General features: G+C 61.2%; 51 protein-coding genes and 5 pseudogenes (1 of these 56 only partly in view). 41 read left to right on the top strand and 15 right to left on the bottom strand.

The genetic code is table 11. The features are described from left to right. The 5 genes and pseudogenes from AC1DXM_RS30395 to AC1DXM_RS30375 all read left to right on the top strand — a co-directional run. A protein-coding gene (locus AC1DXM_RS30395; RefSeq protein ID WP_477239041.1) for an SDR family NAD(P)-dependent oxidoreductase crosses the window boundary here: on the top strand, positions 1-559 show its 3' portion. It extends 194 nt beyond the left edge of the window; only the last 559 of its 753 coding nucleotides appear in the window; its start codon lies off the left edge, out of view; the stop codon is at positions 557-559. Positions 560-650: 91 nt separating this feature from the next. After that, on the top strand, positions 651-1,250 hold the full coding sequence (locus AC1DXM_RS30390; protein WP_477239039.1) for an NADPH-dependent F420 reductase: 600 nt from the start codon (positions 651-653) through the stop codon (positions 1,248-1,250). 84 nt (positions 1,251-1,334) lie between these two features. Then, positions 1,335-1,748, top strand: a complete 414-nt coding sequence (locus AC1DXM_RS30385) for a nuclear transport factor 2 family protein (RefSeq protein WP_477239037.1) — start codon at positions 1,335-1,337, stop codon at positions 1,746-1,748. A gap of 106 nt (positions 1,749-1,854) precedes the next feature. Further along, positions 1,855-2,487 (top strand): class I SAM-dependent methyltransferase, encoded by a 633-nt coding sequence (locus AC1DXM_RS30380; protein WP_477239035.1) that lies wholly within the window; start codon positions 1,855-1,857, stop codon positions 2,485-2,487. 168 nt (positions 2,488-2,655) lie between these two features. Next, positions 2,656-2,755: pseudogene (locus AC1DXM_RS30375) on the top strand (NADP oxidoreductase coenzyme); the annotation flags it as partial. Between the two features lie 77 nt (positions 2,756-2,832). Here the strand turns inward: AC1DXM_RS30375 and AC1DXM_RS30370 are convergent. Continuing rightward, a complete protein-coding gene (locus AC1DXM_RS30370) occupies positions 2,833-3,201 on the bottom strand; it encodes a FadR/GntR family transcriptional regulator (RefSeq protein ID WP_477239033.1) in 369 nt (122 codons plus the stop codon). Here AC1DXM_RS30370 and AC1DXM_RS30365 point away from each other — a divergent pair. After that, positions 3,191-3,511, top strand: a pseudogene (locus AC1DXM_RS30365) (ketopantoate reductase C-terminal domain-containing protein); the annotation flags it as partial. The gene AC1DXM_RS30370 and the pseudogene AC1DXM_RS30365 overlap by 11 nt on opposite strands. 109 nt (positions 3,512-3,620) lie before the next feature. Here AC1DXM_RS30365 and AC1DXM_RS30360 read toward each other — a convergent pair. From AC1DXM_RS30360 to AC1DXM_RS30345, 4 genes are all read right to left on the bottom strand, one after another. After that, the gene (locus AC1DXM_RS30360) at positions 3,621-4,421 is read right to left on the bottom strand and encodes a hypothetical protein (RefSeq protein WP_477239031.1); all 801 of its coding nucleotides are present in this window, start codon (positions 4,419-4,421) and stop codon (positions 3,621-3,623) included. Between the two features lie 368 nt (positions 4,422-4,789). Then, positions 4,790-5,638 (bottom strand): hypothetical protein, encoded by an 849-nt coding sequence (locus tag AC1DXM_RS30355; protein WP_477239029.1) that lies wholly within the window; start codon positions 5,636-5,638, stop codon positions 4,790-4,792. 69 nt (positions 5,639-5,707) lie between these two features. Further along, entirely contained in the window at positions 5,708-7,492 is a 1,785-nt protein-coding gene (locus AC1DXM_RS30350; RefSeq protein WP_477239027.1) for an FkbM family methyltransferase, read from the bottom strand. 27 nt (positions 7,493-7,519) lie between these two features. Further along, complete coding sequence (locus AC1DXM_RS30345; RefSeq protein WP_477239025.1) at positions 7,520-11,278, bottom strand: glycosyltransferase; 3,759 nt, start codon at positions 11,276-11,278, stop codon at positions 7,520-7,522. Positions 11,279-12,422: 1,144 nt separating this feature from the next. Here AC1DXM_RS30345 and AC1DXM_RS30340 point away from each other — a divergent pair. The 6 genes and pseudogenes from AC1DXM_RS30340 to AC1DXM_RS30315 all read left to right on the top strand — a co-directional run bounded on the left by AC1DXM_RS30340 (position 12,423) and on the right by AC1DXM_RS30315 (position 22,448). Beyond that, positions 12,423-12,737, top strand: a complete 315-nt coding sequence (locus AC1DXM_RS30340) for a hypothetical protein (protein WP_192250669.1) — start codon at positions 12,423-12,425, stop codon at positions 12,735-12,737. Between the two features lie 92 nt (positions 12,738-12,829). Continuing rightward, a pseudogene (locus AC1DXM_RS30335) lies at positions 12,830-13,279 on the top strand (DUF4347 domain-containing protein); the annotation flags it as partial. A gap of 3,120 nt (positions 13,280-16,399) precedes the next feature. Beyond that, positions 16,400-16,579 (top strand): hypothetical protein, encoded by a 180-nt coding sequence (locus tag AC1DXM_RS30330; protein WP_352558756.1) that lies wholly within the window; start codon positions 16,400-16,402, stop codon positions 16,577-16,579. A gap of 356 nt (positions 16,580-16,935) precedes the next feature. Continuing rightward, the gene (locus AC1DXM_RS30325; RefSeq protein ID WP_477239023.1) at positions 16,936-19,239 is read left to right on the top strand and encodes a peptidase domain-containing ABC transporter; all 2,304 of its coding nucleotides are present in this window, start codon (positions 16,936-16,938) and stop codon (positions 19,237-19,239) included. A 40-nt stretch (positions 19,240-19,279) separates the two neighbouring features. Further along, on the top strand, positions 19,280-20,686 hold the full coding sequence (locus AC1DXM_RS30320; RefSeq protein ID WP_477239021.1) for an HlyD family type I secretion periplasmic adaptor subunit: 1,407 nt from the start codon (positions 19,280-19,282) through the stop codon (positions 20,684-20,686). A gap of 28 nt (positions 20,687-20,714) precedes the next feature. Next, a complete protein-coding gene (locus AC1DXM_RS30315) occupies positions 20,715-22,448 on the top strand; it encodes a tetratricopeptide repeat protein (protein WP_477239019.1) in 1,734 nt (577 codons plus the stop codon). A 290-nt stretch (positions 22,449-22,738) separates the two neighbouring features. Here the strand turns inward: AC1DXM_RS30315 and AC1DXM_RS30310 are convergent, their stop codons facing one another. After that, positions 22,739-23,332, bottom strand: coding sequence for a DJ-1/PfpI family protein (locus tag AC1DXM_RS30310; protein ID WP_112562535.1), 594 nt, complete (start codon positions 23,330-23,332; stop codon positions 22,739-22,741). Positions 23,333-23,500: 168 nt separating this feature from the next. Continuing rightward, the gene (locus AC1DXM_RS30305; protein WP_477239017.1) at positions 23,501-24,199 is read right to left on the bottom strand and encodes a GntR family transcriptional regulator; all 699 of its coding nucleotides are present in this window, start codon (positions 24,197-24,199) and stop codon (positions 23,501-23,503) included. Between the two features lie 174 nt (positions 24,200-24,373). Here AC1DXM_RS30305 and AC1DXM_RS30300 point away from each other — a divergent pair, with 174 nt between their 5' ends. The 8 genes from AC1DXM_RS30300 (at position 24,374) to AC1DXM_RS30265 (ending at position 32,045) form a co-directional block, all read left to right on the top strand. After that, positions 24,374-25,603: an iron-containing alcohol dehydrogenase gene (locus AC1DXM_RS30300; RefSeq protein ID WP_477239015.1), complete on the top strand. Its 1,230-nt coding sequence runs from the start codon at positions 24,374-24,376 to the stop codon at positions 25,601-25,603. Positions 25,604-25,661: 58 nt separating this feature from the next. Further along, the gene (locus AC1DXM_RS30295; RefSeq protein ID WP_477239013.1) at positions 25,662-27,110 is read left to right on the top strand and encodes an NAD-dependent succinate-semialdehyde dehydrogenase; all 1,449 of its coding nucleotides are present in this window, start codon (positions 25,662-25,664) and stop codon (positions 27,108-27,110) included. Beyond that, positions 27,107-27,973 (top strand): alpha/beta hydrolase, encoded by an 867-nt coding sequence (locus tag AC1DXM_RS30290; protein WP_477239011.1) that lies wholly within the window; start codon positions 27,107-27,109, stop codon positions 27,971-27,973. Before AC1DXM_RS30295 ends, AC1DXM_RS30290 begins: the two co-directional genes overlap by 4 nt. A gap of 301 nt (positions 27,974-28,274) precedes the next feature. After that, the gene (locus AC1DXM_RS30285) at positions 28,275-28,400 is read left to right on the top strand and encodes an ion channel (RefSeq protein ID WP_477239009.1); all 126 of its coding nucleotides are present in this window, start codon (positions 28,275-28,277) and stop codon (positions 28,398-28,400) included. Positions 28,401-28,696: 296 nt separating this feature from the next. Further along, positions 28,697-29,665 (top strand): helix-turn-helix domain-containing protein, encoded by a 969-nt coding sequence (locus AC1DXM_RS30280; protein WP_477239007.1) that lies wholly within the window; start codon positions 28,697-28,699, stop codon positions 29,663-29,665. 146 nt (positions 29,666-29,811) lie between these two features. After that, entirely contained in the window at positions 29,812-31,329 is a 1,518-nt protein-coding gene (gene adh, locus AC1DXM_RS30275; protein WP_477239005.1) for an aldehyde dehydrogenase, read from the top strand. Between the two features lie 66 nt (positions 31,330-31,395). Further along, complete coding sequence (locus AC1DXM_RS30270) at positions 31,396-31,734, top strand: DUF779 domain-containing protein (RefSeq protein ID WP_477239003.1); 339 nt, start codon at positions 31,396-31,398, stop codon at positions 31,732-31,734. 95 nt (positions 31,735-31,829) lie between these two features. Beyond that, on the top strand, positions 31,830-32,045 hold the full coding sequence (locus AC1DXM_RS30265) for a DUF1858 domain-containing protein (RefSeq protein WP_477239001.1): 216 nt from the start codon (positions 31,830-31,832) through the stop codon (positions 32,043-32,045). Here the strand turns inward: AC1DXM_RS30265 and AC1DXM_RS30260 are convergent. Continuing rightward, positions 32,042-32,311 (bottom strand): annotated as a pseudogene (locus AC1DXM_RS30260) (helix-turn-helix domain-containing protein); the annotation flags it as partial. The gene AC1DXM_RS30265 and the pseudogene AC1DXM_RS30260 sit on opposite strands and share 4 nt — an antisense overlap. A gap of 166 nt (positions 32,312-32,477) precedes the next feature. Between AC1DXM_RS30260 and AC1DXM_RS30255 the strand changes: the two are divergent. Next, complete coding sequence (locus AC1DXM_RS30255) at positions 32,478-32,909, top strand: potassium channel family protein (protein WP_477238999.1); 432 nt, start codon at positions 32,478-32,480, stop codon at positions 32,907-32,909. Between the two features lie 21 nt (positions 32,910-32,930). On the opposite strand, the gene hemN is transcribed toward AC1DXM_RS30255, so the two are convergent. Continuing rightward, positions 32,931-34,304, bottom strand: coding sequence for an oxygen-independent coproporphyrinogen III oxidase (hemN, locus tag AC1DXM_RS30250; protein WP_477238997.1), 1,374 nt, complete (start codon positions 34,302-34,304; stop codon positions 32,931-32,933). A gap of 134 nt (positions 34,305-34,438) precedes the next feature. On the opposite strand from hemN, the gene AC1DXM_RS30245 reads away from it, so the two are divergent. Beyond that, complete coding sequence (locus tag AC1DXM_RS30245; protein ID WP_477238995.1) at positions 34,439-35,167, top strand: Crp/Fnr family transcriptional regulator; 729 nt, start codon at positions 34,439-34,441, stop codon at positions 35,165-35,167. 27 nt (positions 35,168-35,194) lie between these two features. On the opposite strand, the gene AC1DXM_RS30240 is transcribed toward AC1DXM_RS30245, so the two are convergent. Next, positions 35,195-35,653 (bottom strand): hemerythrin domain-containing protein, encoded by a 459-nt coding sequence (locus tag AC1DXM_RS30240; RefSeq protein ID WP_477238993.1) that lies wholly within the window; start codon positions 35,651-35,653, stop codon positions 35,195-35,197. A 193-nt stretch (positions 35,654-35,846) separates the two neighbouring features. Between AC1DXM_RS30240 and ccoN the strand changes: the two genes are divergently transcribed. The 13 genes and pseudogenes from ccoN (at position 35,847) to AC1DXM_RS30175 (ending at position 48,855) form a co-directional block, all read left to right on the top strand. Further along, the gene (ccoN, locus tag AC1DXM_RS30235) at positions 35,847-37,457 is read left to right on the top strand and encodes a cytochrome-c oxidase, cbb3-type subunit I (RefSeq protein WP_477238991.1); all 1,611 of its coding nucleotides are present in this window, start codon (positions 35,847-35,849) and stop codon (positions 37,455-37,457) included. An 11-nt stretch (positions 37,458-37,468) separates the two neighbouring features. Then, positions 37,469-38,200, top strand: a complete 732-nt coding sequence (ccoO, locus tag AC1DXM_RS30230; RefSeq protein ID WP_477238989.1) for a cytochrome-c oxidase, cbb3-type subunit II — start codon at positions 37,469-37,471, stop codon at positions 38,198-38,200. Between the two features lie 12 nt (positions 38,201-38,212). Further along, the gene (locus tag AC1DXM_RS30225; protein WP_477238987.1) at positions 38,213-38,362 is read left to right on the top strand and encodes a cbb3-type cytochrome c oxidase subunit 3; all 150 of its coding nucleotides are present in this window, start codon (positions 38,213-38,215) and stop codon (positions 38,360-38,362) included. A gap of 2 nt (positions 38,363-38,364) precedes the next feature. Next, positions 38,365-39,228 (top strand): cytochrome-c oxidase, cbb3-type subunit III, encoded by an 864-nt coding sequence (gene ccoP / locus AC1DXM_RS30220; protein ID WP_477238985.1) that lies wholly within the window; start codon positions 38,365-38,367, stop codon positions 39,226-39,228. A gap of 170 nt (positions 39,229-39,398) precedes the next feature. Then, positions 39,399-40,964, top strand: coding sequence for a cytochrome c oxidase accessory protein CcoG (ccoG, locus tag AC1DXM_RS30215; RefSeq protein WP_477238983.1), 1,566 nt, complete (start codon positions 39,399-39,401; stop codon positions 40,962-40,964). Continuing rightward, positions 40,961-41,473 (top strand): FixH family protein, encoded by a 513-nt coding sequence (locus tag AC1DXM_RS30210; protein ID WP_477238981.1) that lies wholly within the window; start codon positions 40,961-40,963, stop codon positions 41,471-41,473. Before ccoG ends, AC1DXM_RS30210 begins: the two co-directional genes overlap by 4 nt. Then, the gene (locus tag AC1DXM_RS30205) at positions 41,470-43,758 is read left to right on the top strand and encodes a cation-translocating P-type ATPase (RefSeq protein ID WP_477238979.1); all 2,289 of its coding nucleotides are present in this window, start codon (positions 41,470-41,472) and stop codon (positions 43,756-43,758) included. The genes AC1DXM_RS30210 and AC1DXM_RS30205 overlap by 4 nt, the downstream gene beginning before the upstream one ends. Further along, positions 43,755-43,925, top strand: a complete 171-nt coding sequence (ccoS, locus tag AC1DXM_RS30200; protein ID WP_477238977.1) for a cbb3-type cytochrome oxidase assembly protein CcoS — start codon at positions 43,755-43,757, stop codon at positions 43,923-43,925. The genes AC1DXM_RS30205 and ccoS overlap by 4 nt, the downstream gene beginning before the upstream one ends. Positions 43,926-43,989: 64 nt before the next feature. Then, positions 43,990-44,691, top strand: a complete 702-nt coding sequence (locus AC1DXM_RS30195; protein WP_477238975.1) for a CBS domain-containing protein — start codon at positions 43,990-43,992, stop codon at positions 44,689-44,691. A 444-nt stretch (positions 44,692-45,135) separates the two neighbouring features. Beyond that, positions 45,136-45,834, top strand: coding sequence for a CBS domain-containing protein (locus AC1DXM_RS30190; protein ID WP_477238973.1), 699 nt, complete (start codon positions 45,136-45,138; stop codon positions 45,832-45,834). A 375-nt stretch (positions 45,835-46,209) separates the two neighbouring features. Then, a pseudogene (locus AC1DXM_RS30185) lies at positions 46,210-46,326 on the top strand (transporter); the annotation flags it as partial. Positions 46,327-46,397: 71 nt separating this feature from the next. Then, positions 46,398-47,903 (top strand): arylsulfatase B, encoded by a 1,506-nt coding sequence (locus AC1DXM_RS30180; RefSeq protein WP_477238971.1) that lies wholly within the window; start codon positions 46,398-46,400, stop codon positions 47,901-47,903. A 7-nt stretch (positions 47,904-47,910) separates the two neighbouring features. Next, positions 47,911-48,855, top strand: coding sequence for a formylglycine-generating enzyme family protein (locus tag AC1DXM_RS30175; RefSeq protein ID WP_477238969.1), 945 nt, complete (start codon positions 47,911-47,913; stop codon positions 48,853-48,855). Positions 48,856-48,905: 50 nt separating this feature from the next. Here the strand turns inward: AC1DXM_RS30175 and AC1DXM_RS30170 are convergent, their stop codons facing one another. Both AC1DXM_RS30170 and AC1DXM_RS30165 read right to left on the bottom strand, forming a co-directional pair. Beyond that, entirely contained in the window at positions 48,906-49,088 is a 183-nt protein-coding gene (locus AC1DXM_RS30170; RefSeq protein WP_477238967.1) for a cation-transporting P-type ATPase, read from the bottom strand. Continuing rightward, positions 49,088-49,900 carry a universal stress protein gene (locus AC1DXM_RS30165; RefSeq protein WP_477238965.1) on the bottom strand — a complete coding sequence of 271 codons (813 nt, stop codon included), beginning with the start codon at positions 49,898-49,900 and terminating at the stop codon, positions 49,088-49,090. Before AC1DXM_RS30165 ends, AC1DXM_RS30170 begins: the two co-directional genes overlap by 1 nt. 267 nt (positions 49,901-50,167) lie before the next feature. Between AC1DXM_RS30165 and AC1DXM_RS30160 the strand changes: the two genes are divergently transcribed. Next, positions 50,168-51,655: a PAS domain S-box protein gene (locus AC1DXM_RS30160; RefSeq protein WP_477239056.1), complete on the top strand. Its 1,488-nt coding sequence runs from the start codon at positions 50,168-50,170 to the stop codon at positions 51,653-51,655. Beyond that, a complete protein-coding gene (fixJ, locus tag AC1DXM_RS30155) occupies positions 51,645-52,259 on the top strand; it encodes a response regulator FixJ (RefSeq protein WP_477238963.1) in 615 nt (204 codons plus the stop codon). The genes AC1DXM_RS30160 and fixJ overlap by 11 nt, the downstream gene beginning before the upstream one ends. Here fixJ and AC1DXM_RS30150 read toward each other — a convergent pair. Then, positions 52,256-52,528, bottom strand: a complete 273-nt coding sequence (locus AC1DXM_RS30150; protein WP_477238961.1) for a hypothetical protein — start codon at positions 52,526-52,528, stop codon at positions 52,256-52,258. The two genes, fixJ and AC1DXM_RS30150, sit on opposite strands and share 4 nt — an antisense overlap. Positions 52,529-52,714: 186 nt before the next feature. Between AC1DXM_RS30150 and AC1DXM_RS30145 the strand changes: the two genes are divergently transcribed. Next, positions 52,715-53,119, top strand: a complete 405-nt coding sequence (locus tag AC1DXM_RS30145; protein ID WP_477238959.1) for a lipoyl domain-containing protein — start codon at positions 52,715-52,717, stop codon at positions 53,117-53,119. 62 nt (positions 53,120-53,181) lie between these two features. Continuing rightward, positions 53,182-53,568: a translational machinery protein gene (locus AC1DXM_RS30140; RefSeq protein WP_477238957.1), complete on the top strand. Its 387-nt coding sequence runs from the start codon at positions 53,182-53,184 to the stop codon at positions 53,566-53,568. Between the two features lie 96 nt (positions 53,569-53,664). On the opposite strand, the gene AC1DXM_RS30135 is transcribed toward AC1DXM_RS30140, so the two are convergent. Beyond that, a complete protein-coding gene (locus AC1DXM_RS30135; protein ID WP_477238955.1) occupies positions 53,665-54,006 on the bottom strand; it encodes a c-type cytochrome in 342 nt (113 codons plus the stop codon). A 25-nt stretch (positions 54,007-54,031) separates the two neighbouring features. Beyond that, positions 54,032-54,373 (bottom strand): phasin family protein, encoded by a 342-nt coding sequence (locus AC1DXM_RS30130; RefSeq protein ID WP_477238953.1) that lies wholly within the window; start codon positions 54,371-54,373, stop codon positions 54,032-54,034. A 260-nt stretch (positions 54,374-54,633) separates the two neighbouring features. Between AC1DXM_RS30130 and AC1DXM_RS30125 the strand changes: the two genes are divergently transcribed. Together AC1DXM_RS30125 and hemA are read left to right on the top strand one after the other, a co-directional pair. Continuing rightward, positions 54,634-55,458 (top strand): universal stress protein, encoded by an 825-nt coding sequence (locus AC1DXM_RS30125; RefSeq protein WP_477238951.1) that lies wholly within the window; start codon positions 54,634-54,636, stop codon positions 55,456-55,458. Between the two features lie 273 nt (positions 55,459-55,731). Next, positions 55,732-56,961: 5-aminolevulinate synthase (gene hemA, locus AC1DXM_RS30120; RefSeq protein WP_477238949.1), on the top strand; the 1,230-nt coding region annotated here is incomplete at its 3' end.

Below are 56,961 nucleotides of genomic sequence, written 5' to 3'. Positions count from 1 at the left end.
AGATCTGGACCGGCTCTATGCCATCGTGAAAGAGAAACATGGTCACATCGACGTTCTCTTCGCGAACGCTGGCGCGGGGACAATCGCACCGCTCGCAGTAGCTACCGAGGTCCATTTCGATCAGACCTTCGACGTGAACGTGAAGGGGCTGTTCTTCACGGTGCAGAAGGCCCTTCCCCTCTTCAAAGACGGCGGATCGATTATTCTGAATTCTTCGGTTTCGAACGTGTTGGGGTTGCCGGGGTTCAGTACATACGCCGCGAGTAAGGCGGCAGTGCGCAACTTCTCGCGCGCTTGGACTCTGGAGCTGAAAGACCGCAAAATCCGAGTGAATACGATGAGCCCCGGAGCAATCGAGACCCCCGCGTTGGAGACAACAACGGGCCTTACCCCTGAGCAAGCCGAGCAAGCGGTCGCCCAGTTTGCTTCACAGATCCCAATGGGTCGCAGGGGCAAACCAGAGGAAATCGCGGCTGCTGTCACGTTCCTCGCCTCCGATGATAGTTCTTACATCACCGGTGTGGATCTCGCTGTTGATGGCGGCATGGCGCAGGTCTGACCCCGCGCGGTCCCGTGGCTGGCCCTTCAGCCCCGCCAGTAGTGACCCCAGTTCTCAAACGCTAGTTCCGACACATAATAGGAGAAACACTATGAGCTACGCACTTATCGGCTTCGGCAAGATCGGTCACGCTCTCGCCAAGGCATTCGCCCGCAAGGGCATCGAAGTGTCCGTGGCAACCACGCGTGACACGGAAAGCTTTGCATCCGACGCGGCCGCGATCGGACCCACGATCATCCCCAAAACACTGGCGGAAGCGGTCAAGGCGGACATCATCCTTTTGGCTGTCCGTTTCGAGTCGCACCCAGAGGTCGCGAAGGCGCTCGCCAGCTGGCAGGGGAAGACCATCGTCGATGTGACCAACGCCTACGGCGTGCCTCCTGAAAAACTGGGGGGACAGCCTTCTTCCAAGTTCGTTGCACAGGCATTCTCTGGTGCAAAGCTGGTCAAGGGCTTCAACCATCTGGTCGCTGCCGTCCTTGACCAGGATCCGGCCGTGCATGGTGGCAGGAGGGTCGTATTCCTGGCGAGCGACGATGACGACGCCGCGGCGGAGATTGGTGTGCTTGCGGAAAAGCTCGGTTTCGCGCCGATCAAACTTGGCGGGCTTTCGGAAGGCGGATTGCTGGTCCAGGCGCGCGGAAATAGCTGGGGTCAACTGATCTTCAAGGACCTGGTCAAGTTCGACTGATGAACACGACGTGCCCACCAGCAGAGCTGCGATGCACGGATCGGATCGACCACGATGCGATCCGTGCGAAATGGAGAAATTCCCATGAGCATTGAGAAGAACGTCCAGACGGTGAAGGACTTCTTCGCCGCAATCGGCCGCGGCGACAGGGAGGCTCTGCTGGCGCTGGCCGCCGAAGACATCGAGTGGATCATTCCGGGCGAGGACTGGCCGTTGGCCGGAACGCGCCACGGCCACGCCGGGCTGGCGGATTTGCTTGAGACGGCATCCAAGTCGATAGAAACGTCCACGGAACCCCGGGAGTTCGTGGCGCAAGGAGACCGGGTCCTCGTGCTCGGCTTCGCGAGGGGAAGGATCAAAGCCACGAACAAGACGTTCGAGGACGACTGGATCTTCGCCATCACGGTCCGGGACGGTAGACTGACCAACATCCGTGAATACGTCGACACGCAAGCACTGGCGCGGGCCGCGCAGATGGACGCGTCCGGGCCGCCGTAGCGCTGGCCACGTGCGGCCATCGGTTCGGGGTAGACGGTGGATCAGCCGTGGATTGCCCCCTCGCACGCCGCAGCCAGTCGAATGCCCAACCCTAAAGGAGATTCCGATGTACGAACAATCCAAACTATCCGAATTGATCCGGTTCGCACGTGTCGATGCGGGCTCCACTGTCATTGACGTCTACCCAGGCGACGGCGATTGGACGCGCCTGTTCTCCGACGTCGTGGGCCCCGAGGGTCGGGTCTACAGCTTCGTGCCGGCCGAGGTCGCCGACTTCAAGAACGACCCTGTTGGCCGCATGCGGACACTCGCGAAGGAACCGGGCCGAGAGAACGTCGAAGCCGTCTCGGCGGACCTCGTGGCGATGCCGGAGGTCACGCAGCCAGCAGATGTGCTGTGGCTGCACCTGTTTTACCACGATCTTCACACTGCCCTAATGCAGAAGAAGGGTGCGACGGCGGCCGACTTCAATCGAGCTGTCTACAAGCGGCTGAAGCCCGGTGGGTCCTACCTCATCGTCGACCACGCCGCCGCCGCTGGGTCGGGCACGAGCGACACCCAGGCGCTGCATCGGATCGACCCTGCCTCTGTTCGCGAGGAGGTGGAGGCGGCCGGCTTCGTACTGGATGCGAAAAGCACAATGCTAGCGAACAACGACGATCTGCACTCGATCAAGGTGTTCGATCCCTCGATCAAGGGCCAGACCGATCGCTTCGCCTATCGGTTCGTGAAGCCCTGACAAGTCCCGGCGCCGACTTCATGTCGACCTCCCCAATGGGGTGCAAACAAGCCCATCGAAGACATCGAGGCAACCTGCTTGCCGCCACGAAGTCGGCTTGGCATGAGCTCGTCTGGTGGACCCACGCGACAATGGCAGCGAAGGCCGCTGAAGCTTTGTTTTGGAGTTCCCCCCGAAGAGCTGAACGGCCTCCCCTCCTCCAGCCTTCGTTGCGAAGTCGTTCACCGGCGCCAAGTTCGTCAAAGGCTTCAATCACCTGATTGCGGCCACCCCTGGCTGCCGAAACATCAGGCCTCTTCAATGGTGTGCCAAAGGGCAATATCGCTGCCTGCGCTGCGGTCCCGCTCACGACGCCCTGGCCAGGAAATTCCGATAGTCGGACTTCGCCTGCAACAGGCGCAGCACATTGTCGCGCGATCCCCGCACATGGGCACGCGCCAGCGTGCCGGCGCGCTTAGCGTCGCCGGCACAGATGGCGTCGACGATTTCGGCATGCTCGTCGCGCGCGATCTTCCATTCGTCCAGCCAGAGCAACTCCGTCCAGACATAGTGCTGGCACTTGTCGAGGATGCCGCACAGCATGCCGTGCAGCATGACGTTGCCGCTGATCTCGGCAATCACGCGATGCAGGTCGATGCCGACCTCGAGCTCCTGGAATTTTTCCCCGGTGGTGCGATCCGGAATGGCGGCCAGCCGCTCGCATTCGGCCAGCATGGCGATCGTTGCCGACGAGAGTACCCGCATGCTTGCCCGCACCATGATGCTGGAGGCGCAGGCGATCGGCGAAAGCCTCGGCGTGCGCTTTCCCATAGGGGTTGACCGGCGCATCAAGGGCGCCGGCGATGTCGGCGAGCATAAGACCTCGATGCTGCAGGATCTCGAGCGCGGCCGGTCGATGGAGATCGATGCGCTGGTGATGGCAGTCCAGGAACTTGGCCGGTTAACGGACAAGCCGACCCCGACGATAGATGCCGTGCTGGCGTTGCTGCGGCGGCTGGCGGTGGAGCGCGGGTGTTACGGGTGAGGAGGCGCGGATGAGCCCGAAGGATCGGACAAGGCCGTTGATTTTATTGACCCTTTAGTGGACCAGAATTGCGAACGCTCCCGCATTGTTCCGTACGGGCCCGTAGCCGTCACGTGATGCGCAACAGTTCGCGCAGCCGGACCGGCAGTCGCGGCGAGGCTTGAAGCTCCGCACAACTCGCCTCCCATAGCTTCAGATACCCTGCGATCGGTACACCTGTGCGGCCGGGCCAACGGTTGAGTGCGCCCAGCGCCTCGACGCAGTCGGGCGCCGCCTCGTACTCAGTCAGGATGGTCCGGGACATTGCTTGAGCAAACGGATTGAGACCGGGTATTTCGATCTCGCTGCGATGGTCGCCGAACCAGGCGGCGGCGTCGCGGCTCAGCCCCTGGCTGTCGGCGAGCGCGGCGTAGCCCCTGATGATACTCTCACGATACTCGGCAATGGCATCGCCGAAGGCGTTGTCGCCGGCAAATGGCGGATTCTCCTTCCAGCTTGTCGCCAGGCGCCCCAGGCCACGCAGCGAGAAGGCCTCCACCATCGCTTCCTCGAGCCATTGGCAGGGCGGTGCAGGCTTGGCGTCGGCCTGCCAGCTGTTTGCCGCGACATGGCCGAGTTCGTGGCCGAACTGATAGGCGAGTTTCGACCAGTCCCGTTCACCGATGTCCACAATAATCCACGCCATGGTGCTGCCGTCCGGATGTAGCCACACGGCCGGCGAGCCGGACGCGTGCCTGTCGACGCGAAGCCGCGTCGGCTGGCGATCGGAGACCAGCCGGACGCCATCCAGACAGGCGTGCCGCATGATCTCGACGACCTGATCGGCTGAGCGTGGGACCATGTGGCCCCAATCGCCGGCGAGTTCGATCGGGGCGGTAAGGAGGGAGGAAGGAGTGGCAAAGGGTGGCATGGACACCGCGTAGCTTGTTCCCGCTCTTGCCGGCCGTGTCAACGCCACCGGGAAGCTGCTTACCGATGCGCTTGCAAGCAATGTAAAGAAATCTCGTCGCCGCACTTGAATTCCCAACGTCTGAGGCCCGAATTTAAATAAGATCTAGGACAGCAAAGGTTCGGCACGCACAGTGCATATCAAACGGGTTTGGATTCAGCTTGGACCATGTTTTTGGAGTCTGCGCGCTTCAACCAGGCCTTCGCGATCATTGCTTGCGCTACAGCCTGGTCGCATTGCTGAACTCTATGCTCGTCGTTTGAAATCTCAAGATTCTTCCCGGCCGCGGAGGTCGGAAGACAACTTCCCTATTCCTCTTCGGCACCCACTCAACTCAAAAGCCTCAGGTAATCCAGATAGGCCTTCATTCGAGTGGGCTTGTCTTCGTTTCTTGCCCAATTGAAATGGACCAGCCCTCGTCGGTCGCTTGAGAAGGCCTCAGCGGATCCCAAAAAACGACAGGTGCCGCGCAACGTTTTATATTCTCCCAACCCCGTTTTCACCAAAACATAATTGAGAAATGGTTGGTCGCCAAACCACTTAGCTAGCGACTCGTTAGGAGGAGAATTGTATAGATCAAATACAAGTCCACCAATTGTACTAAACATGTAATAGTCTGGAAACCCTATGACTCCGGAATTCGCCAACGGAAAGACTTTATCATGACAGCTGAAGTCAGATCGAATGATTTCCAACCCCCACCAGTTTCCAATTCTCCGGCTATCAACGATGTCTACGACCTTCTGGGACGACATCTCGGGGTATGTTTCGTCTTCCGTCACCACGCAGGCGCCAGACGCTCGCCAGATTTTATGCAACATCGAATAAATATCCAAATCGAATACTATGTCATTATCGAAATATACTATCGGAGAAAAGTCATTCATAGAAAAATCGCCATTAATGTAACGTTGGGAGTAATTTCTATGATTTATAGCCGCCAGAGAGACCTGGTTGAAAGCCTCCTCGGGAATGTATCTCTCCACCTCCGATCCAATTCGATCCGTAAAAATTAGAATCTTTCCTTTGTATTTCCCGTACAAAATTAAAGACCTAATAAATATTAGCAAGCATTCATAGTAAATATCGCTGCCGTAGACGACAGTATATATCAACGGTAGGGGTGCCGGTGCTGCTTCAGCTAACTTACCAGATTCGTCTACAATATATCTTGCCATGATCGGAAAGACTCTCATCCATCAAAAAAGGCTATTGCGCCGTATGCCAGAGAGATGGCAATATTTTAATCAATTTTGCCGCCTATTCGCTATCATCTCGTTGAGAAGTCCGAACTCGTCTTCGCTCATTATTTGATGTGAAATAGCAAAGATATTGTTTTCCCAATCCTGCATCGGCAGCCAATGGTAACCGGCCTTACCCAGTAAAGTTTTGGTGATATCTAACTCATCTTCTGAAATATGCTTTCCTTCAAATATGACGAGACTCGGATGAATTTTTTGAAACGGAAAGCTTCTAACTATTGTAGCGTCGTACCCCTCTGCATCTACCATAAGAAAATTTACGTCATCGACCTCGAGTTCATCGATTATTCCGGAGATCGTTCTCGCCTCGATGGCAATTTCATTGATCATGCCTTCCAGGCCAGGAATCAGATCGCGGTGTGTCAATATAGTACTCTTATCAAATGACGATAAGCCGTAGTACCAAGGGGTCGGTGGATTTTCCATTTTCTTTACTTCATAGAAAGGAATCTTTTTCCGATCTTCTGTGGGGTGAATTGCAAGATTTAGAAGTTGCAGGTTTGGTCGTCCGGCGTAGCGCTGTTTCAATTCGTCGAAGATAAACGGGACCGGTTCGATAAGAATCGCGCTCCACTTAAATTTAACTATGGCGTCGTACAGAAGACTGCCGTTGTTGGCCCCGATCTGCAGCAGTTTAACCGGTTTACGGCTGATGCGAGAAAATAGCTGGTCGCGGATGAGAGCCTTTATCGGTTCGGATTGCATCTCGTCTCGGCGACGATGAAAGAAATCTAGATTACTTGTAAGCCGCTGATTGCCCGGTTCGAGCTCGCGCGCCTTCTGCCCCCACTCCACAGCTCGGTCCATGGCGTTAAGGCGCCACGCTGCGATCGCACCGAGATCGTACAGTCGAAAGCCCCAGCAGTTTGTATCGTCCAGATAGCTGCCGGTGCGTCGCGTCTTCTCGATGCCGTTGGTGCAAGCCCAGAAGAGATCCAGCCAGTCCGCCCTACCGTGGAATTCTTCGGCAAGGTCGAGCCAGATTTCACGGCGGTGCGGCGCTTCCATCCGGGCCTTGTCCAGCCAGGGCAATCTCTGCTCCGGCCGCATGCGCGCGATGTAGCGCATAGCTTCGGATCTTTCTTCCGCCCACTTGCTTGTCGGCAATTCAAGGTAGCGCTCAAGCAACGGAATGGCCCGCTCTGGTTGGTTGGCCCACATCAAGTCCCGCCCGAGCCAGAAGCAGATCTGCGCGTCGTCGGGGTCTTCCTTGTGCGCCACCTCCATCAGCGGCAGGTAGCTGCTCCTCGTTGGCTTGGCGAGATCCTGCACCTCGAACATGACGATGTCGCTGCTGTTCGCGGTTACTTCCGTTTCTCCGGTGAAGACCAAGGCTTCGTGGACAGGCCGCCTGAAGCGATATCCCCAGCGGTGGTGAAAATTCTTCGCCGGCCAGCTTCGCAGCGGCGTGGGGTCATCGACACTTGATCTGTACACCGTCTGACAAAAGAGGGCTGTGGTCTCGGGCTGCCAAGCCGCCTCAAGCTTTGCTCGCCAGCCGGGTTCGAGAAACCGGTCCATGTCCATTGTGCAGCACACATCGACGTCGGGCGGGATCAAGGCCATGGCAGCATTACGCGCGTCGTCGAAACGCCATGGGCGGACCGCTATCCTGTGTACGGTAACGCCGGCAGCGGTCAGCCGTTCCACAGTGTCATCCGTGCTGCCGGTATCGACCACAATGCGATAGTCGGCATCGACGGCCGAATTGGCCCAGCGCTCCGCGTTTGCGGCCTCGTTCAGCGCGATGGTGTAGACAGCGACCTTCAAACCCAACCCTCCTTTACGCGCGCTGGCTTAAGACCGCGTCCGGCGGACATGCCCGGCGCGACCCTTGCGGATAGCAACCAGGCCACCCAGCAGCTTCGCCCGGTTCAACTCATAATGACTGTCAAAGAACAGGATCTCGGCGAATTGATCGGCAAGCGCGCTCACACCCAGCGGATCGACCGAACGCGAGCTGCCGTGCTGCTGGATCTCGCGCAGCAGGGTCTTGGTCAGCGTGATCTTGCCAAGGTCCTCACCTGGTGGCTGCCAGTCGAGGTCTTCGAGGAAATACCAACCGCCCTCGGCGAGCAGCGGGAAGAACTCGCGCAGTGTCAACTGCTCGTCGAACGAGGCGTGGCTGCCGTCGTCGACGATTACGTCGAGCGATTCCGGTTCGAGCTTTGCAGCGACGCGGCGCAGATCGTCCAGCTTGGATTGGTCCCCGACAAACGACTTGAACCGTTCATTGTTGAGCTGCGAAAAATCCGTCAGGTCGAGCCCGATAACCTGGCAGAATGGAAAATAGCTCTGCCACAGCGAGACGGATGGAGTCTCGGTCTGATTGCCCTCGGCCAAGCCACGGCACAGGCCGATCTCCATCAACCGCCGCATCGACAAGCGCCTGGGCGACAACAACCGATCATAAACCCTGGCATAGGCGTGTCGGTTACCGGTGTGCCTGTTCTTGTCAGTGTTAAAGCGGTCGGCGAGGTTTGTGAGACTTGGAAAGCTGTCGAGCGGATTGATCAGCTGCGAAATTAGCGGCGCGCCCTCGCCGCCCGGACGGGCCTCATTGCGTGCCGTCCACAGGTGGATGCCGAACACCCGCTCGTCGTTCAGATAGTCAGCCAACTCCGCAGTCGGTTTCTCGAACCGGTCGATCTCCGTCCAGTCAATCGGGTTGAAGAACATCGGGCTGAACACGCATTCCCGCAGCGCGGCTCCTGGGTCGGAGGCAATATAGTCGGACAGGAGCTTGGGGCCGATATCGCCGAACTCCCTGCCGCTGGCATCATGGAAGCGCGAGATCGACATCTCGTACAGCGCCCTGAGGTGGCCGCTGTAGGGTTTGGCGTAGATGACGTTGCCACAAATGAAGTGGCCCTTGTGCGATCCGCGCCATTGCAAATTGAAGAAATGATCGCCGCGGAAGGGGAAGGGCCGTAGCAGGATGACGTCGGAATCCATCCAAAGCCCGCCATGCTCGTAAAGCACCGCATAACGGAAAATGTCACTGAAATACCTGATCTCCGAGCCCGCTACGATCCGCTCGAAAAAAGCACGCGGCATGACGTCGTCGGCGTTGCGGACTTCGATCCCGTGCGGAACGAGGAACGCGAGCTTCTCGGGTGCGTAGCTCCACACCCGCACCGGATGGCCTGCTGCCCGCATCGAGGTCGTGGCGGCAATGAGGGTACGATGCTCGGCCTTGTCCGACATCACCTGGTAGAAGCAGTGGATCTGCGGAAGCGCTGTGCTGTCGCTGTCAAGAAAGGGAGAAATCCGCGCGTCGAACTGGCGAGATCGTTCCCGTCGTTGCAGCGGAGAATCGACGTCGCGCAGAAACGGCGCCAGCTCATGAAAGATCTCATCGGTCGACTTCATGCCGCCGGCGCCGAGGTTCTTGCGTTCCGAGGGCGCCAGGCTTGCATCACCCACGGCTCCGTCGTCGGCGCGGTAAGGATTGATCCCTGTTTCCATCAGCGGAGAGCCATGCACGGAGGCTAGCGTCAACCCAGACGGCGTATCTGCCTTACCCGATGGCAGGCTCTCCACATCCTCCAGGAGCGACCTCACCTCCGCCTCTTCGACGGTTGCGATCCAGGACTCACTGCCGGCGACGCTGTAGGAAATCACCAAACGCTTTTCGTCCGGGTGCCACGCCAGCCCGGCGGCGAATTCAACGCCCTTTTTATCGAAGAAGAACGGACGGCTTACCTTTCGCAAGATGTTTGCTTCGTCGAACCAGACGAACCGGTGCAGGTAATAATGTCGCTTCTCCGCGGTCCGCCACTGTACTTCATGGATCAGGGCGAGCCACCCGCCGGCAAATTTGATCAGCTGGGTTCCGCCCCTGAATCGTTGTGCGGCAATCGCGGGAGCGGTCTCGCTGACAGTGGCACCCCGCTCGTCGACGATCCGGGTGGGATCGCATAGGCAGATGAACTGCAGCGTGTCTGCCGCTCCTTCCACCATGCCGAGCTTGACTTGCGGCATCCAGTTCTTTTCGTGCCCTCGCGGTCCGGCCGGATGCAGCACGCGCCAGTCAGCCAGCCGGCAGGCGCCACTCTCGTCGATGCGCGCGACGACCTGCTCGCACCAACCCTCCTGTGTCAGCCCGCGCACGCACGAGACGCCCCACAGCGCATCCCGCCAGGCAAACAGGCGCATGTCCTCAAATCCGAGAACCCGCCCATTAGCGGGCTCCGGCATGTCAACCGGCGGCAAAATCTCGCTTGCGGACTGGATGGCGAGTTTATCGCTCAGTCGAAGTAGAAAGTTGCGCGTGTGAACCGGTCGCCCGTCAGGCGTGTCAGACAGGAGGTCGTCGTCGGCCAAGGTGTAGTTCACCGTTTGCTGCAAGAGCACGATGTGCTCGCCCAATCGAGCCACTGATGGGTTTGACGGCCGATAGCCATCGGGCGCCGTGAAGCCGACCGGACGTGCGTTGAAGGACGGCATCACTGTCTTGGCCGGCTGGACATAGAAGAACAGGTTGGACCACGCCAGTTCCCTGGGGCCGTCGCCGATGGTCCGGTTCAACGCCAGCCAGTTGCACGCCGCGAAACCGCGGTCCTTGCGCACGGGATCGCGCGCGTAGTTTGCCGCAATGGAAAATTCTTCCAGCAGGCCTGTCGTGTAGATGTGGTCCTCGATGAACAGAATGTCGTGCTCCGGTCGCCTGATCGCCAGCCCCGCTTCGGAAAACAGTACGCTGGCGGCGTTCATCCCCTTCTCGCGGTAGAACCGGGCCAGGTCATAGAGCGGCTCGGCACGATGCGGCCGTTGATTGAAGGCGGCGAGCGCCTGCTGAATAAAGCCAGGCTCGTCGCCAAGTTTGCGCAGACAGCGCGCCTCTTGCAATCGGGCGTTCCACGCCTCCTCGTCCCAGCCGCCCATGGCGGCGCGTTTGGCGTAGGCCACCGCTGCCTCCGCCGTCCGCCCGGCATCGCGATAAGATTGCGCCAGGTAAAACCAGTAGCGCTGGTTTTCCGGATCCTTATCAAGTGCCTCCAGCAAAAGCCTGGCATCGCGTTCGAATTTGTCGACGCGATTCGATCCGCTGGCGTGGTCCCTGTACCAAGCGCTGCGCAGTTCCTGCACGCCACCGGGCACGTCGAGATATTCGTGGGTCACGCCGTGGTAGCGAGCGCCGGCGTCGCGCTTGACCAGCCGCGTGTTCCAATAAGCCAGGCCGGAATCCGACCGCTGCAGCAGCCGGTAGCCCGAACCGTCGAGGTGCTCGCGGAAGCCAGCATCCTCGACCACCAGTTCCATGTCGGCGTCGTCAAACAACAGATAGTCGTAAGCGAGTGGGGAGGCATAGGCATGATCGAGCGCCGCGTTGCGCGCCTGCTCAAAATTATGGAATGGGAATTCGTGCAGTTCGCCCGGCAGGTTGCGGGCAGCGAAGAACGATTTGACGAAATCCTGGGTCCCGTCGGTCGAGCCGGTGTCGCCGATGACCCAGCAGTCGATGTGGTCGACAACCGCCCCAAGACAGCGTGGAAGGTTCGCCATCTCGTTTTTGACGATCATGTTGAGACAGAGGCGCTTGCCGCTTGTCATGTGCTGACTGTTGGCTCCCCGCAGGACTGCGCGCCGAGGCGGTCACATTTGTGCCAGGGTGTCATTTGGGACAGCGATCCGCTCCGATGCGGACGTGTCCGAGCTTCATGCGCCATGTGCATTGCCCCCTGCCCCGGCCATTTGCATGACCTCTGTTGCAAAGTATCGCTCATCCCTTCCTTTGCAAACGCGACCTCAGCGCCATCCATTGTTAGCCAGCACTTCCCATCGCAGCAAGGGCCTCGCGGTCGCCTTGGACGAAGGGGCGAATAAACCTTCCAATCGGGCCAATGGCTCACGCAAAAGCTCCGCCGCGATATCAAGGGTTCGCCGCTAACGAAGGTGGAGCATCTTTAAGCCCCGGATTTTTCGATGCATTTGGCCGCATGCGCACCATCTCGATGTTTGCCAAGGTACTTAGCCGTGGTTGCGCAATTAACAAATCGTAAACAGGTTATTTACAAGTTGCTAATTTTATAATTTACTAATGCCTTATATATAGGAGGGTTTCCGCGGACCGGGCAGTAGGCCTGTCGGTCCGCGCGGTCTGCGAAGCCAGGAGAGTATCTGGAGCAAGTCACTTCGTGCGTGAGGGCGCAGTGAGTGTTTGGTGGCGTGCAAAGAAAACGTCGTACTGCCTTGAACTCAAGGCCAGCGTTTTCCCAACCTGATGTTCCCCAGCAAGTAGTCGATTCCCTCGCAAGTTGACACGCGTGGTGGGAGTTGGCTGTGGTTGGTGTGATACCAAGTGCGAAACGATGCGCCCGCGACGCAGGTTTCCGCTTCGCTCAACCCCTCAACTATCCGCACCTTCTCGCCAGCAAGGATTGCCCCGCGATTGACGGGTATTCCTCGGCGCCCTGTGGACCGCCGCACGCCTGCGAACTCCACACCCTCAGTGAAGACAAGTGGGACGCCGCTCGATCGAGCGGCACCAAGATGCCGTCAAGCCTTGCGCGTGCGGCTCGTCGAAATGCGCGTCGCCGGTTGGTTCACGGAGCTGCAGGCTGCTCAATGCGCGCGGCTCGAGTGCCGATAGAAGCTGCGACCGGTCTCAGCGAGCGCGGGCTCTCGGCAGCGATAGAAACCTAGACACGAAACAAGACACACAGCGGCACAGTCGCCGCCGACCAAGGAGGACATGATGAGCTTCATAGCGGGGTTTGCGGTCATGGAAGTTGCCGTTAGAGGCGTCTTGCCCATCGGCGACACGACCGAAAATGTGCCTTATTTTATCCTGGACACGGCCAAGAGCGCCATCGTCGGTCAGGTCATTCTTCCCAAGGCCGCCAAGCGAAGCCTCGCCGTCGCTGTCACCGTCAAGGTTCCGGCCGCAGCCGGCTCATTTGCGATTGGCACGTTTGACGATGGCGGGAATTTCCAGGCCTGCAGCTTCCTCCGCGTAGAGAGCCCCGCTTTCGAACGTCCCGACGGCGCCGTCGGGCCGTCCGGACGATGACCTCTCCCAAGTCCCCTTGTCCCAACCGCTCGCCGGCAAAGCCGGTGGGCGGTTTCCCCTTGAATTGAATTCGAAGCCAACAGGAGCCAGTCATGGCCCGTGCCTCTGAAATTCTTTTTGTCGATCCTTCAGTCTCCGACCTTCAGACAGTTCTCGGCAATGTGCGACCCGACGTCCGGGCTGTCGTGCTGGATGGCCGACGGCCGGCGGCGCAGCAGATCGCCGCCGTGCTCGCAGGGCACGAAGGGCTCGACGCGGTGCACATCATCGCGCACGGCGCGCCTGGCCGGGTCAGCTTCACTGCAGGAGAATGGTCGGCTGCCACACTGAAGGGAGGCGCTGAGGACTTCGCCGACATCGGCAGGGCGCTCGCCGCGGACGGCGAACTGCGGCTGTGGAGCTGCGAGACGGCATCGGGGAATGTCGGCGAGGCCTTCATTGTAGCGCTGGAAGAGGCCATCGGCGCGGACGTCCGCGCATCGAGGTCGCTGGTTGGCGCAGCGGCCCTGGGTGGCGCTTGGGAACTGTCCGCTGGCGGGAGCGGGACGACGCCCCGGCCACCGCTGACCTCAGATGGCGTGGCAAGTTACACCGGAATACTTGTAGCAGGCGATCTGACACTCACGGGCACGATCACCGGACCTGGCAATAGCAGCAATGTCAACACGTATTATCTGGTAGATACATCACTCAATCCTGACACAGTAGTTGGTAGCTTCCAACTTCCATCTGCAACCAACGGACTGGTCTTCGCGTTTGCTGTAACTATAACAATACCTGAAACTACCCACAATTATACCATTTACAACGCCAACTTCGGCGTAATGGGTACACTTGCACCTGGTGCCGGTAATACTTATGTTTTCACGGAAGGTGCTGCCAATCCCACGAACAACAACGACTTCAATGGGGGCAGTTACAACATCACGAGTCAGGTAGGCCCGACAGGCCCCACGGGCGCGACCGGAGCCACGGGTGCGACTGGCGCCACGGGTGCGACCGGAGCAGGTGCGACGGGTGCGACGGGAGCCACAGGCGCGACGGGCGCCACCGGTGCTGGTGCGACCGGCGCTACAGGCGCTACGGGTGCTTCAGGTGGGACCGGCGCGACCGGCGCTACGGGTGCTTCAGGCGGGACCGGTGCGACCGGCGCTACGGGTGCTTCAGGCGGGACCGGTGCGACCGGCGCTACGGGTGCTTCAGGCGGGACCGGTGCGACCGGCGCCACTGGCTCGACCGGAGCGACTGGCGACACGGGTGCCACCGGTTCGACCGGAGCAACGGGTGATACAGGCGCGACTGGTTCGACTGGCTCGACCGGAGCGACCGGCGATACGGGTGCGACCGGTGCCACAGGCGCAACCGGCGACACTGGGGCCACTGGCGATACCGGTGCCACTGGTGCAACCGGCGACACCGGAGCAACTGGTGATACCGGCGCAACAGGCGCTACTGGCGATACCGGAGCAACGGGCGCTACTGGCGATACCGGCGCCACAGGTGCGACCGGCGATACCGGCGCCACGGGCGCGACCGGCGATACCGGCGCCACAGGTGCGACCGGCGATACCGGCGCCACGGGCGCGACCGGCGATACCGGAGCAACGGGCGCTACTGGCGATACCGGCGCCACGGGCGCGACCGGCGATACCGGAGCAACGGGCGCTACTGGCGATACCGGCGCGACTGGTGCAACTGGTGATACCGGAGCAACGGGCGCTACTGGCGATACCGGAGCAACAGGCGCCACTGGTGATACCGGCGCGACTGGTGCAACTGGCGACACCGGAGCAACGGGCGCTACGGGTGATACCGGAGCCACAGGTGCAACTGGTGATACCGGAGCCACAGGTGCGACCGGCGATACCGGCGCCACGGGCGCGACCGGCGATACCGGAGCAACGGGCGCGACTGGTGATACCGGTGCCACAGGTGCGACCGGCGATACCGGCGCGACTGGTGCAACTGGCGACACCGGAGCAACGGGCGCKACTGGYGATACCGGWGCCACRGGTGCGACCGGCGATACCGGCGCGACTGGTGCAACTGGCGACACCGGAGCAACTGGTGATACGGGTGCGACGGGCGCGACTGGTGATACCGGAGCAACGGGCGCTACTGGCGATACCGGAGCCACGGGTGCGACCGGCGATACCGGCGCGACTGGTGCAACTGGCGACACCGGAGCCACGGGCGATACCGGAGCAACTGGTGCGACTGGCGATACCGGGGCAACGGGCGCGACTGGCGATACCGGGGCCACGGGTGCGACCGGCGATACCGGCGCGACTGGTGCAACTGGCGACACCGGAGCAACTGGTGATACCGGTGCGACGGGCGCTACTGGCGATACCGGAGCAACGGGCGCGACTGGTGATACCGGAGCCACAGGTGCGACCGGCGATACCGGCGCGACTGGTGCAACTGGCGACACCGGAGCAACTGGTGATACCGGTGCGACGGGCGCGACTGGTGAGACCGGAGCCACAGGTGCGACCGGCGATACCGGCGCGACTGGTGCAACTGGCGACACCGGAGCAACTGGTGATACCGGTGCCACGGGCGCGACTGGTGATACCGGAGCAACGGGCGCTACTGGTGATACCGGAGCGACGGGCGCGACTGGCGATACCGGAGCGACGGGCGCGACTGGTGATACCGGAGCAACCGGAGCCACGGGTGATACCGGAGCAACCGGAGCCACGGGTGATACCGGGGCAACCGGAGCCACGGGTGATACCGGGGCAACCGGAGCCACGGGTGATACCGGGGCAACCGGAGCCACGGGTGATACCGGGGCAACCGGAGCCACGGGTGATACCGGGGCAACCGGAGCCACGGGTGATACCGGAGCAACCGGAGCCACGGGTGATACCGGAGCAACCGGAGCCACGGGTGATACCGGAGCAACGGGCGCTACTGGCGATACCGGGGCAACCGGAGCCACGGGTGATACCGGAGCAACGGGCGCTACTGGCGATACCGGGGCAACCGGAGCCACGGGTGATACCGGAGCAACCGGAGCCACGGGTGATACCGGAGCAACCGGAGCCACGGGTGATACCGGAGCAACGGGCGCTACTGGTGATACCGGAGCAACCGGAGCCACGGGTGATACCGGAGCAACGGGCGCTACGGGTGATACCGGGGCAACCGGAGCCACGGGTGATACCGGAGCAACGGGCGCCACGGGTGATACCGGAGCAACCGGAGCCACGGGTGATACCGGAGCAACGGGCGCTACTGGTGATACCGGAGCAACCGGAGCCACGGGTGATACCGGAGCAACCGGAGCCACGGGTGATACCGGGGCAACTGGTGCGACTGGCGCTACTGGTTCGACAGGTGCGACGGGCTCGACCGGCGCCACGGGCTCGGCTGGTGCGACAGGTGCGACCGGAGCGACCGGCCCGGGCGGTGAGACTGGTGATCACCACCATGGCAATAACGGCTTTGGCAATGGAGATCAGGATGCACCTGGTAATTCCGGGAACAATAACAATGCCGAAAACGGCCCTGGTCACAACCACGCCAAGGTCACATCCGACTCGCTCGGGCTGAAGGACTCTACGCAATTCCTGCAGTCCGGCTCGACTGACGGCAACAGCGGTTCCGGCGGCAATACCTCGTTCGGCCACCTGATCAGCCTGGCGGCGACTTCGGTGACGACGGACCTGCTGAATGTCCTCAAGACGATCAGCGGATTCGGCAACAACCAGAACAAGCCGTCCGGGGCGAGCACGGATCTCACCTCGGATCAGACCAAGCCTGGCGCCGGCTACGCCAGCAACGACCACACGGTCAAGACGTCCCTGAAGGATCTCTTGAAGCCGCATGAGTGAGTAGGCAATGGAGCTGGACAGGGACTGGTCCAGATTGAGAACAGGCGCGCGGGCTTCGCTGGAAAGCGGGGCCCGCGCGCTGATTATTCTAGATTGTTGGCTCGCAAAGCATCATCCCGCAGCGCCTGGCTTGCGAACTACGGTCAGCTACCATGACCAGAGACCATCGATGAAACGTACGTGCGGACTTCGCGGGAGAGCGGAATTCTCACGTTCACCACCTCCAGACACGGATCGGCATGAGAGTCGCGCGGCGGATCGGTTCGGAGTACAGTGCTGCGTTACCGGAAACCTCGGCGGAAACGCCTCGGCCCGGCGTTTTCGAATCCTCGCCCTGCGTACCGGATGAGAAGTCCATGGTAAACGTGCCCGTAAACGCCGAAAACCAGCCGGTCTCGATCCGTGCAAGCTCCGAAGTCGACGATGCAGCGCGCCAGGCCGGCGTGCACAACGCTGCCCAGCGGCCTCCCGGCGGTCCTGCCGAGCGCAACCAGATCGCGCCACGCCTCAAGGCAGTACTGCAGGCTGCTCGTTATCATGGCGTCGAACTCGACCCCAACGAATTCAGGACAGCGAGTTCGGTTCCGACCGCTACCGATCTCTCCGAATGGGCGCAGAACGCCGGCATGTGGGCGCGTGCCCTGCGCATCCGCTGGTCGCACCTCTTGCGCTTCCAGGATACCGGTCCGGTCGTGCTCTTGTTCAGCGATGGCGGCGCGGCCCTCCTGACCGGAGCGAGTGCGGAGCGCAATGTCGTCTTCCTCAAAAGTGCCGACGCGCCAGACGACGGTGAGGCCACCGCCATCGATGAGCTTCGGCTGTCGCGGGTGTGGACGGGCGAGGCGGTTCTGCTGCGCGCGACACGGTCGCACGTGGCGGCGGATGCGCCTTTCACCCTTCACTGGCTCACCCAACTGGTGCGCCTAGAAAGCCAGCCCCTGCGCGACATAGCCATTGCCTCGTTCACGCTGAGCATCCTGACCATCCTGCCGCCACTCATCGTGATGACGTTGGTCAACAAGGTGCTGCAGTTCAACAGCATCTCGACTTTGCTGCTCTTGTCTGCGGTGATTGCCGTGGTGTTCGCCTATGAGACACTTCTCGGCCATGCGCGGCGACTGATCATCAACGTCGTCGGCGCCCGCCTGGACACCAAGTTGCAGTTGCACGTCTTTAGCCGGCTCTTGCGCCTGCCGCTCGATTATTTCGAGCGGCATCCGGCCGGCGAGACGATGTATCATCTGGCCCAAGTCTATCGTATTCGAGAGTTCCTGACCGGAAAACTCCTCAGCACGTTCCTGGATCTAATCACACTGTGCGTGCTGGTACCGGTCATGTTCTACATCAACACCACGCTCGCCTGGGTCGTAATGGCTTGCGCGGCCGTGATCATGCTGATCATCCTTGCCTTTCTCAAACCGCTGCGCCGCAGATACCAGCGAGTGGTCGAAGCCGAGACTTGGAAGTCGGCAGCGCTTGGCGAGACTGTTGTCGGCATCAAGACAGTGAAGGCGCTCGGCCTCGAGCCGCAGCGCAAGGCGCTCTGGGACGAGCGGGTGGCGGAAGCCGGAAAGGCTCGCCTCGCCTTCGGGCAGCTTGCAAGCTGGCCGCAGACGTTGGTCACGCCGATCGAACGCGTCATGGTGCTCGGCACCATGCTGGTCGGCGCCTATCTCGCGTTGAACGACCGCTCGGGTTACCTGGTTGGCAGCCTGTTCGCCTTCATGATGATCTCCCAGCGCGTAGCGCAGCCGCTGGTCGGCCTGGCGCGACTGGTTGAAGACTACGAAGAGGTCGGTGCAGCTATCGGCGAGGCGGCCTCGGTTCTCAACCGGCCGCTGGAGAGCAGTTCGAATTCCACCGGCCTGAGACCCAGGCTCGTGGGCGAGGTCACTTTCAGCGACCTGACCTTCAGCTACATCGCTACGAAGACACCGGCGCTTGACCGGGTCAGCTTCCACATTCCCGCCGGCAGCATGTTTGGCATTGTGGGGCGCAGCGGGTCGGGAAAGTCAACGATCGCGCGCCTCCTGCAGGGAATCAACCGCGACTACAGCGGTTTCCTCAAGCTCGATGGCGTAGACCTCAAGGAGATCAACCTACGCCATCTCCGCCAAGGGCTCGGCGTGGTCCTGCAGGACAACTTTCTCTTTCGCGGATCGATCCGCGATAACATCATCGCCGGGCGGCCAGGCCTGACGCTTTCCGATGCCATGCGTGCCGCACACCTCGCCGGCGCCCAGGAATTCATCGAGCGCATGCCCAATGGCTATGACACCTATATCGAGGAAGGTTCGCCCAATTTGTCAGGTGGTCAAAAGCAGCGGCTGGCGATCGCACGCGCCCTCATCCACGATCCGACCATTCTCATCCTCGACGAAGCGACCAGCGCGCTCGATCCGGAGAGCGAGGCAGTGGTAAGCGCCAATCTCATGCGCATCGCCAGCGGGCGCACGATGATCATCGTTTCGCACCGGCTGTCCTCACTGACAGAATGCGACAACATCCTGGTTATGGATCAGGGTAAGGTCCTTGACGTCGCGCCGCATGCGACACTGCTCGAGCGATGCGCGCTTTATCGCCAGCTGTGGTCGCAGCAAAACCGGCACCTCGACGGCCGTCATGGCCGCCCGGTCGCCATCCCACCGCGGTTGGTTTGACGATGCCACAATTCATACGCCGCTTCAGGTCCGGTAACCCATGAGTAGTACCTCTCTCATCGCCCTCCCGGCTCGGCGGCATCGGATGGAAGCGAGGGATCCGACAACGCCGGCCATGCTCGAGTTCCAGTGGCCGTCGACGGCTGTCGCCAATGCTCCTATCCCGCGGGCGGCGCGCGGCATCGTCTGGATCATCGCGAGCCTGGTCATCGCGCTGATCGCTGTGGCCGGACTGATACCGGTCGATCAGGTCGTAACGGCCAGAGGGCTCGTGGTGTCAAAATCGCCCAACATGGTCGTGCAGCCGCTGGAGACGGCGATCGTGCGCTCGATCGACGTTCGTGAAGGACAGCACGTGCAGGCCGGTCAAGTGCTTGCTCGCCTCGATGCGACTTTTGCTTCTGCCGATCTGGCGACGCTCGCCATGCAGGTTTCGACGCTTGAAGCTGAAGTCGCGCGGTTGAAGGCGGAAGCGGACGGCCGGGCCTTCGATTATGACGGTCTCGACCCAAGCTGGACCCTGCAGGCATCGATTTTTGAGCGCCGCAAGGCAGTCTATGATGCCAAGGTTGAGAATTTCGACCGCCAGCGCGACGAACTCAGTTCCGTAATCTCGCGTTCGCTATCGGATGCAGATGGCTACCGCCAGCGGCTCGCGGTCGCCGGCTCGATTGAGCAGATGCGCAAGCAGCTCGAAGCAAGGCAGGTTGGCAGCCGCCTCAATACACTGCTTGCCGAGGACAATCGCGCTGAAATGTCCCGGGCGCTCGGCAATGCCGAGCAGACCGCGCAAGCCGCGAAGCTGCAGCAGGCAGCGGTGGCCGCCGAGCGCGACGGCTATATTCAGGGTTGGCGAGCGGATGTTTCACAGAGCCTGTCCGAGGCCAGTTCGCGCATGTCCGACGCCCGCGAACTTCTCAACAAGGCAAAGCTGCGTAAGCAATTGGTCGAGCTGAAGAGCGAAGCAGACGCCATCGTTCAGTCGGTGGCCAAGGTCTCGGTCGGTTCGGTCCTGCAGTCCGGCGAGCGATTGATTACGCTGGTGCCGGCCAACGCGCCGCTTGAGATCGAGACAAACATCGTCGGACGGAGCAGCGGCTTTGTGCATGTCGGCGACCCAGTGGTTATCAAGTTCGACACCTTCCCTTATTCGCAATACGGCCTTGCTCATGGCACCGTGCGGGCGCTTAGCCCCGATTCCTTCTCTGCGCAGGAGCAAGCACGCGATCCGAACAGCTCCCTGGCTATGCTGCCGCCCGACGCCGAGCCGTTCTATCGCACGCGCATTTCCATCGACCAGGTCGCCCTCCACGGCGTGCCTGCCGGTTTCACCGTGAGCCCCGGCATGCCGGTGACCGCCGACGTAAAGGTCGGCCGTCGCACAGTGCTCAAATACATTCTCGGTGTGATGCTCCCGATCGGCCAGGAGGCAATGCGGGAGCCGTAGCGCACGGGGGTATCGGAGACTCGGATCGATGACAATTCTGGATCGGCTTACTGTTCTGGCCTCCCCGGCGGCAGCGTTGCGCCGGGCGATCCAGCTCGCTGACAGCGGCAAGCCCGCAGAAGCCTTTCCGCTGATGGCGAGCGCGGCGCGGGCGGGGATCGTCGACGCCGAGTACCGGGTCGCGCGTTGCTATCTCGAAGGTTCGGGCGTGCCGCCGAGCCGTATGGAAGGCGCGCGATGGCTGATGCGGGCAGCCAATCACGGGAGCGCCGATGCGCAAGCGCTCCTCGCCGCTCTCTATTTGACGGGGCTGGTGGCTAAGGAAGCTGACGGCAACGGCGCCGAATCCAACCAATTGTTTGAACCAGATACCTCGGGCAAACCAGACTTCACGGCCGCGTTCGACTTTGCCACCAGGGCGGCCGAGGCGGGTTCGGCCGTGGGACAGGCGATCCTCGGCTATATACTCACCAGCGGCCCCAAACCGATGCGCGATGCAAATGCAGCGCACCGATGGTACGAGAAGTCGGCTTCCGCCGGCTGCGCCGAGGGCTGTCTCGGCTTTGCCCTGTCGCTGGCCCGCAGCGGCAAACGTGAAAACAGGGTCAGGGTCGCAAAAGAGGTAAGACGCGCCGCCGACGCCGGTCTGCCGACCGCAATCTACCTTCTCGCGGTCCTTACCGAGCACGGGCTGGGCGTCGCACGCGACATGGCTGCAGCCGTTCGACTGTATCAGGCTGCTGCGGAGAAAGGCCTTCCCTCCGCCCAGTTCCGGTTGGGATTAGCACTGATTGATGGTGCATTTGTCGACCAGGATATTGCTGCTGGAGAGGCGTGGATGCGGCGTGCTGCGTTGGCAGGCAATATCGAGGCCGCCTATCTCCTCGGCGAGCGCTATGTGAAGACGCAGCGGCCGGATTTTGCAGAATCCGCAAACTGGTACCGGCGGGCGGCCGAAGCGGGCCATCAGGCCGCTGCCCGCGCGTTGGCCTCGCTCTATTTGACGGGGAACGGCGTGGCTCAGGATCTCGAAGAGGGGGCACGCTGGCTGCGCGCCGCTGCAAATGGCGGCAATCAGGAAGCACAGGTCGATCTCGCCAATCTTGTGCTCGAAGGAGCCGGCGAGCCCGATGATCATGCAAGCGTTGCCGGATGGTTCGAAGCGGCCGCATCATCGGGGGACCTGATAGCGGCATTCAATCTTGGGCTCTGCTTCGCCAACGGCGTCGGCGTCCGCCAGGACGAGGGGCAAGCGGCGCAGTGGCTAAGGCGCGCGGCCGAAGGTGTCGCCGAGGCGCAATATATGTACGCCCGCCTCCTGCAAGATGGACGCGGCGTGGCGCCCGACCCATCGCAGGCCCGCCTCTGGTTTGCTCGGGCAGCCAATGCCGGCATGCTCGACGCGCAGGTGGCGCTTGCCGAGATGCTGCTCAACGGGCGCGGGGGCGCACGTGAGCCAAAGGTTGCCATGCAGCTGTTCGAGCGGGCCGCTCTCGACGGTCACGCCGGAGCGATGTTTGCACTTGGCGCGCTGTATGGTGCTGGCCAGGGCGTGCCGGTCAGCCAAACGGCAGCGCAGAAATGGTATGCAGCCGCTGCTGGACGTGGGCATGGCCAAGCCCAACTCATGCTCGGGCGTTATTTCTCAAGGGGTATCGCTGGGGAGCGCGACCCGGTAGCCGGTCGCCTGTGGCTCGAGCGTGCGGCAGCCTACGGTATCAGTGAAGCGGCCGACGAACTTGCCGAACTCGCCTCGGGTTGAGGCCCGCATAGTGCCAGCACGCCAAACGCATGTCTGCCACGAACAAGGATCCCGAAGAATGCTAGGTTTGGTGCGGAAGCCATTGGCCACCCTATGACTACACATCGCCTATATCGATGCGCTTGAGAGCCGTGACCCCGCCCGGATCGAGGCGGCCTGCCGCGCGCATCTGGCTTCAGCCAGGGAAACGCTCATGCGCTCGCTGATTGGGTTCGATGAATGATGGATTAGCGGCGCCACGCCCATTAAAGAGAACCGACGCCCCTCAGGAATGCGTCGGTTCCAGGAGTTTACGCGTGGCGGATTTCCGTTCCCAGCACCTTCAAACATTCGCGGATGAACGCGGCAAGCGCCGTCCAACCCTTTGCCGAAACCATCGTCCCATCGACATAAGCATCGGTGGGAGAGAGGTCGATGTAGGTGCCGCCAGCAAGCGTCACCTCCGGCTCGCAAGCCGCGAGCGCCGCCACCTTCTTGCCACGGACGACGCCGTCGACCGCGATCAGAATCTGGACGCCATGGCAGATCGTGAAGATCGGCTTTTTGGCTTCGTGAAAATGACGCACCATCGCCTGCACGCGCTTGTCGGTGCGGATGTATTCAGGGCCACGGCCACCGGCGCAATAGACAGCGTCATACTGGCTCAGCTGCTTCTCGGCGTCGGCAAAGGTCTTGTTGATCAGCGCGTTGTGACCGGGCTTTTCGGTGTAGGTCTGGTCGCCTTCGAAATCGTGCAGCGACGTCTTGATCGTGTCTCCGGCGCTTTTGTCGGGGCACACGACATGAACGGTGTGCCCCACCGCTTCCATCGCCTGCTGATAGACGAAGATTTCATATTCCTCGGTGAATTCGCCGGTCAACATCAGGATCTTCTTGCTTGGCATGGCTCTTCCTCTCGGCTTGTTTCAAGGGCGAGGTGCACGTCGCCCCTCGCCAGTTGGGAATCGAATCGGATCAGAACGGGGCGGCGAGGGAACATTCCTTGGCGTTGGCCTGGGTGGTCAGCGGTGCGCCGAGCTTGAAGGTCTCCCGGAGAGCCGACATCACAACTGCTACTCGAACGCAGGCAGGAGCCGGTCCCGCGAGTTCTCGATGTGCGTACGCATGGCGCTTTCGGCAGCGCCCGGATCGCCCGCGGAGAAGGCGGCGAGAATGGCCTCGTGCTCGTCGAGCGCCTCTTCGGTCACCCTGGAGTGATACATCAGGCGGAAGATATGGAAGTGGGTATGCTGGTGATTCAGCGTCTCGCGAATGAGCTCGTTCTGGGCGAACTCGACGATCTTGTCGTGGAAGATCGCATCCTGACGGGCGAAGTTCGAATAACGTAGGCGTTCGTCTTTCCCCACCCGCCGGGCCATGACGCCAGCCGCCTCCCGCAGCACGGCAAGGCGCTCGCCGTCCAGCCTGGCGGTGGCCTTCGCCGCTGCAGCAGGCTCAAGCAGAAGGCGCAGCTCGTAAAGCTCGTCAAAGCGCCGGCGCGTGATCTGCGGGGCGGCGCGATAGCCGATCAGGTGGGTCTTCAACACCAGGCCCTCACCCTCCAACCGGCCAAGCGCTTCCCGAATGGGAGTATGCGAGACGTTGAACTCCTTGACGAGGTTGTCGACGGTGATGCGCGATCCCGGAGCAATTCTCAAAGACATCAGTTGCGCGAAGATTGCCTCGTAAACGTCGCCGGCAAGGCTGTTGGCGCGCTGGATTCGGCCGCTCGCGCGGGCTTCATTGTCAACCGTCAGGTCCGTGTTCTGCATCGTTTTGCCTCTTGACAGAAGCACCCACTAACATGATGCTCCGCTCAATTCAATCCTATATCCTATACGATCTTATAGAGGATACTGCATGAGAATGAACCGGAACGTCAAGGCCGGTCTCCGGAACGAAGCCAATTCACTTGGCTCCCCATCCGTCTTCGAAGGATCCTGTGCATGACCTTGTTTGCAGCGGCGCGCCTGCCGCGCGAGATCCTGTTCGGCAAAGGCCAGCGCCATGTGGTGCCTGCCGTTGCCGCCAAATATGGGCGGCGCGCGTTCGTCTGTACCGACGAGCGTTTTGCAGCGACATCGCAGTTCGCCGAAATTCTTGCTGGCTTGCACAACGCGGCGATAGACATGCTGGTCTACGACCGAACGCTGCCGGATGTGCCCCGCGACAGCGTCGCCACCTGCATTGCGGAAGCGAAGGATTTCGAGCCGGACATGGTGATCGGAATCGGCGGCGGCAGTTGCCTCGACATGGCCAAGTGCGCAGCACTTCTGCTCAGCCATGGTGGCAGGCTCGAGGATTACTATGGCGAGTTCAAGGTACCAGGTCCTACCCTTCCCGTGATCGCCGTGCCGACCACGGCCGGGACCGGCTCCGAGGTGACTCCCGTCGCCGTGATCTCCGATCCGGATCGGACGCTGAAAGTGGGTATTGCGAGCCCTCATCTCATCGCCGTCGTGGCGCTTTGCGACCCGGACCTGACGGCGACATGTCCACCCTCGCTGACGGCGATCGCCGGCGCCGACGCGCTGACGCACGCAATCGAGGCTTTCACCGCCGCCAAGCGCGGCGCTGATCCTCATTTGCCGCAGCAGCATGTCTTCGTCGGCAAGAGCGCTCTGACCGATCATTTCGCACTTCTGGCCATCAGGCTGCTTGGCCGCAGTCTCGAAAAGGCATATCGCGACGGATCGGACGAGGATGCGCGCGCCGATGTCATGATGGGAGCGCTGGCCGCCGGTTGCGCCTTCGGCACGGCGGGAACGGCAGCCGCCCATGCGGTGCAATATCCTGTCGGCGCGCTTACCCATACTGCGCATGGTCTGGGCGTCGCCACCATGCTGCCCTATGTGATGAACTACAACCTGGCCGCCGCGGCCGCAGAGATTGCCGAAGTCGGCGCTGCCCTCGGCCTTCCCCCTAAGAGCGGCGACGGTGCCGATGCATGGGCGCACGCCACCATCCGGGAGGTGAGCCGGCTGTTTGGCGCCATCGGCATCCCACCGACCCTGGCCGAACTTGGCCTTGCCGAGGACAAGATCGATTGGACGGCCGAGCAGGCGCTCGGCATAGGCCGGTTGATCAAGAACAATCCCCGTCCCTTCGACCTCGCCGCGATGCGACGGCTGGTCAGGGCTGCTTATGACGGCGACATGTCCGCCACCATGATGTGATCGACCAGGAGCTCATCTAATGAACATTGCCGCAGGCATATCCGACGAGGATCAAGACATGTTCGACTACGCCACGGTCTCGCACGGTCTCTACATTGGCGGACGCTGGCGGCCCTCATCGGAGGGCCGCGTGATCGAAGTGGTCGATCCATCGACCGAAGCCGTGATCGCGGCGGTTCCCGATGCCACGCCCACTGACGCCGCCTCTGCCGTCGATGCGGCCGCGAAGGCAGCGGCCGGCTGGCGCGAGACCTCGCCACGCAAGCGTTCGGAAATCCTGCGGCGCTGCTTCGAACTGATGATCGAACGCGCGGAGACGTTGTCTGCGCTGATCTCGCTGGAGAACGGCAAGGCGCTGCGCGATGCGCGCGGAGAAGTCGCCTACGCCGCGGAGTTTTTTCGTTGGAACGCCGAGGAGGCGGTCCGCATCAGCGGCGAGTTCGGGCTCGCGCCCTCAGGCGCGAACCGGATCATTGTCGACTACCAGCCCATCGGCATCTGCGTGCTCATCACGCCATGGAATTTCCCGGCCGCCATGGCGACACGCAAGATCGCTCCGGCGCTCGCGGCCGGCTGCACGGTGATCCTGAAGCCCGCCAGCGAGACGCCGCTGACGGCCTATGCGCTTGCTGCACTCTACGAGGAAGCCGGTGTGCCGCCCGGCGTCGTCAACGTCCTGACGACCTCCACCCCCGGGCCGGTGACGGCGGCCATGCTGGCCGATCCACGCGTGCGAAAACTGTCCTTCACCGGCTCGACAGGCGTCGGCCGCGTGCTCCTCGCCGAGGCCGCAAAACACGTCGTCTCCTGTTCCATGGAGCTTGGCGGCAACGCACCGTTCATCGTCTTCGACGACGCCGACCTGGAAGCGGCGCTCGACGGGGCGATGGTTGCCAAGATGCGCAACGCCGGAGAAGCCTGCACCGCCGCCAACCGCCTTTACGTGCAGGCCGGGATCCACGATGCCTTCACCGATGGGTTGAGCAAACGCATGGCCGCGCTCACAATAGGCCCTGGCATAGATTCGGAAACCGAGTGTGGTCCGATGATCACAAGGAAGGCCGTGGACAAGATCGACCGGCTCGTCCAGGACGCGGTTGCCCGTGGCGCCAAGGTTCTGTGCGGTGGAGCGATCACCGAGGGCAAAGGTTACTTTTACCCACCGACGGTGCTTCGCGACGTGTCCGTCGACGCGGCAATGGTACATGAGGAGATATTCGGTCCGGTGGCGCCGGTCATGCGCTTCGGCAGCGAGGCGGATGCCATCGCAAAGGCCAATGACACTGAATACGGTCTGGCGGCCTACATCTACACGCGTGACCTGGCTCGGGGGATGCGTGTGGCATCGAAGATCGAGTCGGGCATGATCGCCCTGAACCGCGGACTGATGTCGGATCCGGCGGCTCCATTCGGCGGGGTCAAGCAGAGCGGGCTGGGCCGCGAAGGTGGTCAAAAGTACGGCGTTGCCGAGTTCATGGAGGCGAAGTACATCGCCGTGACCCTGTGAGCGGACACGTCAAAGATCCGTTTCGCATTCGCGATCATGTGGTCGAGTTCGACGACATCGTCGCCGACATCGTGCGCAGAAGCGAGGCTACCAGGGCGAACGTTCCAATGGTCGTCGATGTCGCCTACGGACCCGACGCCGCGGAGACAGTGGATCTGTTCTTTCCCTTGGGCAAACGGGACCGCCTGCCGGTGCACATGTTCATCCACGGCGGCTACTGGCGCATGTTCTCCAAACGGGATTACTCCTACGTCGCCGACACGGTGACTCGCGCAGGTGCGATCGCGGTCATTGTCGATTACGCGCTGATGCCTGCGGTGCGGATGGCCGCGATCGTCGATCAGGTGCGCCGCGCCAAGCGATGGGTGCTCGAGCACATCGCTGACCATGGGGGCGATCCCGGCCGGCTGACTGTCAGCGGCCACTCCGCCGGTGCTCAGCTCGCCACCATGCTGTTCAATGATCCGAGCCTATCGTCAGACATCCGAGGCGCGCTGCTCCTTGGTGGGTTGTATGAGTTGAAGCCTCTGCAGACCTCGTTCCTTGCCACCGAGATCGCTATAACGGATGAGGAGGCCACCAATTTGTCGCCTCTGACACATGACTTCGATCCGTCAGTAGAGGTTGTGATCGCGATCGGCGGCGAGGAAACGCCGCCGTTTCTTAGCCAGGCCGAGGCATTCGCCAGACATCTGAGAAAACAGGGGCTACATGTCTCTCAAACCATCATCGCCGGCGCCGATCACATGAGCAGCGTTCGCGACCTCGGTATGGGTGGAACCCGCGCTGCGGATTGTTTGGCCAAGCTTATCCAGCGCGATGGAACTCCTGCACACAATGCAGCGACCAGGTCGGTGCTATAAAACGGGGAGCGATGGTCGGAGCGGTCAGCAACATGGAGGGTGAAATGTGGATTCCCCTGCGGACCAACAGTCAGTGTTCTGGGCGCTCATTGCTGCGTCTCAGCCAAGTGTTGCCAACTATTCGGCGCTAACCCACGGAAATGTCAGAGCTATTCTGAGACGGCCGAAAAACCCTAAAATCGGCTGGACTGGATGGTGGGCCCGGAAGGCGTATTAAAATCGTTGATTTTATTGAGCTTTTGGTGGGCCAAAATCGGAAATCTTCCGTATCGTTCCACATGGTCCCGTAACGCCATACCGATTGCTCAACATCTTCGCCGACTTCGAAACCGCCCTGTACTTTTCCACCATCACTTTCTCGATGGTTGGCTACGGCGACATCGTGCCCGCCCATGCGCGGCGTATCCAGCGGCACTCGAGGGCGTGAACGGGTTCCCTGCTCATCGGCTGGTCGACAGCCTATCTGATCGCATCAGGCATCCGCACGAGCCGTTCAAGGCCGGCGAACATTTTCGACAGCAGCAGATGCTCCGATTTGCTCCCGATCAATGAACGCGCGGCAATCTGTCGGTAGGCTCTTTCTCGATGGGTAACCTTGAATTGCTCAAAGACAGGCGACAGGAAGACATCTGCTTTCTGCTTCTTTCGACGAATTGACTATGTGCTACGGGAACCGCAGACCGGCAGATCAGGAGGAAAGACACAGGGTTGGGAGGACTAAGCATGGGCGAAGATCTATACGGCCATCATGCCGACCGCATCCAGGCCGCGATTACCTCGGACGCTGCAGCGAAGTCCGCGCTGGTTGCCTCCTGGCGACGGTCTTCCAATTTGCATCGGCTCGATCCAGCTGACTGCAGCCCCCCACGTTACCTAACGGAGGCCGAACTGGGACAAGCCCGACAGCGCATCGAACCGCTCGTCCGAGCTGCCCAATCGAGTCTCGACCGTCTCTATCTTGCAGTTGGCGGCGTTGGATGCTGTGTCCTGCTCGCCGATGGTGACGGCGTGCCGGTCGAACGGCGCGGAGCAGCCGTTGATGACGAGACGTTTCGTTCCTGGGGTTTGTGGACTGGCTCCGTCTGGAATGAGGAAAGCCAAGGCACCAACGGGATCGGCACCTGTCTGGTCGAGCGGCGCACGCTGACAATCCACCGTGACCAACATTTCCACACGCGCAACACGTTGCTCAGCTGTACCACCGCACCGATTTACGATCACCGGGGAGATCTTGTGGCCGCACTTGACGTGTCGTCCTGCCGGGCTGATTTGACCGAAGCCTTTGCCAATCTCATTTCGGTGGCCGTGGTCGACGCGGCGCGCCGGATCGAGGCGGAGAACTTCAAGATGGCATTCCCGAAGGCGCGTATCCTGCTGGCGCCGGTGAGCGACAAAGGTTCCGGCGCGCTGATCGCCGTCGACGCCGACGACCTCGTGGTCGGCGCGACCCGTTCGGCCCGCCTGGCGCTTGGCATTACGCAACAGTGTCTCGACAAGCCGATGCCCGCGACTGATCTGCTCGGCTGGGGCGAGAGCGGCCCCGAAGTCCTGGCCGAGGCGGAGCGCGGGGTTCTGCAGCGGGCGCTGGCGCGGGCAGACGGAAATGTCTCGGCGGCGGCTCAGGCGCTTGGCATCAGCCGCGCAACGCTTCACCGCAAGCTCAACCGCCTGGACGTTCACCGGTCTCACTGACTTTTTCGTATCCTCGCCTGACTGTCGCAATTCTGCGACACATCCCGCCCTCCGGCTGTCCCCGGTGCGGTGACAACTACGGGCGGAAATCGCAAGTCTCTTCCGAAGCGTCGCATCCCGCGACGCCAGCTTCGGGAGGAAGACACATGAACAAGGTTGAATTTTCACGCTCGGTCAAGGCGCCCTTCGACAAGCGCTATGGCAATTTCATTGGCGGCAAATGGGCCGAGCCGCGCTCCGGCCGCTACTTCGAGAACCACTCGCCGGTAAACGGTCAACTGCTGTGCGAGGTGGCACGCTCGGACGCTCAGGATATCGAGGCGGCCCTCGATGCAGCACATGCCGCCAAGGATGCCTGGGGACGCACCAGCGTGGCAGAGCGGTCGCTTATCCTCAACCGCATCGCCGACCGCATGGAGGAGAACCTCGATCTCCTCGCCTGTGCCGAAACCTGGGATAACGGCAAGCCGATCCGGGAAACGACAGCGGCCGACCTGCCTCTGGCTATCGACCATTTCCGCTATTTCGCCGGTGCTGTGCGCGGCCAGGAAGGCAGCCTTTCGCAGATCGACGACGATACCGTCGCCTATCATTTCCACGAGCCGCTCGGCGTGGTCGGCCAGATCATTCCCTGGAACTTCCCGCTGCTGATGGCATGCTGGAAGCTTGCTCCCGCACTTGCGGCCGGCAACTGCGTCGTGCTGAAGCCCGCCGAGCAGACACCCGCCGCCATCCTTCTCTGGGCCGATCTTATCGGCGATCTGCTGCCGCCGGGCGTGCTCAACATCGTCAACGGCTTCGGCCTCGAGGCCGGCAAGCCGCTCGCATCATCGCCGCGCATCGCCAAGATCGCCTTTACGGGCGAGACCACGACCGGCCGGCTGATCATGCAATATGCCAGCCAGAACCTGATCCCCGTGACGCTCGAGCTTGGCGGCAAGTCACCCAACATCTTCTTCAAGGATGTCGTCGCCGAAGACGACGATTTCTTCGACAAGGCGATCGAAGGCTTTGTCATGTTCGCGCTGAACCAGGGCGAGGTCTGCACCTGCCCGAGCCGCGCGCTCATCCATGAATCGATCTACGACAGGTTCATGGAACGCGCCCTCAAGCGCGTCGAGGCGATCGTGCAGGGCGATCCGCTCGATCCCGCGACGATGATTGGCGCCCAGGCCTCGTCCGAGCAGTTGGAGAAGATCCTGTCCTACATCGACATCGGCCGCCAAGAAGGGGCGGAGGTGCTGACCGGTGGCGCACGCAATGTTCTGCCTGGTGATCTGGCCGGCGGCTATTACGTCAAGCCGACGGTGTTCAAGGGACACAACAAGATGCGCATCTTCCAGGAGGAGATCTTCGGGCCGGTGGTTTCGGTCACGACCTTCAAGGACGATGACGAAGCGCTCAGCATTGCCAACGACACGCTCTACGGCCTCGGCGCCGGCGTCTGGACGCGCGACGGCAACCGCGCCTATCGCTTCGGCCGCGCGATCCAGGCCGGCCGGGTTTGGACCAACTGCTACCACGCCTATCCCGCGCATGCGGCCTTCGGCGGCTACAAGCAGTCCGGTATCGGCCGTGAGACACACAAGATGATGCTCGACCATTATCAGCAGACCAAGAACATGCTGGTCAGCTATAGCCCGAAGAAGCTCGGCTTCTTCTGATCACCTCTTTGTCTGACAGGCGCGGCTCCGCGAGGGGCCGCGCCCCAGACTGAAATGGGAAAAACCATGCATGCGAAGGTCACGCCAACGCTGGCCGCCCTTGAACTCGTCGCGGAGATCGTCGCCGAGCATGGGCCGGTTCTGTTCCACCAATCCGGCGGCTGCTGTGACGGCTCTTCGCCCATGTGCTATCCGCGTGCCGGTTTCATCGTCGGCGACCACGATGTGCTGCTCGGCCACATCGGCGCCGCGCCGTTCTACATCGGGGCCTCGCAATTCGAGGCCTGGAAACATACCGATCTCATCATCGATGTGGTGCCTGGCCGAGGCGGCATGTTCTCGCTCGATAACGGAAGGGAGAAGCGGTTCCTGACGCGATCGACGATCTGCGCCATTCATAGGTAATGAGGGTGCGTCGGGCTGCGTCTTCTTTGTCGCAGCGCAACGAGCATCCCGGAAATCCGATGCAACATGTCGGCTTCCAAGGGTGGGCAAGCGGCATGAAACGCAAATTCAGCGACGATGCGACAATGGACGAAATCATGCACGGGTCGCCGGCGGCCATCCGGGTCGTGCTCCAGCACGGCATGCTTTGCGTGGGCTGCCCGATTGCTTCGTTCCACACCGTTTCCGACGCGGCCAGAGAACACGATCTGAACGGAGAACAACTCAGCTGCGACCTGCATGCAGCGATCGAGAGTTCCGAACCCGACTAGCTTTTCTCAGCGCGGCCTTCCGCAATCAGAAGGAGCCGGTGAGGTTCGACCACCGTCACCTTCTGGCGCTCGCTTTTGACCAATCCTTGGTCTTCCCATGCCGACAGCAGCCGACTGACTGTGTGCAGTGTCGTGCCCGTCATCTCGGCAATGTCCTGGCGTGAGATCGGGAAGTCGATCAGGATTCCTTCCTCTGTCTTCTTGCCAGCCTGCTTGACCAGCTTGAGCAGCGCATGGGCGACGCGCTGTTGCACCTGCTCTCGCGACCAGCCTGAAGCTGGCGATGTTCTTTCGCCTCGCGCCTGCTGCAGCAGGCAGAGGCCAATAGGTGGCTTCGGCGAAAGTCGACCGGTTGCTTCGAGGCTCGAAATGCCCGCGCCAGGTTTGATTTTACGCAAGGAAAGCGCCCCTCAAGGTTCCTAGTTTCATCGCATGGTTCTCAACCTAGTCGTCGGCACAGTCGTCATAAGCCTGACTGTCCTCATTCACACTTTTGGCCTCATCGCAGTCACCCATGCGATGAAACATCTGGCGGCGCGCTTTCGCATGCACGGGCGACGAAGCCGGGTGGTCGCAATGATCAGCGTCGTAATGGGCCTTTTTGCCGTCATGACAGCGGAGGTGTGGCTGTGGGCCGGCGTCTATCTTAAGCTCGGCGTGTTGCCGGACTTCGAGACCGCGCTGTATTTTTCCACCATCACCTTTTCAACGGTCGGTTATGGCGACGTGGTTCCCGCCCATGACTGGCGCGTCCTGGCGGCGCTCGAGGGCGTGAACGGGTTTCTACTGATCGGCTGGTCGACCGCCTACTTGATCGCTGCGGGAACGCGCGTCGGTCCATTCAGGGTTGGCGAACACTTTTGATCGGCTGCGCGGAGCCGTTGGTCAAACCGCAATCGAATGCCTGCTGGTTCCATTGCCGAGATAGCTGTCGAATTTTGCCGCCACCGTCCTGACAAGCGCGCGGCTGTCCTGCGGCACGACGAAATTTTCGCCATCGAGCTTGAGAAGCAGGCCGCCGCTGCTGATGGCAAGGCGGCTTGCCGTAGCCAGGAGTGTCTGCCCGACCTCGCCGAAGCGCTCGACAAGCTCGACCGCCGAAAAGGCAAACTGGCACATCAGGCGCTCGATGATCCAGCCCCTGGCCAGATCGTTGACGCTGAGCTCGATGCCACGTGCCGTCGCCAACTGTCCCGAATCTACAATTTTCTCGTACTCGCCGGTCGCAACGATGTTCTGGGCGTAGCCTTGTCGGAACCGGCTGATCGAGGAGGGACCAAGACCGATGAGCGTTTCGCACTGGTCCTCGGTATAGCCCTGGAAATTGCGGCGGATCTTGCCGACGCGAGCCGAGATCGCGAGCGTATCGTCCGGTTTGGCAAAATGATCGAGCCCTAGGGCCTCGTATCCGGCATCCACGATCAGCCGCGCGGCGAGTTGCGATTGCGCCAGGCGCGCCGCGGTATCGGGCAGCCTGGTTTCATCGATCATCGTCTGGTGCTTCTTGAACCATGGCACATGCGCGTAGCCGAACAGGGCCAGCCTGTCGGGCGACAGCGTCAGCGCCTGGGCGACGGTCGCCGCAACACTGTCGCAGGTCTGATGCGGCAGCCCATAGAGCAGGTCCAGATTGATAGACGTAACTCCCCGCGCTCGGACCGCATCGACGATGCTTTTGGTCAGGGCAAAACTCTGTTCGCGATTGATCGCCTTCTGCACTTTTGGATCGAAGTCCTGTACGCCGAGGCTCGCTCTCGTCATGCCGATCGCAGCGAAGGCATCCAGCCGCCCCTCGTCCATGTCGTTTGGGTCGATCTCGACGCTGAGACTTGCATCATCGAGAAAGTCGAACCGATCCCGCAGCGCTCTTCCGAGCACCAGAATGTCGTCGGGCCTTAGCATCGTCGGGGAGCCGCCCCCGAAATGGACGGCGCGAACTTTGCCCCTGTCGGTCACAAGACGACTGACAGTTTCGATTTCCCTGTGCAGCGAACCCAAAAAAGTGGCCACGGGCGCATAGTGGCGTGTCTGCTTGGTATGGCAGGCGCAGAACCAGCACAACCTGTCGCAATAGGGGATATGCAGATACAGCGAAATCTCGTCATCGCCTTCGAGCGCGTCCATCCATCCGCGAACTGTCACGGCATCGACGCCGACATGGAAATGAGGGGCGGTCGGGTAGCTGGTGTATCGAGGAACGGTTTCGCTCGCCGCACTGACCAGATTTCCATGAATGTTCTTGACCGTGGTGATTTGCATGGACGCCAATCTAGGAACGCAGCGGCGCCGAAACCTTGATTTCCGTCAAGTCTGCTGACCACTAGGGACAAACTGACGCAACAATTTGAAAGCCTGTGATGATATCGTGTCGCAGAATTTGATCTGGGTAGGCCATGACCGTCAGACAGGACATTCACAGCGCTGGCATTCCCGCGCTGTGCCAATCTTGTGAAGCGCGGCACCGCGGGGTATGCGGCGCGCTGGATGCCGATCAGTTGGTCGATCTGGCCAAAACCTCTTCACGGCGTTCAATTCCGTCGGGCGCTGAACTGGTTGGCGACGCCGAGGTGGTAGATAGCTATTCGAACGTGCTTTCCGGCGTCGTGAAGCTGACCAAGAGCCTTTCGGACGGGCGCCAGCAGATCGTCGGCCTTCAATTCGCTCCCGATTTTCTCGGAAGGCCATTCAAAGTCGAAAGCGCAATCAATGCCGAAGCGGCCACGGAAGTATCGCTGTGCTCGTTTCCAAGGACAATCATCGAGCGGATGATGAAGGAATCGCCTGCGCTGGAGCATCGCCTGCTCAAACAGACCTTGACCGAACTCGACGAGGCGCGTGACTGGATGGTGACGTTGGGCCGAAAGACCGCGTCCGAGAAAGTGGCAAGCTTCCTGCTGATGATTGCCAGGAACATCGACCCGACGGTCGACCCGACGGCCAAGTCAGCGACTTTCGATCTTCCGCTGACACGCGCCGATATCGCCGATTTCCTTGGTCTGACGATCGAGACGGTGAGCCGCCAATTGACTAGGCTGCGAACCGACCGAGTGATCCGGATCGATAACAACAGGCATGTAACGGTGGACAGCCTCAGTCGACTGGAGCAGCGTTCCGGCGCCTAGACCCAGCAGCCGGGGCCTGGTGCGCGTCTAGCCAGAATCTGGGACCCCGATCCTCGGCAATACATGCTCACGCTCAAAGGCGATATGCCGGCGCAGGCTTTCGAAGAAGCCGCGCAGCATGAAGCCGATAGCCTCGGCGTTTTCAACTCTCCCGCCGTGGCCGATCCGCAGCAGAATTTCAGTCACCTCGCCGGCAAAACACTCGTCTTCGACGTGCTCCGCACGCAATCGCCGCGTTGAGGCAAGATTGGCATCGCCGCCGGTGGAGGCAGCCTCGTAGGCGGGAAAGATCATCGTCTCTTCGTATCGGTGAATATCCCGCAACAGCGGAACGATCGCGTTTGCCACAGTCAAGCATGCCAGGCAATCGACCCTGGGCAAGGTGTCTGCGATCCTTTCCAAGGCATCGCAGAGCCGCAGCTTTTCCAGATGCGCGCGTTTCATCACCGCCGCTGGAACCGGCTCGCTGCCATATTGAACTGCCATTGTCGAACTTTCGCGGCTTGTTGCGAACGGCGACGATCCCAGCTCACGCTCCGGTTTAACGACCGCCTCCTCGATCGAGGCTGCCCATTTCGAAAGCTGCTGACTTTGACATGGATCAAGGCGGCCCCTGAACACTTGCTGGATTGGTGTCCGGGCGGATTGACGTCTGCGCATCCGAAGTCGGGGACATGTCATGAAATTCGGCACACCAATCTTCGCTCTGGCTCTTTTTGCGTTTGCGGCTCTGGTGGCTGCTGGCTTCGGCGTGGACGAACCGTTCCGGCAGCACATGTGGGTGCTGTTTCTTGTGCTGCTGGGCTTTGTCGCCATCCTCCTGCGCAACACCAATTTCCAAGTGGCGCCGCCGATCGACCCATCGGCCTACATGGATGGTCCAATCCGCTACGGCGCCATCGCCACCATGTTCTGGGGTGTCATTGGCATGCTGGTCGGCGTGGTCATTGCGCTGCAGCTCGCCTACCCCGATCTCAACATCCAGCCCTGGTTCAATTTCGGCCGCCTGCGGCCGCTGCACACATCCGGCGTTGTCTTTGCTTTCGGCGGCAACGCGCTGCTGTGCACGTCCATGTACGTCGTGCAGCGCACCTGTCGTGCCCGGCTCTTTGGCGGCGACCTCGCCTGGTTTGTGTTCTGGGGCTATCAGCTCTTCATCGTCATGGCCGCGACCGGCTACCTGCTCGGCATCACCGAAAGCCGCGAATACGCCGAACCCGAATGGTATGTGGATATTTGGCTGACCATTGTCTGGGTCGCCTATCTCATCCTGTTCCTGGGCACGATCCTGAAGCGCAAGGAACCGCACATCTACGTCGCCAACTGGTTCTACCTGTCCTTCATCGTCACCATCGCGATGCTGCACGTGGTCAACAACCTGTCCATGCCGGCCTCGTTCCTGGGTTCGAAGAGCTATTCGGCTTTCTCGGGCGTCCAGGATGCCCTGACGCAGTGGTGGTATGGTCACAACGCCGTCGGCTTCTTCCTCACCGCCGGCTTCCTCGGCATGATGTACTATTTCGTGCCCAAGCAGGCGAACCGGCCAGTCTACTCCTACCGGCTGTCGATCATCCACTTCTGGGCGATTATCTTCCTCTACATCTGGGCGGGGCCGCATCACCTCCACTACACCGCCCTGCCGGACTGGGCGCAGACGCTCGGCATGGTGTTCTCGATCATGCTCTGGATGCCCTCATGGGGCGGCATGATCAATGGCCTGATGACGCTGTCCGGCGCCTGGGACAAGATCCGCACCGATCCGATCATCCGTATGATGGTGATGGCCATCGCCTTCTACGGCATGTCGACCTTCGAAGGCCCTGTGATGTCGATCAAGGCGGTCAACTCGCTGTCGCACTACACGGACTGGACCATCGGCCATGTCCACTCGGGCGCCCTTGGCTGGGTCGGCATGATCTCGTTCGGCGCGATCTACTACATGGTGCCAAAGCTTTGGAACCGCGAACGGCTCTATTCGCTGCGCCTCGTCACCTGGCACTTCTGGCTCGCGACACTCGGCATCGTCGTCTACGCCGCGGTCATGTGGGTTTCCGGCGTCATGCAGGGCTTGATGTGGCGCGAATATGACGAGCAGGGTTTCCTGGTCTACTCCTTCGCCGAAACCGTCGCTGCCATGCATCCATACTATGTGATGCGCGCGGCGGGCGGCGCCCTGTATCTCTCCGGCGCACTGCTCATGGCCTGGAACATCACCATGACCATCCTCGGCTATCAGCGCGAGGAGCAACCGTTGCCGGGTTCCGAGCCCGCCCTCCAGCCTGCCGAATAAGGAGCCAGATCATGGGCTTGATGGATAAACACGCGATCATCGAGAAGAATGCCACGCTGCTTCTCGTCGGATCCCTGCTGGTGGTCACCGTCGGCGGCATCGTTGAGATCGCGCCACTCTTCTACCTCGACAACACGATCGAGAAGGTCGAAGGCATGCGGCCGTATTCGCCGCTCGAGCTCGAGGGGCGCAACATCTATGTCCGCGAGGGCTGTTATCTCTGCCATAGCCAGATGATCAGGCCATTCCGTGACGAGGTCGAGCGCTACGGCCATTACAGCCTGGCCGCCGAGTCGATGTACGATCACCCGTTCCAGTGGGGCTCCAAACGCACCGGCCCCGACCTCGCCCGGGTCGGTGACCGTTACTCGAACGATTGGCACGTTCAGCATCTCACCGACCCGCGTTCGGTCGTGCCGGAATCGATCATGCCGAAATATGCGTTCCTGAAAGACACGCAGATCAAGGTGAAGGACTTCTCGACGCATCTGGTCGCGAACGCGCGCGTCGGTGTTCCCTACTCCGATGACATGATCGCCAACGCCAACGCGGATCTGATGGCACAGGCCGATCCCAATGCCGACACGTCCGGCCTGGAAAAACGCTATCCAAAGGCCAAGACGGGCGACTTGGACGGCAATCCGCAGGAAGTCACCGAGATGGACGCCCTCGTGGCCTATCTCCAGATGCTCGGCACGCTGGTCGATTTCAAGAACTACGACGAAGCCGCCGGCTACCGCTGAGGAGAACCGCCGATGGACTACAATCTGATGCGGGAGTTCGCCGACAGCTGGGGCCTGCTCGCCATGGCGCTCTTTTTTGTTGGATGCATTGGCTTCGCGCTTCGACCTGGCGGCCGCAGCCAAGCCGAGGAAGCCGCCCGCATTCCCCTCAAGGATGACTGATCATGAGCTCAGAACATATCGACGACGTGTCGGGTGTCCCGACCACCGGCCATGAGTGGGACGGCATCAAGGAACTCAACAACCCCCTTCCCCGCTGGTGGGTGATAACCTTCTATATCACCGTCTTATGGGCCATCGGCTATACCATCGCCTATCCGGCGTGGCCGATGTTGTCTTCCGCTACGAGGGGCGTGCTAGGCTATTCCAGTCGCAACGATGTCAAGAACGAGTTGGCGGCCGCCGAAGTCGCCAAAGGCCAATATATCGCCGCCATCCAGGCGAAGACCGTCTCCGAAATAGCCGCTGATGACGCGCTGCGGGAATTCGCGGTCGCGGCCGGTGGTGCCGCGTTCAAGGTCAATTGCGTGCAATGCCACGGCTCAGGCGCCCAAGGCTCCGCCGGCTTTCCCAACCTCAATGACGACGACTGGTTGTGGGGCGGCAAGGCTGAACAGCTCGAGCAGACGATCACGCACGGCGTCCGCTTCGCCTCGGATCCCGAGACGCGCCAGTCCGAGATGCCTGCCTTTGGCGACATCATCACGGCCGACCAGATCAACCAAGTCAGCGCCTATGTCGCCAGCCTTTCCGGCCCGGTTCAGGACAAAAGCCTGACAGAGCCCGGCGCCAAGGTCTTCGCCGAGAACTGCGTTGCCTGTCATGGCGACAAGGCCAAGGGAAACAGGGAGTTCGGCGCGCCCGACCTGACCGATGCGATCTGGCTCTACGGATCGGGCGAGACCGCCATCGCCGCGCAGGTCCGCGCTCCGAAGCACGGCGTCATGCCGGCCTGGATTGGGCGCCTTGGCGAAACCAAGGTCAAGGAACTCGCGGTTTACGTCCATTCGCTTGGCGGGGGAGAATAGGAGACGGGGGCCTATTCTCGACTCTCGACCGCTCAAGCGACGAGGCCCGGCCAGAGCCGGGCCTCGATTCATTTCCACATCCGAAGATTGACCTGCATCAACGCGACGGGGTCCGCCCAGCGGCAATGTCGTTCAGCGCGAGCAAGAATCATGGGTGCGCGCGAGTGGAGATGACAGTGTTGGATCAGACGCAGGTAGAACGGCTGGAAGCTGAGGCGGTCAACTCCGCCAAGATCCGCCAGCCGCTCTACGCGGCGCGAAAGAAGATCTTCCCGAAGCGCGCCTCGGGCAGCTTTCGCCGCTTCAAATGGCTGGTGATGGCGATCACGCTCGGCATCTACTACCTGACGCCGTGGCTGCGGTGGGATCGCGGCGCGTTCGCGCCCGACCAGGCAGTGCTGCTCGATCTTGCCAACCGTCGCTTCTATTTCTTCTTCATCGAAATCTGGCCACAGGAGTTCTACTACGTCGCCGGACTCCTGATGATGGCCGGCATCGGCCTGTTCCTGATCACGTCCACGGTTGGCCGTGCCTGGTGCGGCTACACCTGCCCGCAAACCGTCTGGGTCGACTTGTTCCTGGTGGTGGAGCGCGCGGTCGAAGGCGACCGCAACGCCCGCATCAAGCTCGACGCCGGTCCATGGACGGCACGCAAGCTGGTGCTGCGCGTATCCAAACATGCCATCTGGCTGGTCATAGCGGCAGCCACCGGCGGCGCCTGGATCTTCTATTTCGCCGATGCGCCGACGCTGATCGGCAACGTCTTCGATGGCAGCGCCGCGCCGGTCGCCTATGTGACCATCGCCGTGTTGACAGCGACCACCTACACGTTCGGCGGGCTGATGCGGGAACAGGTCTGCACCTACATGTGCCCGTGGCCGCGCATTCAGGCCGCCATGCTGGACGAGAACTCGCTCACCGTCACCTACAATGACTGGCGCGGCGAACCCCGCTCGCGCCACGCCAAGAAGGCCCTGGCCGCGGGCCAGTCGGTCGGCGACTGCGTCGACTGCAATGCCTGTGTCGCGGTCTGTCCTATGGGGATCGACATCCGCGACGGCCAGCAGCTTGAATGCATCACCTGCGCGCTGTGTATCGATGCCTGCGACGGCGTCATGGACAAGCTGGGCAGGGAGCGCGGGCTGATCTCCTACGCGACATTGTCCGACTACAACGCCAACATGGCTGTGGCGACCGCGGGCGGTTCCTCCCCGGTGACCCCCTCCCTTGTCAGGACGGATGACGGCAAGTTCACCGACAGGTTGGCGCATTTCCATATTAGCAAGATCTTCCGGCCGCGTACCTTCATCTATCTGGGCGCCTGGTCGGCGGTCGGGCTCGCGCTGCTCTTTTCGCTGCTGACCCGCGAGCGGCTGGAACTCAATGTCCTGCACGATCGCAACCCCCAATTCGTGACGCTCTCCGACGGTTCGATCCGCAACGGCTATACCGTCAAGCTGCTTAACATGATCCCCGAGCCGAGGATGATCGTCGTCACCTTGCAGGACCTGCCAGGCGCCGAGATGAGCGCGGTCGGTGTCGATCTTCCTCCCGCGCTGTCCTTTACCACGCTTGTCGAGCCCGACCGCCTGAAGACAATGAAGGTTTTCGTGCGCCAACCGGCGAGTGCGATCAAGGCACCAACACAGGGCTTCAGGTTCCGCATCGAAGACAAGGCTGGCCTCGAATCCGCCGAATATACGGCCACCTTCAATGCACCGGAGACCGCCAGATGAACGTCCGTTCGCAAAAGTCCCGCGAATTCACCGGCCGGCATATGCTGTTGATCATTCTCGGCTTCTTCGGCGTGGTCATTGGCGTCAACGTGACCATGGCAACCCTCGCCAGCAAGAGCTGGACAGGGCTCGTCGTCGAGAACACCTACGTCGCCAGCCAGCAGTTCAATGAGAAGGCCAGGGAAGGCCGGGAACAAGCGGCACTTGGCTGGACGGGCACGCTGATGATCGCATCCGGCGAGGTTCGCTACAGGCTGGTCGATGCCGTCGGTACACCCGTACCCTTGCGGGGCGTCAAAGTGCTGTTTCGTCATCCTGCCTATGAGGCCGAGGACAAAGCCATCACTCTCGCTCTGGCATCCGGCAGCCCTGCCGCCGATCAGCAATTTGCCGCGCGGCACACCCCAAAGGACGGTGTCTGGATTGTCGAGATCGATGCCGATGCCGGCTTGGCCGAACCGTATCGCGACGTCCGCCGCGTTACGATTTCCAAGGGAGCGCTACAATGACCTGCTGTGCCCCCGGCGCCGAAATGGCCCTGGATATTGCCAATGCATCTTCCGTCCTGCCGTCAAGCGGTGAGATCAAACTGGCGAGCCGCTCGCTGGGGAGAGGCCTTCACCAGACCGACCTGTCGGTCCCATCTGTCCACTGCGCGGCCTGCATTCAGACGATCGAGACAGCGCTGACAAAGCTAGAGCGTGTCGATGACGCCCGCGTCAACCTGTCCACAAAACGCGTGTCGGTACGCTGGCATGGTGACCAGATTCCGCCATTTTTCCCAACGCTCGGGCGGCTGGGTTACCAGGCACATCTGTTCGATCCCGAGACCAGCGAGAAGGACAAGACGCTTTCCGAATTGATCCGGGCCGTCGCTGTCGCCGGTTTTGCCGCGGGCAACATCATGCTGCTGTCGGTTTCGGTCTGGTCGGGCGCCGAAGGAGCCACCCGCGATCTTTTTCACTGGGTCTCGGCGCTGATCGCCATTCCGGCGCTCGCCTTCGCCGGCGGCATCTTCTTTCACTCGGCCTGGAACGCCTTGCGGCACGGCCGGATGAACATGGACGTGCCGATCGCGGTCGGAGTGTCGCTCGCTTACGCCATGAGCCTCTATGAGACGATCAACCATGGCGACCACGCCTATTTCGACGCGTCAGTATCACTGCTGTTCTTCCTTTTGATCGGCAGAACGCTGGATCACGTGATGCGGGAACGTGCCCGCACCGCAGTGAAAGGTCTATCACAGCTGGCCGCGCGTGGCGCAATGGTGCTGCGCGACGATGGCGCGCGCGACTATCTGCCGGTCGGCGACATCGAACCTGGAATGCAGCTGCTGATCGCGGCCGGTGAAAGGATCCCCGTCGACGGCAAGATCATAAAGGGAGCGTCGGATCTCGACTGCTCGCTGGTCTCAGGCGAAAGCACGCCGAAAAGCGCGGCGCCGGGCGAAGCCGTGCAAGCGGGCGTGCTCAACCTTACCGGTCCGCTGACAATCGAGGCGATGGCGGCCGCGAAGGATTCGTTCCTGGCGGAAATGGTTCGGCTGATGGAGGCCGCCGAAGGTGGTCGCGCCCGCTATCGCCGTATCGCCGACCGCGTGTCGGCACTCTACGCGCCCGTGGTTCATCTCACCGCGTTGGCAACATTCCTGGGCTGGATGGCGGCGACCGGCGACTGGCATAGGGCGATGACGATCGCCATCGCTGTTCTCATCATCACGTGCCCCTGCGCGCTCGGCCTCGCCGTGCCGATCGTGCAGGTGGTCGCCGCGCGACGCCTGTTCGAGAACGGCATCATGGTCAAGGATGGCTCGGCCATGGAGCGCCTGGCGACAATCGACACGGCGGTGTTCGACAAGACCGGCACGCTCACGCTCGGCCAGCCTCGGCTCGTCAACGCATCGTCGATCGATCCCGCCATGCTGGCCATCGCTGCCGACCTGGCCGCGCATTCGCGTCACCCCTTTTCAAAGGCCATTGCCGCCTTCGCCGTCAGCAGCAGCCAGCACAGGTTCGATAAAGTGACCGAGCACCCAGGTTTCGGGATCGAAGCCACGGGCGCCGGAAGCATCTGGCGGCTGGGTCGACGCGGATGGGCTGGGTGGAAGGCTCGAACGGGCGGTGAAGGTAAACATGGCTACGGCGGAACAGTCCTGACGAAAAACGGGATGATTGTCGTATCCTTCGTTTTCGAGGATGCGCTGCGTGTCGACACCAGAACAGCCATCGATCAACTGCACAACGCTGGTATTTGCGTGGAAATGCTGTCGGGCGATACCACGAAAGCCTGCGCCGAGGTTGCGGACGTGCTGGGTGTCGATGACTTCGTTCCCTGTCTGCTGCCGTCCGGCAAGGTCGAACGCATCGAGAGTCTGGCGAGAGACGGGCATAAGGTTCTAATGGTTGGCGACGGACTCAACGACACGCCGGCGCTGAGCGCTGCGCATGTCTCGATCGCGCCCGCCACGGCTGCCGACATTGGCCGCAATGCAGCCGACTTCGTTTTTCTGCGCGAAAGCCTCTTGGCCGTCCCGCTGGCGCTGGACGTGTCGCGCAAGGCGGGAAGCCTGATCCAACAGAACATAACAATTGCGATCGTTTACAATGCCGTGGCCGTGCCGATCGCCATTCTGGGGCATGTTACTCCTCTTATCGCCGCGGTCGCGATGTCTGCCTCGTCATTGCTTGTGATTGGAAATGCCATGCGCCTGCAAGGCTTCGCAATGGGCGCGTCGTCCAAAACCGCGCGGCAAGACAGGCCCGGGCGGGCCGGCGCGTTGGCCGAATCCTCATGACGACGCTCGTCTACCTCATCCCGGTAGCACTTTTCCTCGGCGCACTCGGCCTGGCCGGCTTCCTGTGGGCGTTGAGAAGTGGCCAGTACGAGGATCTCGATGGCGCGGCGGAGCGCATTCTGATCGACCGTGACGACGGCGCACAGAATGTCCCTCGTTCGAAGTGACTCAGATCAAAGCTCCGCGGGTCGCGATGTCCCATCATCGTCTTACAAAATCAGGAGGATGAGGATGCAAGCCGAAGCCATAATGACGAAGCCAGTCATCACGACGAATGCGAACGCGACGATCGCCGAAGCGGTCGAGCTCATGCTTTCAAACAAAGTCAGCTGCCTGCCGGTAACGAACAGCGACGGTGCCCTGGTTGGCATTGTAAGCAAAAGCGACTTCTTGCGCCGAGAGGAACTTGGGACTCAGCGGGTGCGTCCTCGCTGGCTGGAGTTTGATCTTGGTCCGGGCACAACCGCCCATGACTATGTGCGGTCAAACGGACGGATCATCCATGAGGTGATGACCACAGCCGTCATTTCGGCGCCTCCAGGCGCCTCGATTCCTGATATTGTAAACTTGATGATGCAACACCGCATCAACAATGTGCCGATTGTCGATCGGGAAAGGATCGTCGGCATCATCACGCGAACTGATTTGCTGCTTCTCCTGATCCGCACCATGCCGAAACGGGGCGCCACGCCACCCGATGACGACCTGATCCGCAAGGCTGTACTTGCCGAGCTGCAGCCACAAACCTGGAGCGGTGGTGACTTGATTGATGTGACGGTGAGCGACGGCGTTGTCGAACTGAAGGGGGAAATTGTCGACGAGCGTCAACGGAAGGCAGCGATCGTTGCGGCGGAGAAAGTCGCCGGCGTCGGGCAGGTCAAGGACGGCCTCTTCCTCCGTACAGATCCGTTCTCGGTGAAGATGGTTTCATAGCTGCGAAAATGCGGGGGCGCAAAGCAGAGTCCCATCGTTCTGCTCTCCTCCCACATCCCTTGAACACGAGGCGGTCGGCGACTTCCTTCGGCATATTTCGTCATGCTTGACGCCGTCCGGGCCGAATGCGCCCTCTGTGACAACGCCCTTTACCGGCTAAGGATGTTCGCCGCGAGAGGGTGTCCGGCTGCAGCGAACCGGTTGGATCACTGGGACGACGCTCACCTTTCTTTGCGCTTGACCTTCCAAGGGATGGCGCCCCAGGAGCAAAGCGAGATCATCAAAGGCGCTCTATCGTCACGCTACGCCCACCGCGATCTTCGAGTAGCAAGCCGAAGCCCATTTTGGACCATTTGCCTCGTTGGCAAAATGATTCAGATCAAAGCGCTTCGTGCGTGGGACATCTAAGAAGCCGGAGGTTGGGAACAACTCCGGAAAGCGGACATGCAAGCCGAAGCCATAATGAGCAAGCCGGTCGTCGGCATAGACCCGTCTGCATCGATCACCGAGGCGGCAGGGCTGATGCTGTCCAAAAAGATCAGCGGCTTCCCCGTCATTCGCGGCGACGGCTTGCTGGTGGGGATCATCAGCGAGGGTGATTTCCTGCGACGAGGAGAACTGGGCACCGAGCACAAGCGCTCGCGCTGGCTGGAGTTTCTCGTCAGCCCTGGAAAGGCCGCTCATGAGTATGTCCGCGCCAATGGTCGACGGGTTGAGGAGGTGATGTCGGCCGATGTCATCACGGCATCTCCCGCCGCGTCACTCGCCGAGGTCGTCGAGCTCATGACGCGTCACCACGTCAAACGCATCCCGGTCGTCGACGATGGGAAGGTCGTCGGCATCATCACCCGCTCTGATCTGACGCGGGCATTGCTCAGCGTCCTTCCGGATGCAGGCCCTGCAGTCGTCGATGACGAACGGATTCGGCAGACCATCATTATCGAGCTTGCGAAGCAGAAATGGGCCGGCAATGACTTGATCAACGTGACGGTGGACAAAGGCGTGGTGAGACTGAGCGGCGCCATCTTCGACGAACGTGAGCGCCAGGCAGCCATTGTCGCCGCCGAAAACGTCGCCGGCGTCAAAGCCGTCAAGGATGATCTCTTCTGCGCCGACCCGCTGTCCGTCGTCCTGGTTTCCTAGTTTGGTCTGGGGGTGACACTCATGAAAGCGGTGCGTCTGGAGGGAGTTGGGCCGGGGCCGGACGACCTTTTGGCAAGGTGGTTTGAGTCAAGCTACGCATCTCTGGTTAAGGCGATGAAAGCCAGAATGTCAAAATGGATCCTCTACGCAAAATGGAGGACACGAACTCTGTCAGGTATATGTATATTAGCAATTGCGCGGAAGCGAGCCGCGCCGGAATATAACCGGCGCACGGTTGGTGGGGAAACTATGGACCGAGAAGGCGAGCCTGGGGAGGTAGCGGCAAGGACATCGAACGCCCAGGCCGTGGCTATGATGCGTAGTGGAACCCGTGGCTTCTTGCGCACTGCCCTGGCGTTGCTGGCAAGCTTGGCGATGGCACCGAGTCTTCACGCCGCGGAAGGTGGAGCGAGCTTCTATCTGCTGGGGTCGCGCGGTCCTATGGCGGGCTTCACCCCGCCGCCAGGAGTCTTCTTCCAAAACGATTTTTATGAGCGACGTCAGCATGTTAGACGCGCCGTGGTTGAACGGCATGATTTGGTTTAGCAGAGCAGGGGCACAACATGAGCAACGATCAAGACTTCCCGGCTGAAGCGGGTATAACCAACAAAATAACGCGGCGTGACGCATTGATGGCGGGCACGGCGGCTGTCGTCTCGCGACTAGCTACGCCGGTCGGCCTCTCAGGGGCGCTTGCCGGCCTTGCCGGAGCGGACCAGGCTGCCGCCCAGTCGGCTCCCCCCAACATCGTCTACGTCGTCGCAGACGACATGGGCTGGGGGGATGCCGGCTTCAACGGTTCCGATATCAAGACGCCGAACCTCGACAAGCTCGCCGAGGGCGGCGCCCGCTTCGACCAGTTCTACGCCCTGCCCATGTGCACACCGACGCGCGCGGCGCTGATGACCGGCCGCTATCCTTTGCGCTACGGACTGCAGACGGGCGTCATTCCGGCAGCGGGCACCTACGGGCTCCCGGTCGACGAGTACCTCCTGCCGCAGGTCCTGAAGGACGCCGGCTACAAGACGGCCATGGTCGGCAAATGGCATCTCGGCCATGCCAGGCCGGAGTTCTGGCCGCGGCAGCGCGGGTTCGACTATTTCTACGGCGCGCTGGTCGGAGAGATCGACCACTTCAAGCATTCGTCCCACGGCGTGAAGGATTGGTATCGCAACAACAAGCCGCTCAACGAAACCGGCTTCGACAACACGCTGTTCGGCAACGAGGCCGTGCGGGTTGTCGAGCGCCACGAGGGCAAGAGCCCGCTGTTCCTCTACCTGGCCTTCACCGCACCTCATACGCCCTTCCAGGCGCCGCAGGAATACCTCGACCGCTTCAAGGGCATCGCGGACGAGAACCGGCGCAAATATGCGGCGATGATCTCCGTGATGGACGACGGCGTTGGCAAGGTGGTTGCGGCGCTCGAAAAGAAGGGCATGCGCGACAACACCATCATCGTCTTCCACAGCGATAACGGCGGCGTGAAGAACTCGCTGTTTGCCGGCGACTCGAAGGTCGGCGGCGAGCTTCCCGCCAGCAACGCACCTTATCGTGACGGCAAGGGCACACTCTATGAGGGCGGCACCAGGGTCGCCGCGCTTGCCAACTGGCCGGGCAAGATCCAGCCGGGCGTGATCGACAGCATGGTCCACGTTGTCGACATGTATCCCACGGTGGCCGCCCTTGCCGGCGCAAAGCTGGAGAAGAACAAGCCGCTGGATGGCATGAATGTCTGGGACGCCCTGAGCGAAGGCAAGCCGTCTCCCCGCAGCGAACTGGTCTACAACGTCGATCCTCTGGCCGGTGCCGTTCGCAAAGGCGACTGGAAGCTCGTGTGGAAGGCCTCCCTGCCGCCGAAGGTGGAGCTTTTCAATCTAGCCGACGACAAATCCGAAGCTCTCGACCTCGCGGCGGCGAACCCCGATAAGGTGAAGGAGCTGCAAGGGCGCATTATCGAGCTGGCAAGCGAGATGGCCCCGCCGCAACTGCTCATGGAAGCAGTACGGCTGACCTTCTTCGCGCCACCGGTGACGGCCGATCCGTCGACGCTACTCAGCCTGGGGGACTGACGGCGGGATGGGCAGGCCGATCGAGGCGCTGGCGCGCGAGGACATGGTGTGGATCCCTGGCGGCGAGTTCCTGATGGGCTCGGACCACCACTATCCGGAAGAGGCGCCGGCACACCGCGTTGTCGTCAGCGGCTTCTGGATGGATCGCACGACTGTCACGAACGGCGAGTTCAGGCGCTTTGTCGAGGCCAGCGGTTATGTCACCCTGGCCGAGCGTCCGGCAAATGCCGCGGACTATCCTGGAGCCGACGCCGATTCATTGGCGCCGGCTTCAGCCTTGTTCGTCAGGCCTGCGCGCGGCATCGATCGCAGCAATCACTACAACTGGTGGGCCTACGTGCGCGGCGCGAATTGGCGGCATCCGCGCGGGCCCGCCAGCACCCTCAAGGGCCTCGAAGCCCATCCTGTCGTGCACATCGCCTTCGAGGACGCGCAAGCCTACGCGAACTGGGCGGGAAAGGCGCTGCCGACCGAGGCCGAATGGGAGTTTGCCGCTCGCGGCGGGCTGGATGGCGCCGAGTTTGTATGGGGCGACGAACTAACCCCCGGCGGCCAGCATATGGCCAACACGTACCAGGGCGAGTTCCCATTCCGCAACGATTGCGAGGATGGCTACGAATGGACCGCTCCGGTCTGCTCTTTTCCAGCAAACGGCTATGGGCTCTACGACATGGCCGGCAATGTCTGGCAGTGGACGACTGACTGGTACCAGGAGCACCGCCGGATCGAGAGCCCTTGTTGCACGATGGCCAACCCGCGCGGCGGCGAACGCGAGGCGAGCTACGATCCGCTGACACCCGACATCAGGATCCCGCGCAAGGTCACCAAGGGTGGATCTTTCCTGTGCGCTCCCAGCTACTGCAGGCGTTACCGACCGGCCGCGCGCATGGCACAGCCTGTGGACACGTCCACCTGCCACCTCGGATTCCGATGCGTAGTGCGCTCAGAATGATGGCAGATTGCGGTTAGTTTAGTGTGTTGACGATCAAAACGACCAACTGCCTAGCCCAACGTATTCGCGCCATACAGGACGAGCCGTGAGGCGGCCTCGACCCCTACCAGCCCCGACGTGGCGGATGTCGCCAAGCTTCGCACGAGCTCATCGCTGGTGATCGACCAATAGCGACCTGTGGCCGCCGCGACGGATTGCTGGTTCACGCCAGGGGGCACGACATTCGATGCCATCAATACGACAGGAAGCGGTTGATGCGGCTCTCTTCGATGAGCGTGCGGGTGACGCCGCCAAACGCCCATTCCCGCAAGCGGCTATGGCCATAGGCGCCCGAGACGATCAGATCCGTGTGGATCGAGCGCGCGAATGTCAGTAGCCGGTCGCCGTCAGCCTCGCCGGTGATCAGTTCGGTTCGCGCTCTGATTCCATGGTGTTCAAGAAACACGGCGACATCGTCGAGGCTGTCACGAGTATTTTCATCGCGGTTGGTGTCTATCGTGGCGACGACAACTTCGTTGGCCTTGGCCAAAAATGGCAGCGCATCGGCCACCGCCCGCCTCGCCTCCCTGGTGTCCTTCCAGGCAACCAGTACAGTTTTCGCAAGGATGTGTTCGACATTGCCTCCGGTAACCAGGACTGGCCGCCCAGCACCGAGCGCGAGGCTGCCGATATCCACGGCGCGAAAGACGTTGTCTCCATCCACGCCGCCGGTGACAATGAGGTCGGCCCCTCTGGCCGAAGTGCTGAGGAAGCGGGTCGGACTGCAGACTGCTTGCACCCATTCGCTGGTAATTGAAGCTGGCACCAGCCTCTCGAAAGCTTCACGCAATTCCGCAAGCCGCTTTTCGATTTCCGTTCGCTGGATCTGCATGATCTCGCCTTCGTAGACCATGCCGTCGCCTGTGGCGACGAGAGGCGGGACATCCGCTGCTGCCAAGCCGATGAGATGCGCTCCAAATCGCTCGGCAAGTTCGATCCCCACCTGAACAATGGGCGCGGGAGTCGCATCGATCGCGAGGTTCACGATAATGGACTTGTACGACATTGCGGACGCCTTTCGCTGAAACTGTGCAATGCGTGACGGATCGCATGCGCCAGCACCCGATGCCTTGACGCGCGTCAAAGACCCGTCAATTGCGCCCGTCAATTGAATTTGTTGCGAAAATGTCGTCTCGATCTGTTTTGCCTGTGCGGCGAGAAGTGATAGTTAGCCCCGATAGCTCCGGCTCGAACCCAGGACTTTTAGGTGATCAAAGACGAAGCGCCCAGTTTATCGCCCGGTGGGACGACACTGAAATCACTGTTGTCGCGAATGTTCGATCAGGCTCCAGGCTTTATCGCGCTCATGCGTGAGCCAGGGCACGTTTTCGAATTGACCAATGCCGCTTACCAGGAATTGATCGGCAACAGGCAAGTGATTGGAAAGTCAGTCGGCGACGCCTTTCCCGAACTCCAAGGACATGAGTTTCTCGCACATCTGGACCATGTCTACGCAACCGGCGAGCCCTATAGGGGCGACGGGGTGAAAGTCGGCCTTCGCAATCAAGCCGACGGGCCGGTCGAAGAGCGCATCCTGGATTTCGTCTATCAGCCGATCAAAGCCGACGATGGCCGCATCACCGCGATCTTCATTGAAGGCACGGATGTCAGCGAACTCTCCTTTGCAAACGCAGCACTTCGGCTGCGTGAGGACCATTTGCGATCGATCCTTGCAACAGTGCCGGATGCAATGGTCGTTATTGACGAACAGGGGAGAATCCAGTCGTTTAGCACCGCTGCCGAAACGCTGTTCGGCTATCAGTCAAGCGAGGTTATTGGCAAAAACGTCAATATGCTGATGCCTTCGCCCTATCGCGACGAGCATGATGCCTATCTGCTACGCTATCTGACGACCGGAGAGCGCCGAATCATCGGGCTCGGACGCACCGTCACCGGCGCGCGCAAGGATGGGACGACTTTCCCTATGGAGCTTTCCGTCGGCGAGATGCACCCGGGAACCGGACGCTTCTTTACCGGCTTCTGCCGAGACCTTACCGAGCGCCACCGGGCAGAGGCAAGGATCCAGGAGCAGCAGCAGGAGCTTCTCCACATGGCGCGGTTTACAGCACTTGGCGAAATGGCCTCGACGCTTGCTCATGAGATCAACCAGCCACTGACGGCCATCACGAACTATCTCAAAGGCAGTCGTCGGCTGCTTGAGAAGAGTCAGGACGAGCATGCGCCTATGCTTCGGGATGCCGTGGAAAAGGCGGCTGAGCAGGCCTTGCGGGCAGGCGATGTGATCCGTCATCTAAGGGATTTTGTTGCCAGGGGCGAAAGCGAGCGTCAGGTCGAACGACTGCCGTTGCTGATCGAGGAAGCCGCATCCCTGGCCCTGGTCGGCGCTAGGGAGATAAATCTCCTCGTCAGCTACAAGCTTGACCCTGCCGCCGAACTGGTCTTGACCGACCGCATCCAGATTCAGCAGGTTCTGCTCAACCTGATGCGCAACGCGGTTGAGGCCATGCAGGATGCATCACGACGCGAATTGCAAGTCACGACTATTGCCCGGGATGATGGGATGGCCGAGGTAAGTGTGATCGATACCGGCCCAGGCCTCGCGCCGGAGGTCTCCGCTCAGCTCTTCCAGCCCTTTGTCACCACCAAGAAGCAAGGCATGGGGGTTGGGCTCTCGATTTGCCGCACCATCATTGAATCGCACGGTGGTCACATATGGGCCGAGGCAATGCCGGCTGGAGGTACCGCTTTCCGGTTTACCTTGCGCATCGTGGGGAAGGAAGAGGTCTCAAATGGCCGATAGTGATCTGGTACATGTGGTCGACGACGACGTCGACGTCCGCAAGTCGCTCGGCTTTCTTCTGGCGACGGCAGATTTTGCGGTGCGCCTGTACGAATCGGCCACAGCCTTTCTCTCAACGGCAACTGGCCATCTCGACGGCTGCATTGTCACCGACGTAAGAATGCCGGGCATAGACGGCATCGAGTTCCTGCGCCAACTCAGAGCGAGCGGGCATACAATTCCGGTGATCGTCATGACGGGCCATGCCGATGTGGCGCTCGCCGTTCAGGCCATGAAAGAAGGCGCTGCCGATTTCATCGAAAAGCCATTTGACGACGAGATGCTGATCGAGGCGATCCGCTCCGCGCTGGCCAACCGAAACCAGGCGAACGCGGCGCATCCCCAGTCTGCGGATATCCGCGCACGTCTGTCGACTTTGTCGGACCGAGAGCGCCAGGTGCTGGACGGACTTGTTTCCGGTCTGCCCAACAAGACGATCGCCTACGATCTGGGAATCAGCCCGCGTACAGTCGAGATCCATCGCGCCAATGTTATGAGCAAGATGGGCGCGGCCAGCCTGTCACATCTTGTGCGCATGGCGTTGATCGTGGAATCGAGATCCTAGGGAGAACCCTCAAGGGGGTTGCCAGCTCTAGCCTGAACCTTCTCCGATCCCCACTCGCGCCAGTGGGTTGGCCGGATATCGACACGAGCGCCAGTGGTGGCATTTTTCCAACCTTCCCGGCTCTTTATGCAGGGAAATACCAGCGCATGCGCCCCTTCCTCGTCGAAGACGGCGAGTTCGAGCCCGCGACCATAAGGTGCGCTTAGGATTGGGTTCCACATCGCATCAAAATCTTCGCAAACGGTGCGTTGCGCATTGATCTGCATCATTTTCTGGAATCGCCGAACCGGCACGCGCGTCGCCGGGCGTCGAGCTGATGTGGCCAACAGTCCCTACGGCCAACGCCATATCGTTATCGGTGGCAATCCACGGCGCGGGCAGCGAGTTGATTGCAAACGCGGCACTGATATCTGATCGGGCGCTCATCACGACGGCTGCCTTTCCTGAAATGCTTCATGACCTCACTCGGTCGACTTAGGCAGCCGCCGCATCGGAAATTGATCGCCGTCAAACGCGGCACGATTGCAGCACCCTGCGTCGGGCGCCGATTGATCGTGATCAAGGCCCCTCCTGGCGAAGCCTTTATCATTCGACCGCAAAGGAGGATTGCGATGCAATACATCAAGGTCGACGAAGCGCTATGGGCGTCCAGCATGTTGCCCGAGGGCATTGTGGAGCGTTGGTTCATTACCAACGGCGATATAATCAAGGCCGGTGAGCGGATAGCCGAAGTTCGCGTCGAAGACGCATTGCATGAGATTGTGGCGCCGGCAGATGGCCGCGCGACGATTGTGGCCACTGCGAATGCGGTCGTTGAACCCGGCTCAATCCTGGCAACGCTGGAGTCCCAGCCCGCATGAGGATGCCCTCTCACGGGTTGATTGCGCTCATTCCTCAACTATAGCCTCAAGGATGTATCAATATGCGGATCCAACACGCCGTCGTCTGGCTGGACCATTGCGAAGCCAAGGTGTTTTTCTTCAATCGTGAGACAGCTGAGGGCCTGAGGCTTGCAACCACGCTTGCGCATCATCAAACCCACAACAAGGCAGGCACCGTCCACGGCAAGCGTGCACCGGAAAACCAGTCCTTCTACCACGACATCGTCGCGGCCCTGCAGCCGGCGAAGGAATGGCTGATCGTGGGGCCGGGATCGGCAAAAGACGAGTTGGCAAAGCATATCCGCGACCATTATCCCCAATTGAAGGATCGCGTCGTCGGCGTCGAACCTGCCGATCATCCTACGGAGGCCCAGATCGTGGCGCATGCTCGGTCGTTCTTCCACGCCGCTGACAGGATGTTGCCCTAGCTTGGTCCACGCCGGTTTGCTGGCGCCGCTAAACAGCCACGAGATCGATTGCCTCCATTGTGCAATGGAGGTGTCAGGTTCGGTCGGCGGCCCAGATCACGGTTGCTGCAAGCTGCTGATATAGGCGATTATTGCCTCGATCTGGTCGGGGCTGGCGATCCACTCAGGCATGTCCGGGTGGCCGGTCGAAATCCCCTCTGCGAGGGCCTCTTCGAGATCAGTGATCGGATAGCGCTTTGACAAGCTGCGAAATGGCGGAGCGTCGGGATGGCTGCTCTTGTCCGTTTTTCCGACGGCGTGGCAGCGGGCGCAATTGACTTCCACCAACGCCTTTCCGTGGTCCGTTAAGCTATCGGCCAGAGATGGATGCACAGGTCCGAGCAGGATCAGTGCAACTACGGAGGCCGGCAGACGACGACGCCTGTAGAAGGTGTGCATGTTTGACGACGTCCGCATTGCCGATCTACGCGACTGTCTTCGCCGCTGCGTCCTCGATCGCGGTTCTGGCTTCCTCGCGAACCAGCTTGGCCGTTTCCGAAGCAAGCCTGGAGGTCAGTGTTGCGACCTTGCCGGCTTCGCTGACGTATTGCGATGTCGCATTCTGCAGGAAAGCAGAAAAGATGTCGAAAGCGTCATTGAACTCCGCACCGGTGATAAGATCGTCGGCCAGCTTAACGTCCTGTTCGCAACGATGCTTCAGAAACGCCAGTGTTTCGACGTTGTAGCGCATCATCGCCTTGAAGGCGTGCACCTGAAGAGACGTGGCGGCGACGACGAACTTCCGGCCATTTTCCGCTATCGGCAACAAGTGCGTGCCGAATGAAGATGGTTCGGGCTGAGTATGCATTGTCGACTACTCCGTTCTGAGGTGATGCAACCAAAATCTCCACAGCGCGACTTTGACGCCATTCGTCGTCATGTCCTTGATCAGGATCAACTCTATGGCCTTGCCGGATTGCGCGAACGTCCCGGCGCCAACCGGCCTCGTTGCGGCGTTTGACACGCATCAAGGCGCTTCCCTCGTTTTGATGGCCAAGTCGCCTCAACCACTGATGGATCGAGGCGATGGTTTTCAAGACGATCATGGTTCAACTGGAGGTGGACGCCATCGCGGCGCCACGCATCTCGATGGCATGGGATCTTGCTCAACGGCTTGAGGCCGATCTGATCGGGTTCTGTGCGGCCGAGCCGCATTTTGTCATGTCAACAGGCAATGACGACCAGGCCGTGAGCAAGGCGGTATGGTGCCAGGTGGAGGAGATAGAAAGCCGTCTCGACTGTTTGAGAGAGGAATTTCTGAGCACAGTCAACGGCAGCAATCGTGCCTCCTGGCGCGGCGAAATAGGAAATCCCACGCGCCAACTCGCACTCAACGCGCGTGCCGCCGACCTGATCCTAACTGGCTCGCCGGCGGTTGATCTGATCGTCGACCACCATCGTATGCTGGATCCGGCAGGTCTCATCCTCGCAGCCGGCCGCCCAATACTCGTGGCGTCGGAAACCCTTGCGCCGATCAGGGCTGAAAGCATCCTGATAGGATGGAACGACACGCGGGAAGCGCGCCGCGCTGTCGTCGACGCTATGCCCCTTTTGATCGAGGCCAGGAATGTTGTGGTCGTCTGCGTGGGCCGGGGAAACCCCGCGCCTCAGGACGATGTTGCGGACGTCGAGCTCTTCCTGGCACGGCACGGAGTGAAGGCGCGATCGGAAGTTTTGGATGCGCGCCGTTCCGAGACCGCGGACCTACTCCTTCAGATTGGTCGGGAGAGTGCGGCCGATCTGATTGTCCTGGGTGGCTATGGTCATAGCCGCGTCCGGGAAATGGCCTTTGGCGGTGTAACGCGCTCTATCCTGGGCAGCGGATCACTTCATCGGTTCATATCGAACTGAACACAAGACATGTCGGGCTTGCTGATATTGACATGAATCAAGGTCGGCCTTCCCCGCAAACAGCTAAGGCTAACCTTGCCAAGTTGAGCGTGGCCGATGACGTGAGGGCACTAGACACCGCGGGCAAACGCGGGCGCGCAGAGCGATCGTCATGGACACGGGAAGACTTGGTAAGGGCCGCCGCATCGTCTTTACGCCAATGGATAAAAAATCCAAGCAGCGGGACGGTGTGGCGGCACCAACGAGTGCTCAACAGCCATGGGAATTGCCGACATGAACTATCAACGGTTCTTCGAGGAAGCGATCGACCAGCTCCATGCCGAGCGGCGCTACCGTGTCTTCGCCGATCTCGAGCGCATCGTCGGCAAGTTTCCGCGCGCCGTCTGGCGTTCCAATGGCCGCGCCGAGGAAATCACCGTCTGGTGTTCCAACGACTATCTCGGCATGGGCCAGAATCCCGATGTCATCGCCGCGTTCCAGGACGCGGCCGGCAAGATGGGCTCGGGCGCCGGCGGCACCCGCAACATTTCCGGCACCAGCAACCCGCTGGTCGAGCTCGAAGTGGAACTTGCCGACCTGCATGACAAGGAAGCGGCCCTGGTCTTCACCTCCGGCTTCGTCTCCAACGAAGCCTCGATCTCGACCATTGCGCGTCTGTTGCCCAACTGCCTGATCATCTCGGACGAGTTGAACCACGCTTCGATGATCGAGGGCGTGCGGCGCTCGGGCGCCGAAAAGAAGATTTTTCGCCACAATGACGTCGCGCATCTCGAAAGCCTTTTGCAAGCTGCGGGTCGCGAACGCGCCAAGCTGATCGTCTTCGAGAGCGTCTATTCGATGGATGGCGACATTGCGCCGATCAAGCAGATCGTCGAACTGGCCGAACGCTACAACGCCATGACCTATGTCGACGAGGTCCATGCCGTCGGCATGTACGGACCGCGCGGCGGYGGCATCACCGAGCGCGARGGCCTGGCCGACCGSATCGACATCATCGARGGMACGCTSGCCAAGGCATTCGGCACGCTCGGCGGCTATATCGCCGGCAACAGCGCCATCATCGACGCGGTGCGCTCCTACGCGCCGGGCTTCATCTTCACCACGGCGCTGCCGCCGGCGATCGCCGCTGCCGCCACCACCTCCATCCGTCACCTGAAGCGCTCACAGGCCGAGCGCGATGCGCAGCAGCGCCAGGCGACGCGGACCAAGGAGGTCCTGTCTGCCGCCGGCCTGCCGGTGATGGAATCGCCCACCCATATCGTGCCGGTGTTGGTCGGTGACCCCGAACTCTGCAAAATGGCCAGCGACCGCCTGCTTGGCGTGCACGGTATCTACATCCAGCCGATCAACTATCCGACCGTTCCGCGCGGCACCGAGCGGCTGCGCATCACACCGACGCCATTCCATTCCGATGCGCTGATTGCAGGACTGCAGGACGCGCTGGTCGAGACCTGGGATGCGCTCGGCATTCCCTACGGCTCCGCCGGACGGCCCGCTGTCGCC

It is taken from the genome of Mesorhizobium sp. P3_A2, from assembly GCF_056403115.1.
The sequence above is the reverse complement of the archived record's forward strand: the minus strand, read 5'-3'. Positions and strand labels throughout refer to the sequence as shown.

Excerpts from the sequence above, each read along its gene's own strand:
- AC1DXM_RS30390 (WP_477239039.1), top strand. The coding sequence starts at position 651 with ATGAGCTACGCACTTATCGGCTTCGGCAAGATCGGTCACGCTCTCGCC.
- AC1DXM_RS30385 (WP_477239037.1), top strand. The coding sequence starts at position 1,335 with ATGAGCATTGAGAAGAACGTCCAGACGGTGAAGGACTTCTTCGCCGCA.
- AC1DXM_RS30380 (WP_477239035.1), top strand. The coding sequence starts at position 1,855 with ATGTACGAACAATCCAAACTATCCGAATTGATCCGGTTCGCACGTGTC.
- AC1DXM_RS30370 (WP_477239033.1), bottom strand. The coding sequence starts at position 3,201 with ATGCTGGCCGAATGCGAGCGGCTGGCCGCCATTCCGGATCGCACCACC.
- AC1DXM_RS30360 (WP_477239031.1), bottom strand. The coding sequence starts at position 4,421 with ATGCCACCCTTTGCCACTCCTTCCTCCCTCCTTACCGCCCCGATCGAA.
- AC1DXM_RS30355 (WP_477239029.1), bottom strand. The coding sequence starts at position 5,638 with ATGGCAAGATATATTGTAGACGAATCTGGTAAGTTAGCTGAAGCAGCA.
- AC1DXM_RS30345 (WP_477239025.1), bottom strand. The coding sequence starts at position 11,278 with ATGACAAGCGGCAAGCGCCTCTGTCTCAACATGATCGTCAAAAACGAG.
- AC1DXM_RS30340 (WP_192250669.1), top strand. The coding sequence starts at position 12,423 with ATGAGCTTCATAGCGGGGTTTGCGGTCATGGAAGTTGCCGTTAGAGGC.
- AC1DXM_RS30325 (WP_477239023.1), top strand. The coding sequence starts at position 16,936 with ATGGTAAACGTGCCCGTAAACGCCGAAAACCAGCCGGTCTCGATCCGT.
- AC1DXM_RS30320 (WP_477239021.1), top strand. The coding sequence starts at position 19,280 with ATGAGTAGTACCTCTCTCATCGCCCTCCCGGCTCGGCGGCATCGGATG.
- AC1DXM_RS30315 (WP_477239019.1), top strand. The coding sequence starts at position 20,715 with ATGACAATTCTGGATCGGCTTACTGTTCTGGCCTCCCCGGCGGCAGCG.
- AC1DXM_RS30310 (WP_112562535.1), bottom strand. The coding sequence starts at position 23,332 with ATGCCAAGCAAGAAGATCCTGATGTTGACCGGCGAATTCACCGAGGAA.
- AC1DXM_RS30305 (WP_477239017.1), bottom strand. The coding sequence starts at position 24,199 with ATGCAGAACACGGACCTGACGGTTGACAATGAAGCCCGCGCGAGCGGC.
- AC1DXM_RS30300 (WP_477239015.1), top strand. The coding sequence starts at position 24,374 with ATGACCTTGTTTGCAGCGGCGCGCCTGCCGCGCGAGATCCTGTTCGGC.
- AC1DXM_RS30295 (WP_477239013.1), top strand. The coding sequence starts at position 25,662 with ATGTTCGACTACGCCACGGTCTCGCACGGTCTCTACATTGGCGGACGC.
- AC1DXM_RS30280 (WP_477239007.1), top strand. The coding sequence starts at position 28,697 with ATGGGCGAAGATCTATACGGCCATCATGCCGACCGCATCCAGGCCGCG.
- adh (WP_477239005.1), top strand. The coding sequence starts at position 29,812 with ATGAACAAGGTTGAATTTTCACGCTCGGTCAAGGCGCCCTTCGACAAG.
- AC1DXM_RS30270 (WP_477239003.1), top strand. The coding sequence starts at position 31,396 with ATGCATGCGAAGGTCACGCCAACGCTGGCCGCCCTTGAACTCGTCGCG.
- AC1DXM_RS30265 (WP_477239001.1), top strand. The coding sequence starts at position 31,830 with ATGAAACGCAAATTCAGCGACGATGCGACAATGGACGAAATCATGCAC.
- AC1DXM_RS30255 (WP_477238999.1), top strand. The coding sequence starts at position 32,478 with ATGGTTCTCAACCTAGTCGTCGGCACAGTCGTCATAAGCCTGACTGTC.
- hemN (WP_477238997.1), bottom strand. The coding sequence starts at position 34,304 with ATGCAAATCACCACGGTCAAGAACATTCATGGAAATCTGGTCAGTGCG.
- AC1DXM_RS30245 (WP_477238995.1), top strand. The coding sequence starts at position 34,439 with ATGACCGTCAGACAGGACATTCACAGCGCTGGCATTCCCGCGCTGTGC.
- AC1DXM_RS30240 (WP_477238993.1), bottom strand. The coding sequence starts at position 35,653 with ATGGCAGTTCAATATGGCAGCGAGCCGGTTCCAGCGGCGGTGATGAAA.
- ccoN (WP_477238991.1), top strand. The coding sequence starts at position 35,847 with ATGAAATTCGGCACACCAATCTTCGCTCTGGCTCTTTTTGCGTTTGCG.
- ccoO (WP_477238989.1), top strand. The coding sequence starts at position 37,469 with ATGGGCTTGATGGATAAACACGCGATCATCGAGAAGAATGCCACGCTG.
- AC1DXM_RS30225 (WP_477238987.1), top strand. The coding sequence starts at position 38,213 with ATGGACTACAATCTGATGCGGGAGTTCGCCGACAGCTGGGGCCTGCTC.
- ccoP (WP_477238985.1), top strand. The coding sequence starts at position 38,365 with ATGAGCTCAGAACATATCGACGACGTGTCGGGTGTCCCGACCACCGGC.
- ccoG (WP_477238983.1), top strand. The coding sequence starts at position 39,399 with ATGACAGTGTTGGATCAGACGCAGGTAGAACGGCTGGAAGCTGAGGCG.
- AC1DXM_RS30210 (WP_477238981.1), top strand. The coding sequence starts at position 40,961 with ATGAACGTCCGTTCGCAAAAGTCCCGCGAATTCACCGGCCGGCATATG.
- AC1DXM_RS30205 (WP_477238979.1), top strand. The coding sequence starts at position 41,470 with ATGACCTGCTGTGCCCCCGGCGCCGAAATGGCCCTGGATATTGCCAAT.
- ccoS (WP_477238977.1), top strand. The coding sequence starts at position 43,755 with ATGACGACGCTCGTCTACCTCATCCCGGTAGCACTTTTCCTCGGCGCA.
- AC1DXM_RS30195 (WP_477238975.1), top strand. The coding sequence starts at position 43,990 with ATGCAAGCCGAAGCCATAATGACGAAGCCAGTCATCACGACGAATGCG.
- AC1DXM_RS30190 (WP_477238973.1), top strand. The coding sequence starts at position 45,136 with ATGCAAGCCGAAGCCATAATGAGCAAGCCGGTCGTCGGCATAGACCCG.
- AC1DXM_RS30180 (WP_477238971.1), top strand. The coding sequence starts at position 46,398 with ATGAGCAACGATCAAGACTTCCCGGCTGAAGCGGGTATAACCAACAAA.
- AC1DXM_RS30175 (WP_477238969.1), top strand. The coding sequence starts at position 47,911 with ATGGGCAGGCCGATCGAGGCGCTGGCGCGCGAGGACATGGTGTGGATC.
- AC1DXM_RS30170 (WP_477238967.1), bottom strand. The coding sequence starts at position 49,088 with ATGGCATCGAATGTCGTGCCCCCTGGCGTGAACCAGCAATCCGTCGCG.
- AC1DXM_RS30165 (WP_477238965.1), bottom strand. The coding sequence starts at position 49,900 with ATGTCGTACAAGTCCATTATCGTGAACCTCGCGATCGATGCGACTCCC.
- AC1DXM_RS30160 (WP_477239056.1), top strand. The coding sequence starts at position 50,168 with ATGTTCGATCAGGCTCCAGGCTTTATCGCGCTCATGCGTGAGCCAGGG.
- fixJ (WP_477238963.1), top strand. The coding sequence starts at position 51,645 with ATGGCCGATAGTGATCTGGTACATGTGGTCGACGACGACGTCGACGTC.
- AC1DXM_RS30150 (WP_477238961.1), bottom strand. The coding sequence starts at position 52,528 with ATGATGCAGATCAATGCGCAACGCACCGTTTGCGAAGATTTTGATGCG.
- AC1DXM_RS30145 (WP_477238959.1), top strand. The coding sequence starts at position 52,715 with ATGACCTCACTCGGTCGACTTAGGCAGCCGCCGCATCGGAAATTGATC.
- AC1DXM_RS30140 (WP_477238957.1), top strand. The coding sequence starts at position 53,182 with ATGCGGATCCAACACGCCGTCGTCTGGCTGGACCATTGCGAAGCCAAG.
- AC1DXM_RS30135 (WP_477238955.1), bottom strand. The coding sequence starts at position 54,006 with ATGCACACCTTCTACAGGCGTCGTCGTCTGCCGGCCTCCGTAGTTGCA.
- AC1DXM_RS30125 (WP_477238951.1), top strand. The coding sequence starts at position 54,634 with ATGGTTTTCAAGACGATCATGGTTCAACTGGAGGTGGACGCCATCGCG.